At 45.2% G+C, this 47,408-nt stretch carries 38 protein-coding genes, 1 tRNA gene and 1 other annotated feature; of the genes, 20 read left to right on the top strand and 19 right to left on the bottom strand.

Annotation, left to right across the window (positions count from 1 at the left end; genetic code table 11):
- Positions 1 to 386: 386 nt before the first annotated feature.
- Entirely contained in the window at positions 387 to 2,000 is a 1,614-nt protein-coding gene (locus ACE1CM_RS32835; RefSeq protein WP_374883079.1) for a hypothetical protein, read from the bottom strand.
- 57 nt (positions 2,001 to 2,057) lie between these two features.
- Positions 2,058 to 3,302, bottom strand: coding sequence for an argininosuccinate synthase (argG, locus tag ACE1CM_RS32840; protein ID WP_374883080.1), 1,245 nt, complete (start codon positions 3,300 to 3,302; stop codon positions 2,058 to 2,060).
- Between the two features lie 333 nt (positions 3,303 to 3,635).
- Between argG and ACE1CM_RS32845 the strand changes: the two genes are divergently transcribed.
- The 7 genes from ACE1CM_RS32845 (at position 3,636) to ACE1CM_RS32875 (ending at position 13,553) form a co-directional block, all read left to right on the top strand.
- On the top strand, positions 3,636 to 4,586 hold the full coding sequence (locus ACE1CM_RS32845) for a glycosyltransferase family 2 protein (RefSeq protein ID WP_374883081.1): 951 nt from the start codon (positions 3,636 to 3,638) through the stop codon (positions 4,584 to 4,586).
- Between the two features lie 124 nt (positions 4,587 to 4,710).
- Entirely contained in the window at positions 4,711 to 5,301 is a 591-nt protein-coding gene (locus ACE1CM_RS32850) for a hypothetical protein (RefSeq protein ID WP_374883082.1), read from the top strand.
- Between the two features lie 149 nt (positions 5,302 to 5,450).
- Entirely contained in the window at positions 5,451 to 6,248 is a 798-nt protein-coding gene (gene rpsB / locus ACE1CM_RS32855) for a 30S ribosomal protein S2 (RefSeq protein WP_374883083.1), read from the top strand.
- A gap of 42 nt (positions 6,249 to 6,290) precedes the next feature.
- On the top strand, positions 6,291 to 6,950 hold the full coding sequence (gene tsf, locus ACE1CM_RS32860; protein WP_374883084.1) for a translation elongation factor Ts: 660 nt from the start codon (positions 6,291 to 6,293) through the stop codon (positions 6,948 to 6,950).
- A 383-nt stretch (positions 6,951 to 7,333) separates the two neighbouring features.
- The gene (locus ACE1CM_RS32865; RefSeq protein ID WP_374883085.1) at positions 7,334 to 8,155 is read left to right on the top strand and encodes a hypothetical protein; all 822 of its coding nucleotides are present in this window, start codon (positions 7,334 to 7,336) and stop codon (positions 8,153 to 8,155) included.
- Positions 8,156 to 8,430: 275 nt separating this feature from the next.
- Positions 8,431 to 10,938, top strand: a complete 2,508-nt coding sequence (gene recG / locus ACE1CM_RS32870; RefSeq protein ID WP_374883086.1) for an ATP-dependent DNA helicase RecG — start codon at positions 8,431 to 8,433, stop codon at positions 10,936 to 10,938.
- A gap of 188 nt (positions 10,939 to 11,126) precedes the next feature.
- Positions 11,127 to 13,553, top strand: coding sequence for a CHAT domain-containing protein (locus ACE1CM_RS32875; RefSeq protein WP_374883087.1), 2,427 nt, complete (start codon positions 11,127 to 11,129; stop codon positions 13,551 to 13,553).
- 150 nt (positions 13,554 to 13,703) lie between these two features.
- Here ACE1CM_RS32875 and ACE1CM_RS32880 read toward each other — a convergent pair whose 3' ends face one another.
- Positions 13,704 to 15,566 carry an ABC transporter ATP-binding protein/permease gene (locus tag ACE1CM_RS32880; protein WP_374883088.1) on the bottom strand — a complete coding sequence of 621 codons (1,863 nt, stop codon included), beginning with the start codon at positions 15,564 to 15,566 and terminating at the stop codon, positions 13,704 to 13,706.
- A gap of 867 nt (positions 15,567 to 16,433) precedes the next feature.
- On the opposite strand from ACE1CM_RS32880, the gene ACE1CM_RS32885 reads away from it, so the two are divergent.
- The 10 genes from ACE1CM_RS32885 to ACE1CM_RS32930 all read left to right on the top strand — a co-directional run bounded on the left by ACE1CM_RS32885 (position 16,434) and on the right by ACE1CM_RS32930 (position 30,493).
- Entirely contained in the window at positions 16,434 to 16,718 is a 285-nt protein-coding gene (locus ACE1CM_RS32885) for a cinnamycin family lantibiotic (RefSeq protein ID WP_374883089.1), read from the top strand.
- Between the two features lie 250 nt (positions 16,719 to 16,968).
- Positions 16,969 to 20,205 carry a type 2 lanthipeptide synthetase LanM family protein gene (locus ACE1CM_RS32890; RefSeq protein WP_374883090.1) on the top strand — a complete coding sequence of 1,079 codons (3,237 nt, stop codon included), beginning with the start codon at positions 16,969 to 16,971 and terminating at the stop codon, positions 20,203 to 20,205.
- Between the two features lie 61 nt (positions 20,206 to 20,266).
- Positions 20,267 to 21,187, top strand: coding sequence for a Nif11-like leader peptide family natural product precursor (locus ACE1CM_RS32895; RefSeq protein WP_374883091.1), 921 nt, complete (start codon positions 20,267 to 20,269; stop codon positions 21,185 to 21,187).
- Positions 21,188 to 21,503: 316 nt separating this feature from the next.
- Positions 21,504 to 22,283, top strand: coding sequence for an HET-C-related protein (locus tag ACE1CM_RS32900; RefSeq protein ID WP_374883092.1), 780 nt, complete (start codon positions 21,504 to 21,506; stop codon positions 22,281 to 22,283).
- 641 nt (positions 22,284 to 22,924) lie between these two features.
- Positions 22,925 to 23,278, top strand: coding sequence for a DurN family substrate-assisted peptide maturase (locus tag ACE1CM_RS32905; RefSeq protein ID WP_374883093.1), 354 nt, complete (start codon positions 22,925 to 22,927; stop codon positions 23,276 to 23,278).
- A 241-nt stretch (positions 23,279 to 23,519) separates the two neighbouring features.
- The gene (locus ACE1CM_RS32910; protein WP_374883094.1) at positions 23,520 to 24,242 is read left to right on the top strand and encodes a hypothetical protein; all 723 of its coding nucleotides are present in this window, start codon (positions 23,520 to 23,522) and stop codon (positions 24,240 to 24,242) included.
- A 128-nt stretch (positions 24,243 to 24,370) separates the two neighbouring features.
- Positions 24,371 to 26,059 (top strand): FkbM family methyltransferase, encoded by a 1,689-nt coding sequence (locus ACE1CM_RS32915; protein WP_374883095.1) that lies wholly within the window; start codon positions 24,371 to 24,373, stop codon positions 26,057 to 26,059.
- 117 nt (positions 26,060 to 26,176) lie between these two features.
- The gene (locus ACE1CM_RS32920) at positions 26,177 to 27,049 is read left to right on the top strand and encodes a glycosyltransferase (protein WP_374883096.1); all 873 of its coding nucleotides are present in this window, start codon (positions 26,177 to 26,179) and stop codon (positions 27,047 to 27,049) included.
- A gap of 220 nt (positions 27,050 to 27,269) precedes the next feature.
- A complete protein-coding gene (gene iscB, locus ACE1CM_RS32925; RefSeq protein ID WP_374883097.1) occupies positions 27,270 to 28,568 on the top strand; it encodes an RNA-guided endonuclease IscB in 1,299 nt (432 codons plus the stop codon).
- A gap of 203 nt (positions 28,569 to 28,771) precedes the next feature.
- A complete protein-coding gene (locus ACE1CM_RS32930; protein WP_374883098.1) occupies positions 28,772 to 30,493 on the top strand; it encodes an ABC transporter ATP-binding protein/permease in 1,722 nt (573 codons plus the stop codon).
- Positions 30,494 to 31,442: 949 nt separating this feature from the next.
- Here the strand turns inward: ACE1CM_RS32930 and ACE1CM_RS32935 are convergent.
- Both ACE1CM_RS32935 and ACE1CM_RS32940 read right to left on the bottom strand, forming a co-directional pair.
- The gene (locus tag ACE1CM_RS32935) at positions 31,443 to 31,700 is read right to left on the bottom strand and encodes a CopG family transcriptional regulator (RefSeq protein WP_374883099.1); all 258 of its coding nucleotides are present in this window, start codon (positions 31,698 to 31,700) and stop codon (positions 31,443 to 31,445) included.
- Between the two features lie 22 nt (positions 31,701 to 31,722).
- Positions 31,723 to 31,947, bottom strand: coding sequence for a hypothetical protein (locus ACE1CM_RS32940; protein ID WP_374883100.1), 225 nt, complete (start codon positions 31,945 to 31,947; stop codon positions 31,723 to 31,725).
- Between the two features lie 185 nt (positions 31,948 to 32,132).
- Here ACE1CM_RS32940 and ACE1CM_RS32945 point away from each other — a divergent pair, with 185 nt between their 5' ends.
- Both ACE1CM_RS32945 and ACE1CM_RS32950 read left to right on the top strand, forming a co-directional pair.
- Positions 32,133 to 32,462, top strand: coding sequence for a hypothetical protein (locus ACE1CM_RS32945; RefSeq protein ID WP_374883101.1), 330 nt, complete (start codon positions 32,133 to 32,135; stop codon positions 32,460 to 32,462).
- A gap of 329 nt (positions 32,463 to 32,791) precedes the next feature.
- Positions 32,792 to 33,073, top strand: coding sequence for a hypothetical protein (locus ACE1CM_RS32950; RefSeq protein WP_374883102.1), 282 nt, complete (start codon positions 32,792 to 32,794; stop codon positions 33,071 to 33,073).
- 279 nt (positions 33,074 to 33,352) lie between these two features.
- Here ACE1CM_RS32950 and rplL read toward each other — a convergent pair whose 3' ends face one another.
- The 14 genes from rplL to ACE1CM_RS33020 all read right to left on the bottom strand — a co-directional run bounded on the left by rplL (position 33,353) and on the right by ACE1CM_RS33020 (position 46,389).
- Positions 33,353 to 33,745, bottom strand: a complete 393-nt coding sequence (rplL, locus tag ACE1CM_RS32955) for a 50S ribosomal protein L7/L12 (protein WP_374883103.1) — start codon at positions 33,743 to 33,745, stop codon at positions 33,353 to 33,355.
- A gap of 228 nt (positions 33,746 to 33,973) precedes the next feature.
- Positions 33,974 to 34,528 carry a 50S ribosomal protein L10 gene (rplJ, locus tag ACE1CM_RS32960; protein ID WP_374883115.1) on the bottom strand — a complete coding sequence of 185 codons (555 nt, stop codon included), beginning with the start codon at positions 34,526 to 34,528 and terminating at the stop codon, positions 33,974 to 33,976.
- 36 nt (positions 34,529 to 34,564) lie between these two features.
- Positions 34,565 to 34,733, bottom strand: a sequence feature (ribosomal protein L10 leader region).
- A 72-nt stretch (positions 34,734 to 34,805) separates the two neighbouring features.
- On the bottom strand, positions 34,806 to 35,519 hold the full coding sequence (gene rplA / locus ACE1CM_RS32965; RefSeq protein ID WP_374883104.1) for a 50S ribosomal protein L1: 714 nt from the start codon (positions 35,517 to 35,519) through the stop codon (positions 34,806 to 34,808).
- Positions 35,520 to 35,636: 117 nt separating this feature from the next.
- On the bottom strand, positions 35,637 to 36,062 hold the full coding sequence (rplK, locus tag ACE1CM_RS32970) for a 50S ribosomal protein L11 (protein ID WP_226577460.1): 426 nt from the start codon (positions 36,060 to 36,062) through the stop codon (positions 35,637 to 35,639).
- A 7-nt stretch (positions 36,063 to 36,069) separates the two neighbouring features.
- A complete protein-coding gene (gene nusG / locus ACE1CM_RS32975) occupies positions 36,070 to 36,708 on the bottom strand; it encodes a transcription termination/antitermination protein NusG (RefSeq protein ID WP_374883105.1) in 639 nt (212 codons plus the stop codon).
- Positions 36,705 to 36,932: a preprotein translocase subunit SecE gene (gene secE / locus ACE1CM_RS32980; protein WP_374883106.1), complete on the bottom strand. Its 228-nt coding sequence runs from the start codon at positions 36,930 to 36,932 to the stop codon at positions 36,705 to 36,707. The genes nusG and secE overlap by 4 nt, the downstream gene beginning before the upstream one ends.
- Positions 36,933 to 37,108: 176 nt before the next feature.
- Positions 37,109 to 37,181: transfer RNA gene (locus ACE1CM_RS32985), tRNA-Trp, on the bottom strand.
- Between the two features lie 56 nt (positions 37,182 to 37,237).
- Positions 37,238 to 37,600, bottom strand: coding sequence for a 50S ribosomal protein L19 (gene rplS / locus ACE1CM_RS32990; RefSeq protein WP_374883107.1), 363 nt, complete (start codon positions 37,598 to 37,600; stop codon positions 37,238 to 37,240).
- A gap of 366 nt (positions 37,601 to 37,966) precedes the next feature.
- On the bottom strand, positions 37,967 to 39,820 hold the full coding sequence (locus tag ACE1CM_RS32995) for an iron uptake porin (RefSeq protein ID WP_374883108.1): 1,854 nt from the start codon (positions 39,818 to 39,820) through the stop codon (positions 37,967 to 37,969).
- A gap of 506 nt (positions 39,821 to 40,326) precedes the next feature.
- On the bottom strand, positions 40,327 to 40,905 hold the full coding sequence (locus ACE1CM_RS33000; RefSeq protein WP_374883109.1) for a Crp/Fnr family transcriptional regulator: 579 nt from the start codon (positions 40,903 to 40,905) through the stop codon (positions 40,327 to 40,329).
- 188 nt (positions 40,906 to 41,093) lie between these two features.
- The gene (locus ACE1CM_RS33005) at positions 41,094 to 43,244 is read right to left on the bottom strand and encodes a PhoX family phosphatase (protein WP_374883110.1); all 2,151 of its coding nucleotides are present in this window, start codon (positions 43,242 to 43,244) and stop codon (positions 41,094 to 41,096) included.
- Positions 43,245 to 43,441: 197 nt separating this feature from the next.
- Positions 43,442 to 44,104, bottom strand: coding sequence for a phosphate signaling complex protein PhoU (gene phoU / locus ACE1CM_RS33010; protein ID WP_374883111.1), 663 nt, complete (start codon positions 44,102 to 44,104; stop codon positions 43,442 to 43,444).
- 135 nt (positions 44,105 to 44,239) lie between these two features.
- Positions 44,240 to 45,556 (bottom strand): sensor histidine kinase, encoded by a 1,317-nt coding sequence (locus ACE1CM_RS33015; RefSeq protein WP_374883112.1) that lies wholly within the window; start codon positions 45,554 to 45,556, stop codon positions 44,240 to 44,242.
- Between the two features lie 62 nt (positions 45,557 to 45,618).
- The gene (locus tag ACE1CM_RS33020; protein ID WP_374883113.1) at positions 45,619 to 46,389 is read right to left on the bottom strand and encodes a winged helix-turn-helix domain-containing protein; all 771 of its coding nucleotides are present in this window, start codon (positions 46,387 to 46,389) and stop codon (positions 45,619 to 45,621) included.
- Between the two features lie 113 nt (positions 46,390 to 46,502).
- Between ACE1CM_RS33020 and ACE1CM_RS33025 the strand changes: the two genes are divergently transcribed.
- Entirely contained in the window at positions 46,503 to 47,258 is a 756-nt protein-coding gene (locus ACE1CM_RS33025; protein ID WP_374883114.1) for a creatininase family protein, read from the top strand.
- The last annotated feature ends 150 nt before the right edge of the window (positions 47,259 to 47,408 follow it).

Consider the following 47,408-nt stretch of genomic DNA (forward strand, 5'->3'; position numbering starts at 1 on the left):
CTACAAGCTTTTTATTGTACTCCTGTGGTTTAAATCCCTGGGTTATCTATAGCCTGAATTTTACAGAATAGTTCGTAGTCAGCGCTTCAGCGCTTACTACAAGCTTTCTATTGTACTCCTGTGGTTTAAATGGGTGGGTTATGTAGAGCCTTGAATGGTTCGTAGTCAGCGCTTCAGCGCTTACTACAAGCTTTCTATTGTACTCCTGTGGTTTAAATCCCTGGGTTATCTATAGCCTGAATTTTACAGAATAGTTCGTAGTCAGCGCTTCAGCGCTTACTACAAGCTTTCTATTGTACTCCTGTGGTTTAAATCCCTGGGTTATCTATAGCCTGAATTTTACACAATGGTTCGTAGTCAGCGCTTAAGCGCTTACTACAAGCTTTCTATCTCCTGTACTGCTTACGTTTTTTCTCAATTTTCCAAAGCCAATCTTTATAAACCGGCTCTATTTTAAAATTTTGCTCTTGCTCAATCCCCTGGCGCAATCTCTCAGAAGGACGATATAAGAAGGCATTGCCAAAATTATCTGCAATTTTAGGAATATTTCCCTCTACCACTAATTGAAGATTAACGTCAGGTTTCAGCAAATGACTAAAAGCCAGCACTCTTCCCGGAATTTCATCAGTAATTAAAAGCGGACTTTCTGCTTGATTAACAATTCGAGCAACTTGGGGATTGTATTTACTATTTGTATGGCTATTGTGCCACCAAATTGGAAATAAACTGCTCGCTACACAGGATATAACCCCGCTGGCAATTAAGGCAACTAAAACATATGACCACCGTTTTACATGCTGGCTTTTAGTTATTTTAACTGTCAGTAAATAAGCCACAGCAACTTGAATTCCTAAAAAACAAGGTATTGCATATCGAGTCACACTGGATCGCCGTCCTCCTAAAATTAAATCTGGTAAAATTAAAGCTAATCCCGTGACTCCAATTAAAGTCAAAATAAATAACCAAGTCTGCTTCGGCGTGTTACGGCAGACAAAATAAATCGCCCAAATCGATAAAATTGCCGTTATATATAAAATTGGATTGATAAAACTTAAACCGTGATTCAAATCAAAAAATAGCCTGCTTAAATTTAATAGCCAACGTAAAGGCAAATTTCGCACTGTTGAATTAGTTGTTGCCGTACTTTGAATAATTTGGGATAAATTAGCGGCAATTATCAAAAGCCACGGTGAAAAAATCAGCAATCCCGTCAATGATGCTAGTAAATAAGCGATCGCTTTTTTACTCAATCGCCAGCCTTCAATTGCAACTATATAAATTCCATGTCCAATTGCAACTAACCCGAAAAATAAATGGGAATACAGTCCAATGGCTACTGTTAATGCATAAATTATCCAATTTACAGGATGCAGAGCATCCCTACACTCGTACCCAGGCTCAGCCTGGGTACGAGTATTGCAAGGCTCTGCCTTGCTTGCTTTTAAAGGCTCTGCCTTGCTTGCTTTTAACAATGCTGCACTCGACAATAAAATAGCCACCGTCCACAAACTATATTGTCGTGCTTGCTGGGCGTACAATACGTGAAAAGGCGAAACACCTATTAGAATAACCGCTACCCATCCCGTCAGGGATGATGCAAATAATTCCAGCGATAACCAATAGATACAAGGAAATGCCAGCAAACTAATAAAAGCCGATAAACTTCTAATACTGACAACAGAATTACCAAAACTTTGTCCCCAAAATCGCGCCATTAAGTAATACAAAGGCGAATGTTCGGCATTTCCCGCAAAAGCCTTTATCGCGTCAGTTAAACCTTTCTCGGAATTGGGATATTGATATTTTTCCTGTAATTCTTGTACGCTAATAACTCGCCCGTTGAATGCTTGCTCGACTAATTCTGTTTGAGTATGTCCGGAAATTCTCAGCGAAGTTAGCGTTTCGTCGTACCAGTAAAGTTTGCCGTCGAGGTTGATAAATCGAAATAGTATTCCCAGAATTAATACAACTGCGATTATATGCGATCGCTTACCATTCATCTTCTTCTCCTATCCAGAAACCCGGTTTTTCTAAAAAACCGGGTTTCTTTCTTCAACCTAACTCTTTAACGTTACTTGTCCGCTAGTCGCCAACACTCGCGCACTCACGCCAAATACCCGCAGCAGTCCCTCCGAATCAGCATGATTATAACTACCAATCCCTTCCATTGAAGCATTTTTCTCTGAATATAGAGAATGATTTGTATCGGTTGCAGAAACAAAGGAAATATTTCCTTTGTAAAGCGAAACTTTAATAGTTCCTGTCGCCAATTCTGCGGTACGTTTAATCGCTTCGAGTGCCATTTGCGTTGCCAAATCAAACCAATAGCCCTGATAGATTTGCTTGGCAATTAATAAGGATAACTGGTCAAAGAACTCCCGCGCGCGGCGGTCTAAAATTAATTGCAGTAAAAATGCATAGCAAGTTCCCAACAATTCTACTCCTGGGCTTTCGTAAACACCGCGCGATTTAATCCCCACAAAGCGATTTTCCACTAAGTGAGTGCCAATCCCAATCCCGTGGCGTCCGCCGATAGCATTTGCTTGCAGAAATGCATCGACCAAATTAACCGCATTGCCGTTAATTTTAACCGGACGACCTTGCTCAAAAGTCACGGTAAATTCTTCGGTTTCGTTGGGTGCATCGGCGGGATAACAACCCATAATTGGCTTGACAAAATGAGCCGGAGTTGTTAGAGATTCCAACAATCCCGATTCGTGGGTTAAACCGAGCATATTCGCATCGGTGGAATAAGGTTTATCTTTCGATGCGGTGACGGGAAGACCTTTTTCTTGACAGAAATCAATCATTTCGCTGCGCCCGGGAAAGCGTGCTAAAAATTCCTCATCGCGCCAAGGTGCATAAACTTCAAAATCCGGGGCGAGCATATTAGTAATTAGCTGAAACCGGACTTGGTCGTTACCCCGTCCCGTTGCGCCGTGGCTGAATATAGTCAGCCCTCTTTTTTTCATTGCTTGAATCATCGCTTTGGTGAGGACGCAGCGGGCAATTGCAGTCGTATTCCAGTAGCGTCCTTCATAGCAAGCTTGGGTTTGAATTAAATCTACACCGGCTTGAGCGATCGCATCCCGCGCGGGTAACAAAACAAAATCTACCGCCCCCGCCATCGACATGCGCTTGCCAATTGCTTCCACATCCTCTTCATCGGGTTGACCCAAATCAGCGGTAAAACATACAACGTTGACACCTTTATCGGTCAGCCAACGGGTAATCGTACAACTATCTAAACCGCCAGAACCCGCAAATGCAATGGTTTTTCCGTTCAAATCCTGAGCTTTCATTCCCAATCTTCCTCTTGTGGCGATGCGATCGCGAGTTCAAAACACGCAAAGAAACCGGGTTTCTACGAAAAATCGTGACTCAGAAACCCAAAGAAACCGGGTTTCTACCAAAAATCCTGGGTTTGGCAACCAGAGATTGACTCAGAAACCCGGTTTCTGGCCTCGACCTGCCTAAGTCCTGAACTGCCATCGTCTAAAAACGACAAACTTCCATTATCTATCCAATCGCTGCCGATTCTGTCAGCCATCGTACAGTTTTATTTTTTGCTAATCAGCGATTGCCAAAGCATTAATAAGTCTTTACAATGAGCCGGGACTCATTCTTAGCTCGCCGTGTTTTTCAGCGTCGTCATTCCAACTTACAATCGCCGACCTATCCTGGAAAAATGCCTCCTAGCCTTGGAAAAACAGCATCTGAGACAGGGTAGCCTCGTTACGGGTTACGAAGTAGTGCTGGTGGATGATGGTTCCACAGATGGCACGCTGGAATGGTTAGAAGCAAATGCCGCCAAATTTCCTCACGTGCGACGTTTCGCTCAATCTCACGCAGGTCCCGCCGCCGCCCGCAACTTAGGCGTAGAACAAGCACTAGGGGATACTATCATCTTTATCGATAGCGATCTAGTGGTGACGGAAAACTTTCTCCAGGCGCACGCAGACGCCCTCCTACAGGGAGAAAAGACTTTAGGGAGCGATCGTTTATTCACCTATGGTAGAGTCATCAACACCTGTAACTTTGACGACCCTACTTCAGAACCGTACAAAATTACCGACTTTTCTGCTGCATATTTTGCCACGGGGAATGTAGCGATCGCGCGTCACTGGCTAATCGCAGTTGGACTCTTCGATACTCGCTTTCAACTCTACGGCTGGGAAGACCTAGAATTAGGCGTGCGCCTCAAACAACTCGGTCTTAAACTGATCAAATGTCCTGACGCTGTCGGCTACCACTGGCATCCGCCCTTCTCCCTGGCACAAATTCCCAACTTAATAGAAAAAGAAATCCAACGAGGACGCATGGGCGTCTTGTTTTATCAAAAACATCCGACACCCGAAGTGCGGATGATGATTCAAATGACCCCACTGCATCGACTTCTCTGGGGACTTCTCACCCTCGGCGGCAGACTCAACGAAAAAACAATGGCAGGTTTCTTACAACAACTAATAAACCGAGGTCAAACGCAATTAGCCCGGGAAATTGCGCGAATTTTTCTCAATTGGTACAACGTCCAAGGGGTTTATGCCGCTTACGCCGAAATCCAGCAGGTGAGAAAGAATAATTAGCGATTAGCCATGAGCAATTAGCAATTAGCGCTTGCCCCATACCATTGACCGCTAGGTAAATTTACGTTACTCTGTTGCAGCAACCTTCAAATCTCAAAAACTTATTTGAATTGCAAAGGTAATTATGTTTCATCGCACAAAAAATTGGCTTTTGATCTCAATCCTCGCGGTTTCATTAACCTCTTGTACAGAAGGTTCTCAAACAAAGGGCGATGCATCAACATCTGCAAATTCCTCACCAGCAGCAACACCCGTAAAAGCAGCCGCTACAAAAACCGATCCATCAAACAGCAAGACCATCCCTGGGGTTAAAAATGCCAGCGAAGTCAAATTCAAATCCCCATCAGACCCAAGCAAAACAGGTTTTTTTGATACAGTAAATGACTCTATCGGACCCAAACACGAGGTCGCAAAGACAGCTACAGTAAAAATCGCTGGATGGGCGTTTCTACCAGGCAAAAACAAAATACCAGAACGGGTAATTATTACACTGGCAGACAACAAAACCGTCGTCGCAGTTGCTGAGGTAAAGTTACCTAGACCCGATGTTGCCAAAGCCTTGAACAATCCTGCTTATAAAAGCTCGGGTTGGGACGTTACAATTAATGCTTCTGGATTGCCCCCAGGTAAATCCTACCTCAAAGCTTGGGCTTACGATTCTGCCACAAAGGAAGCTACTCCCCTGGGAGGTACCCACGAAATCGTTGTGGAATGATTGGGTTATTTAGAAGCATAATTGTGCTAGCTTAAAGATTGTCGTCAAAAAATCGCACATCCGGGGTTTCGGGTGTTTCCGGGGATATTCAAACCCCCAGCGAAATACCCCTGGATGGAGGATTAACCCGAATCAGGAGTAAAAATCAGATGCCAGTAGTTTCTTTGGCTCAAATGATGGAGTCAGGGGTTCATTTTGGACACCAAACCCGCCGTTGGAACCCCAAAATGTCTCGTTATATCTACACCTCGCGCAACGGGGTTCACATTATCGACCTCGTGCAGACGGCTCAGCTGATGGAAGATGCCTACAGCTACATGCGTACCGCCGCCGAACAAGGCAAAAAATTCCTGTTTATCGGCACAAAACGGCAAGCAGCAGGGATTATAGCACAAGAAGCGCAACGCTGCGGAGCTTACTTTGTAAACCAACGCTGGTTAGGTGGAATGCTCACCAACTGGACAACGATTAAAACGCGGGTAGAGCGTTTGAAAGACTTGGAACGCCGTCAAGAAAATGGCGCCCTCGATTTGTTGCCTAAAAAAGAAGCCGCAGTCCTGCGCCGCGAAATGGAAAAGCTGCAAAAATACCTGGGCGGCATTAAGCTGATGCGGAAAGTACCCGATATCGTGCTGATCGTAGATCAGCGGCGGGAATACAACGCCGTCCAAGAATGCCAGAAGCTGTCAATTCCCATCGTCTCCCTGTTGGATACCAACTGCGACCCCGATGTGGTGGATATCCCCATTCCCGCCAACGATGACGCGATTCGGTCAATTAAACTCATAATCGGAAAATTGGCAGACGCTATCTATGAAGGGCGTCACGGTCAAGTCGCAGGTGAAGTCGAAGAAGATTACGAAGATTACGAAGGCGCTGAAGAAGAATACGAGTACGACGAGAGCGATTTTGCGGATACTGATGAAGAGGACGAAGGCGAAGAATAATCGGCTTCGTTGAACGGTAGTTAGGTAGGAATCAAACAGAAAATGGCGGAAATATCGGCAAAAGCAGTCCAAGAACTGCGAAAAAAAACCGGCGCTGGCATGATGGATTGCAAAAAAGCGCTGGCAGAAAACGACGGTGACATGACCAAGGCTGTAGAATGGCTGCGGAAAAAAGGCATCACCTCGGCGGATAAAAAAGCAGACCGGGTAGCCGCAGAAGGACTGGTAGGCAGCTACATCCATACCGGCGGACGAGTCGGCGTACTGGTGGAAGTCAACTGCGAAACCGACTTTGTGGCGCGTCGCGATGAGTTCCAAGCCTTGGTGCGGAACATTGCGATGCAGGTAGCAGCTTGTCCCAACGTTGAGTACGTTAGAGTAGCGGATATTCCCCCTGAAGTCGTCGCCAAAGAGAAAGAAATTGAAATGGGACGGGATGACTTGGGGAACAAACCAGACAACGTCAAAGAAAAGATCGTTCAGGGACGGATTGAAAAACGCCTGAAAGAGATGTCTTTGATGGATCAGCCTTATATCCGCGATCAAAATATCAGCGTGGAAGAGTTGGTCAAGCAGGCTGTTGGTCAAATTGGTGAAAAGATCCAAGTCCGTCGCTTCGTCCGCTTCGTACTCGGCGAAGGGATTGAAAAGAAAGAAAGCAACTTTGCTGAAGAAGTCGCCGCGCAAATGGGTGGCAACTAATCACGTCAGTTGCTGGTTATAAACTTGGGCGTTGCTAATTGCTAATTGCTAATGGCTAATTGCTAATTGGGAGAGATGCTCAATCATATCCTCAGGACTTACGCACGACAAGCCTATCACCAAAGTTTCTGCGTAGATATCTTGTTACCAAACCAACGATTTTTCAGAGAAACTTTGGTGTTTGCGTAAGTCCCGCTCCTGCCATTAGCCATTAGCCATTAGCTACAAGGTTGAGATAACTAGCAACTTGAGTCAGATCGTAGATGGCACCTGGCATGGGGCATGGGTGAAAAAAATCAATTTGGCCTTTGATGTACCCATGCGCCATCTCTGGGCTACGCTAGAAAACAGGAATTTTGTCCTGGGATTGCAGTTGTACCGTTATGGCTGGAGCAGTTGAGCGCATAGCGCGGGATTTGTCAGCATTGGAGGAAGCGATCGCCGCGATCGCCACAGAACTCCACAATAGTTATGCCGGATATCTCGACGCCTTGGGGCAAGCAGTGCGCCACCAATTAGTATTGGCAAGCTATCACCTTTGTACCCAAGGCTATCCCGACGAATTTCTCAACCTATCCTTCAGCCAGCGGCAACAATTGCAACAATCCCTCCGGGAAATCGCGGCAAAAGCTAAAGAACGTTTGCTCCGGCAATTTCATTCGCCCATTCCCAGCGAATTCGCCTCCGTACCCACCCAGGAACATCAGGGAAATAACGGGGGAGAGGAAGTATCATATGTAACTAAAGTGCCAAGGGGACGGCAACCGGAAGAGTTAGTCGCTTGGCTGGAAAGCGTGGAAATAGCGATCGCCAAAACCCTACAAAGAACCTCCCGCGATAGCAACCGTTTATTACAGCAAACAGAAATCTTACCCAAAAAAATACCCGAATCTATTATAGAAGCAGCCGCCAAAGTAGAAGCAGCCGCCGAGAGCGTCGCTGGCCCGCCCAACTTGTTAAACTTGGTAATTGAAGCAGAAGACGATGACGAGCTGCAAAGCTCCACCGTGACTCACGTCTATGCCATTCACCTGCGGTTATCAGAAATTGAATTAGCCGATCCCACCGTAATGGCATATCGCCACCAAATTCGCAACCTGGTAGCTAAACTGCGCGGGATTGAACGCGAGTATCAAAAGAAACAACGCGAACGCGCCGTCGCCGAAGCAGAATCAGCATGGCGTGCCAGTTGGTTTGATGATTAGTTAGTGGTAATAGGTAATGGGTAATTGGTAATTGGTAATTGGCGATTGGAGAAAGGAATAATTCCATTACCTAACGCAAGTTGCTAGTTATAAACTTCGCCGTTGCTAATTGCTAATTGCTAATTGCTAATATAGGATTTTTACTGACATTAGCCTCGTGACCACGGCAGAGCCTAGTAACGCCATTAGCCGCTCCCAGAGAGATAACTAGCAACTTGAGTTACCTATTACCCATTACCCATTACCTATTACCTATTACCTATTACCTATTACCTATGACCTATAATCAATTAGATTGGGAAAGATTGCACAAAGCTTTGGCAGTCGAAGCAGAACGGGGTTTTACAGATTTGGTGGGCAAACAATATCGCTTCAGTGAATTTGTTTGTCTCAGTTTCGGTCAAACCCTCCCAGATAGTACCCTTGTAGAACGACGCCAATGGCAAGAAATGGCGTCCAGGTTTGCTAACTATCCTCAATTAACCCTAGAAGAACGACAGCAACTCGTAGCAGAAGCAAGTCGGTTTCTCGCTCAAATGCAGCAGGAGAGTGGGGGAGACGCGGGGACGGGGGGACGTGGGGACGCGGGGAATGTGTTAGAAGAACTTCCCAATGACCAATTACCAATTACCAATACCAAATTACCCCGCACAACCCCTGTAAATCAATCTAACCAAACAATTTTACTCGACCAAGCTTTGGGGCAGTTGCCAGGAATTGGGCGCAGGGGAGAATATTTAGCACAAAAGCTGGGTTTATATACAGTCCGCGATATTTTGTTTTACTACCCCCGCGACTACATTGATTATGCGCGTCAGGTAGATATTGCGGAGTTAATCGAAGGGGAAACTGTTACCTTGGTAGGAACGGTAAAACGCTGCAACTGCTTTACTAGCCCAAAAAATAAGAAATTAACGATTTTTGAACTGTTATTGAAGGATAAAACCGGGCAAATTAAGCTGCATCGATTTTATGCTGGCACGCGCTACAGCAATCGCCCTTGGCAAGAAGGGATGAAAAATCGCTATACAGAAGGCACAGTCGTTGCGGCTTCGGGTTTGGTGAAGAAAAATAAGTATGGGATCTCAATAGACAATCCAGAAATAGAAGTATTGGGAGATCCAGACGATACCATCGATTCTCACGGGATCGGTCGCGTCGTGCCGGTGTATCCTTTAACCGAGGGAGTGCCAGCGGATTTGATCCGACGGGTGGCGATGGCGGCGTTACCCGCAGCAAAACAATTGCCAGATCCTTTGCCGGTAGCGTTGCGCGATCGCTATGGGTTAATCGAATTATCCGATGCGATCGCTAACATCCATTTTCCCGCCGACACCGCCGCAAAACAAGCCGCGCGCCATCGCTTAGTCTTCGATGAATTCTTCTACTTGCAATTAGGATTTCTCCAACGCCGTCAAACTTTACGCCGCAGGCAAACGGGGGCAGTTTTAGCGCCTACAGGTCAATTAATCGAACAATTTTACGAAATTCTACCCTTTAAATTAACCAACGCCCAAGAGCGAGTTATCGGCGACATCCTCAACGATTTAGAAAAAACCGCCCCGATGAATCGATTGGTTCAAGGAGATGTTGGTTCTGGTAAAACCGTCGTCGCGGTTATTGCCATTCTCGCCGCAATTCAATCCGGTTATCAAGCCGCATTAATGGCACCTACAGAAGTATTGGCAGAACAACATTATCGCAAATTAGTTAGCTGGTTTAATCTGCTGCATTTGCCGGTAGAACTGCTCACAGGTTCTACTAAAGCAGCCAAACGCCGTCAAATTCACGCCCAATTAGAAACAGGAGAATTACCTTTATTAGTAGGGACTCACGCCCTCATTCAAGACCCGGTAAATTTTAAGAGTTTGGGGTTAGTAGTAATTGACGAACAGCACCGCTTTGGCGTGCATCAGCGGGCGCGTTTGCAGCAAAAAGGCGAACAACCCCACGTATTAACAATGACAGCAACGCCGATTCCTCGGACTTTAGCCCTGACAATTCACGGGGATTTAGATGTGAGTCAAATTGATGAATTGCCACCGGGAAGACAAGCAATTCAAACAACCGTATTATCGGGTAGAGAACGCAACCAAGCATACGACTTGATGCGCCGGGAAATAGCCCAGGGGCGACAAGTTTATATTGTTTTACCCTTGGTGCAAGAATCGGAAAAGTTAGATTTACGTTCGGCAATTGAAGAACATCAGAAACTTTCGGAAGCTATTTTTCCGCAATTTCAAGTAGGATTGCTTCACGGTCGCATGAGTTCGGCTGAAAAAGACGAAGCTATTAATAAATTTCGGGATAATCAAACGCAAATCCTCGTTTCTACTACGGTGGTAGAAGTGGGCGTGGATGTGCCGAATGCTACGGTAATGCTCATTGAACATGCGGAACGTTTTGGCTTATCTCAGTTGCATCAATTGCGAGGGCGCGTTGGTCGGGGGGCGGAGAAATCTTATTGTTTATTAATGAGTAGTTCTACAAATGCCGATGCGCGACAGAGGTTGAATGTGTTGGAACAGTCGCAGGATGGCTTTTTTATTGCCGAAATGGATATGCGTTTGCGGGGTCCCGGTGAAGTTTTGGGCACTCGTCAAGCGGGGATGGCGGATTTTGTTTTGGCAAGTTTGGTGGAAGACCAGGATGTTTTGATTTTGGCGCGCGATGCGGCTGAAAAAGTTATTGCAAAAGATGAAAGTTTGAATCGATGGCCTTTTTTAAAGGCTGAATTAAAGTATCGCTATGAACGATTGATGGGAGGGACGATTTTAACTTGAGAGAAAGCTATTTTAATGAACCACAGAGGCACAGAGGGCGCAGAGGGAAGAGAAAGGAAGAGTCACAAGCAGGGAAGTTTTTAAATTTAATAATTAATTTAGCGGAGATAGGTAGAGAAAGTAGTATCAAATTAGACATAAAATCGGCTACATGTAGATCTGCGATCGCACTCCACAGAGTCCACCCCATGAACGAACTACGCCAAGAAGCCTACCAAAGTCTAATCGATCGACTCCTTACCTGTGTCAGCAGCGAAGAACCAGAGATTTTGCGGATAAACCGCAACTTAGTCGATGCTGGTCTAGTCCAGACGATGCTGAAAGTAGCAGGCGATCTGGCAAAAGGGGGCGATCCAACGCGGGCGAATCGTTTAATGAATATCGCCGGGAGTCTCCTGGGAGTTTGTGGGAATTCCTCTACTCAGGTTACCCCGCAAGAGTATTTTGATTTCTTGATGCAGCTATTGGGGACAATTCACGACAGCAACGGCAATTTGCAAAAGGTGGATTCATTACTAAGAGCAAATCTCAGTTTTGTGGATCAAAATCTGGCTTGCGAGTTGCGAAGTTTTGCTCAAGACAGTTTATCAGAATTGGAGCCGGAACTAGCGCAGCACATGGCGTTAGATCTTTTCAAGTTGAGCCAGTTCCTGGTAGATTTCCCCATGGGAAACCGAGAACAAAATTTAGAGATTGCTATTACAGGATATGAAATATTTGCCTCTGTCTTTAACCAGCAAAACTTTCCCGAAATCTGGGCAGAAATCCAAAATAGTCTGGGCAATATCTACCGTTGTCGCAAGAGCATAAAAGCCGAAAGTTTGCCACAGGCAATTCGTCATTACAAGGCAGCGTTAGAAATACGCACTCGTGAATATTTTCCCACGAATCATATTGAAACTCAATTTAATCTGGGACTTGCCTACCGAGATGCAGGACAGTTAGCGGCTGCTTTTAAAGCAATAGAAATTGCCATTGATACTCTAGAATCCCTGCAAACTGAAATCGCCTCTGGCTTTGAAACTGACCCGCATCAGCTATACGCTTGTATCGTGGAAGTTTGTTTAGAACTGGGGAAACAGGATCCAGAATATTATAACCGCGCCTTAGAATTCGTCGAGCGCAGCAAAGCCCGTCATTTGGTCGAACTCTTGGTGCGTAAAAATCTTTACCCTAAGCGGAACTTCTATCCCAACCAAAACGAATATCAAAAAACTTGCTACCTACTCGACCAATTGCGACGGCAAATTCCAGCCAAACAGCGACAGTTACAAGCTTGTGGAGATTGGAAATATCAGCTAGAAAATCGCAGCACAAAATTGAGAATTCAGCAAGAGTTAAATTACTTACAACAGCAATGGGATAACTTGCTCCAGGAAATCAACAAAGTAGACCCTCGCTTTAAGTCTATCCAACAGGTGGAACCGATTTCTTTTAGCGATATCTTTGCCCTCACCGATGACAAAACTACAATCGCTCAATGGTATATTGCCGACGATAAGATTGTGACATTTGCTATCAGCCTTCGCTCGCCCCATCCCACAGTTTGGCAATCCTCATCCCAAGACTTGAAAGCTTTAAGAGATTTGGCTTCCTACAAGGAAAAAGACCAATGGCAAGACCAGCTAGGTCAGATTTTGCGTCAATTATCCTACATATTGCAGATTGACGAGATATTGGCGCAGATCCCATCGGGATGCGATCGCTTGATTTTAATTCCCCATCGCTGGTTGCATTTATTACCACTTCATGCATTGCCGCTGAAGGGTCAGCCAAATAAATGTCTGTTGGATCGATTTACTCGCGGCGTGGGATATGCACCCAGCTGTCAATTATTGCAATTAAGCCAAAATCAGCAACGGTATATTTTTAGTCACTTATTTGCCGTCCAAGATCCAACCAAGGATCTCGTTTACACTAACTTGGAAGTGGCGACGATTTGCTCCTTCTTCCCCTCCGCCGAAGTTTTGGTGAAGCAGGAGGCAGACGAAGCAGCTAGTACAGTTGATGGCAACTTTTTAGAAGCACACTGCATTCACTTCTGCTGTCAAGGGGAGTTTAATTCCAACTCGCCGTTAGACTCAGCACTGATATTAGCCCAAAGCGAACGGAAGCCAGATATCCGCCTCACTTTAGCTGAAATTTTTCGATTCAACCTGGAAAGATGCCGCCTGGTCACGCTTTCTGCCTGGGAAACGGGTACAATTGACCAGAGCTTGAGCGATGAATATATTGGTTGGCCTAGCAGCTTCCTCTACGCAGGTAGTCCCAGCGTTGTCACCAGTCTTTGGCGAGTCGATGACTTGGCGACAACCTTTTTGCTCGGTCGATTTTATGAAAATATTAGGAAACATCACCTAATAGAAGCGGCGGATATTGCGATCGCCCTCAAAGATGCCCAAATATGGTTACGGGATCTGACCAGCAGCGAGTGCGAAATTATTCTGGGTCAACTTAAACCTAAAATTGAGCCAATGCTGGCAAATTTGCCTAAACAGGAACGCAAACTTGTTGCGGCGGCGATTGAAAATGCGATCAAGAAAATCCGCTCGCGCCGCCCCTATCCTTTTGCCAATCCCTTTTATTGGGCAGCTTTTACCGCGACAGGTTTTTAAGTACGTAAAAGCTAAAAAATACTAACATTGGTAATTGGTAATTGGTAATTGGTAATTGGATTCATATGATGTCCGGCAAATAGCCCTTAATTAAATCTCGACCCGTCGCCGTGTCCGGTGTGTCCCCGCGTCAGTCCTAACTATTACCCATTACCGATTACCTATTACCATTTGATAGTTTTCAGCTGCGATCAGCCGCCAGCTAGAATCACTCAAGAGTTCCAGCACTTTTTGGTGATAGTTCAGCAAACTCTCTCGGTGACCGACACTGATAAAGGTGGTTTCGGTTTGCTGTAGCTGTTGGTAAAGTTGTTTCTCATTTTGCCAATCCAATGCGCTAGTTGCTTCGTCTAAGAAGGCGTAACGAGGTCGATTGAGCAAAAGTCTTGCGAAGGCTAGACGCTGTTGTTCTCCTAAAGACAAAACTTTGTTCCAGTCTAGTTGTGCCTCTAAGCTACCTACCTTGGAAAGCAATTCGGAAAGGTTAACTTTGTGCAGCACTAACTCCAGTTCCTCATCAGAAATAGAGCGACTCGTATTTGGGTAAAGTAACTGTTCTCGCAATGTGCCCGGTATCATGTAAGGACGTTGGGGCAAAAATAAAATTTCTTCTAAGCTAGGTCGCACTATCCGACCTGTTCCTTTGTTCCATAATCCCGCGATCGCTCTGAACAGAGAACTCTTACCACAGCCACTAGCCCCCATAATCAATATTCGCTCACCAGGTTCTATCGCTACCGATAGATCTTTAACCAAAGTCTGTTCCCCATTAGGAGTCTGCAAAGAAAGTCCTTCGAGGGCAAAGCGCTTATCCTCAGCTGATTCGATTTTATTGACATCCTGTTCTACCTTTGGTTCTTCCAAAGCTTCCGCCAGCTTAGCTAATCGATCAACTACAGCCACAACCACACTCAGCGAATCAAATCGGCGCATAATCACCGATAACGACACCGAAACCTGAATGCAGACTATACTCGCTTGAGTAATTGCTCCCAACTCAACTTCACCGCTAAAATACAACGGCCCTACGATTAAGTACGGTATAATGAACAGAGAATTTTGATACACCACAGTCAAGCATTCTATATTTCTTTCCCAGCCGACGATCAGATTAAAGCTCTTAATCAGTTTACCAAATTGCCCCTTCAACACACTCAATTCCTGATTCTCCCCTGAAGAGAAGGCGATAGATTCCCCATTGTCCCGGATGCGAATCAATCCATAACGGAAGTTGGCTTCCTGCTGTAGTTTTTCCCCGTTTAGATTTACCAACCTCCGACTGAGATAAATCACTATCAGGTTTATTAACACAGAATAAACCACTATAATAATAACCAGTATTTTAGAAATAAACCAGAGAACGATTCCCAAAGCGATTAGATTAATAACTTGATTGAAAATCGCTACCCCAAAATCTAAGATTGTTTGAGTAAAAGATTCAACTTCTTTCGATATGCGTTGATCTGGATTGTCTACATCAGATCGGTCTTTTAGTTCGTAATATGCTCTATTATAGAGATATTTCTCTAGGAAATAGTTCGTTAGCCATTGTTGCCAGTGAATCCGAAGTTTCTGTTTCGTGTAATTGGAAAATATCACTAATGGAACAGTTACAACCAGCGAACCGCTGTAGAGTAATAACAAAGGAAAGTAGGTTGACACCTGCCTTTGTGCCAACGCCGTCATCAAATCTCGTGACAAATAACTACCAAGCACACTCACACCCGTGCTTGCTACCAGTAATAAGAGCAGGATTACCGACATTGACCAAGGTTGCCCATGCTCTTTTAACAATTGACTGTAGTAGGCAAACCCAACAATTGTAGCCAGCCAAAGTAAGCCAATAAGATAAATAGCTGGCGACTGTATTATATTACTCAAATAATTGGCTAAACCGGGAGCGATACTGTTAGATATTTCTGGAAAGTAGTGCTGTCCTACTAAACCGATCCCGCTGACGGTAATCAAAGCAGTTATTAACAGGAATAGAATTAGCGATAGCAAAATCCCCATAAAATTTCCTCTTCCCTCGGATAGAGGATACCAGTATATCCTTACAATTGCGAAAAGCCTTTGCCAAAAGTTACCGTCAAATTTATGCGATTTACTCATAACCTAGTTTGCATCTGTATTGGGTAATTTTTCCGAAGCAGTCAAGCCAATTTTGTCAAAGTAAGCCGCCTTAGCACCCCATCATTATCTTACAGATTATCAGTATTGCGTCTGAATTTTCAATAGCATGTAATTTATGATAAAAAAACATCAAAACCGGCAGCGCCGTCAACCTAAATATTATAACGTAAAGGCGGCAAAATTCTTCAGCCGCTCAAATATTCCGTATTGTTGGTCTGTCACGATAAATCTTTGATTATCAAAAAATTATTCAAAAGTCAAGATATATTGGAAAATATACGATGGTAAATCTGTGCTGTTTCTGCCTTACTAATGCCTACTTCCCTTGTGGTAAAAAGGTTGGCGATTTACATACTCCCGCACTCAAATCAAAGATTTGGTGTGGGATTCTCAATATATTAACGCTCTTCTGTTCTCACCAAAGCAGACATAAATTGCTCGTCAAACCCAGTTTTAGTGTAAATCTTTGTGTCTATTTTCCTTAATCTAGCACAATATTGTGAAGTAAAATTAAGATTTTTCAGGAAAACCCAGCGGCAACTCACCCGTGAGTTCAGAGCAAAGTCTTACTCCACAAAGCTTTCACAAAATCTGATTTTTGTTGATTGCTAAGGGAAGGCGAGGTTTTATGAACTTGCCTTAAATGTCACACAATATAGGCGATCTAGATCGCTAGAAATGTTTATTTTGCTCTGGTAGCATAACCGAGACCAGTCAAGCTTCTAAAATGAATTAAGGAGTTTATCAATGTCAAACGCTACTCTGGAAAAGCCTTCCGTCGCATATGAAGCGCTAGAACAGCTGTTGCATAAAGCGGCTTTTGATGCAGAATTTCGTAGCGATCTGATGGCTAATCCTGAACTATTCGGCATTGTATCTGAGCTGTCTCTGCCAGCATCTGTAGCAAAGCAGGATGAAACCTTTGTGGAACTGCTCAATGATGCTTTAGGGCAACTCGATATCGCAGCGCAGTGTGCAAGCACCTGTAGTTTCGGTCCTGTAACCTTGCTTTGCGATGGCACAACTAAGTAACCTGACTGGTTACAGTTGCTCAGCTTACACCTGAGGTTTTGATTTGCAGGCTAGCACCAGATTTAAATCCTGTGATGCTAGCCTAAAACACTGAGTTTTTCCCCTAAAGGCACGCTAGGTAAAGCGTTGCTACAGATAGATTAAAGCTTGATCAAACTGTGTTATGTGAGTTAACAGAGCCTTGCTCAGGTAAAAACTCTTAGTGGGAGTAAGTTTGATTTGTCGTGGGAAGTTTAGTAGTTGTGTAGCTATGCTTGATGATTCTTTAATTGTGGAACTGGCTTGCCGTGCTAGTAATTTAGCTGAGCGAAGGCTGATAGTTGAACAATTGGCTAAGGGCGAAGCAAAGGTAGCGTGTAATGCACAGTTGGGAATTTTGGATAACTGGAACATTAAAAAGCTAACAGGCAAGTTGGCTGCACAGTTAATTAAGGATTCCTATGAACAAGGAACAATTGGTAAATCAACAATTGAAGAAGTACAGGAACTGCTAACAAACTATAAATTATACGAACGAAATTTGTCGAATTTGCCAGAAGAGAACAGAAACGAGTTCGTTAAACCCCATACTGAATGGCTGGAAACATACAAAGCTGCAATATTGACGCTGGATTTACCAAAAGAGGAATTTGTAGGGAGTGGCTGGTACGAAGCAGATATTTACTACGGAAAATTTGCGAAAGCGTGCGAACCATTTTTACGGTTGGTGTACAAAACATTGGAACCTGTGCGCCAGGAAGTTAATGCTACTTTGGGGAACTGTGAGATTGTGGATCAAGTGGTGAGAGAATTTCAAATTCACCTGCTCAATCGCTTTGATCTTGCCTTAGCCTGGGCTATAGAAGCAAATATTAATGTTTATTGCAGCAAAAAGAATGTTGATAAATCGGTAGATAATCCAGAGGCTTATATTGCCTACTTAGAAGAAACCTTTGAAAACGGTTGGTGTTATCATCGGTTTTATTCCCAATTTCCGGTAATGGCGCGTTGGTTGGCACAAATAACTCGTTTTGAGTGCAATTATGGGGAAGAACTGATTCGGCGTTTAGGGAGCGATATAGCTCGAATCAGCAAGACTTTCTTTGAGGGAAAACCAATATCGAAAATTAAATCATTCAAGTTGGGGAAATCAGATAATCATGCTGGTGGTAAAAGCGTAGTCATCGTTGAATTAGAGATAAATAAATCGGAGATAGGAAAAATAGTTTACAAGCCGCGCTGTATTCAATCTGAAGCAGCAATGCAAGGGTTACTAGAAAATTTAAATCGGGATAGGGTTGTTAACTTTGGTAATTATAGAGTGCTTTGTCAAGAGAACTATGGTTACACAGAGTTTATTGTAGCTGGGAATAACGATGTAACCAGAGAGGAAGTAGAAAAATTTTATCAGCAACAAGGAGGATTTCTGGCAATTTTCCACGTATTAGGTGGAGGAGATTTGCATTATGAAAATATTTTGGTCAGTGAGGGAAATGCTTTTATTTGTGACTGTGAAACAGTTTTAGAAGTATTGCCCCGTGGGATGGATAAATTGAGCGGAACTGTCATGGATTCAGTGTTCAAAACAGGAATGCTGGAATGGCCTAGCAACAGTGATGCTGAGAATCAGATGAAAATAAGCGGATATAGTGGTGGGGAATCTTACGAACTACCACATACAGTGCCTAGAGTGAACGATCGCCGGATGTCATTAGGCGTAGGAGTAGAATATAAACCGGGAGTTCGGATCGAAGTAGAAGGAACAAATCGCATCTATTACCAAGGTCAGCTAGTACAGCCACAGGATTATAAAGACTCGATTGTGGATGGCTTTAACAGAGTTTATAACTGGTTCAAAGAAGACTCCACAAAAGTAGGCAAGTTACTGGAAGAGTTATTCTCTCCCTCATCAGTGCGGTTTATTAATTGGGGAACGGAAGCATACTCGAAATTAATGGTGGCAATCAGACACCCAAAATGCCTTGCCGAGCCACTAGAAGTCGATTTGCTGTTCAACACCTTAAAAGAACATCGGCGACCATGGGATAAGGAGGGAAAACTAGCAGAAATGGAGTTAGCAGCTCTGTGGCAATTAGACGTTCCCATTTTCACAGCTAAGGCATCTGGTAATTGGGATTTAGTCTATAATTACCAGGAAACGCTACCAGAGATGCTGGCGATTTCGCCCTTGGATAATGCGCTAAAGCGAATTGAGAAATTATCGGAAGAAAATCGCATTCGGCAGAATCAGTACATCTACACCAGCTTATCCACAGAGGAAATCAACAGCCCCTACTTCATCGCTTCAGCCGTTAATTATGCCCAGCAAATTGGATGGCATTTGTGCGAATTACTCCAGACGGACTCGAACGAGGCTCCTTGGAAAACTTGGGACTATACAGCCACGGGTAAACGCTTGGTAGATATAGGCACGGATATCTACAGCGGTTCGGCAGGAATATGCCTATTTTTAGCTTATCTGGATGCCATACACCCCCAGCCAGAATTTAAACAGGCAGCAGAGCAAGCACTCAAGCACGCCATAGAGCAGCGCAAAACAACATTTATCGGCGCATACCAGGGAACAGCAGGCTTGATTTACCTGCTGACACACTTGGCTCAATTATGGGACAGACCGACATTGCTGGACTTGGCAGTAGAGTTGACTGATGAGCTAATCCCACGCATTAGCGAAGATCGGTATTTTGACGTTCTGATGGGAGTGAGTGGCATCATACCCATCATGCTTAATTTGGCAGAGGCTACCGACCGTAAGGGGATAGATGTGGCGGTTCAGTGCGCTCAACATCTGCTCCAAGAGGCAACGCGCCAAGGCGATACCCTAAGTTGGCCTTGCGGGAGAGCGGATCTAATCCGAGGTAATCTGACTGGTTTTTCCCACGGAGGAAGCGGTGTGGGGTGGGCACTGATCTTGCTAGGATGCCGTTTGGACAAGCAAGAGTACATTGAGGCTGGTCGTCAAGGCTTTGCCTACGAAGCAATTCATTTCGATGAAAACCAGCGAGATTGGTATGATTTGCGGAAATCGGTAATGACCGCAGACACGAATGAAAGGCATTTTGCCAATGCTTGGTGCAACGGTGCCGCAGGTATCGGTTTGAGCCGCATTGCCACTTGGGCAGTTCTGGGAAAAAATGACGAGGATATGTTGCGAGAGGCTTACGCAGCTCTGAATGCGACCTTGCGTAATTTTGACAAGCTAGGCAATGATTCTCTGTGTCACGGCAGAGCGGGAAATGCCGAGCTATTTTTGCGGTTTTCCCAGCTGCGAGAGTTACCTTATTTGCGGATGGAAGCCAACGTACAAGCTCAAGCCCAGTGGCGTAGGTTTGAGAAAGCTCGCACTTGGATTTGCGGTTCTACTGGTAACGATCTATTTCCCGACTTGATGCTCGGAATAGCCGGAATTGGAATGCACTTTTTGCGGTTAGCCTATCCAGAGCGAGTACCTTCACCGCTACTACTCGATGCACCGCCAAAGGTGTAAGGTGATATATTGAGAAATTTTGTTGTTTAGCATTCTGTCGTTGTGATTTGTTGAGAAAACCATGCCAAAAGAGAGTGTTATAGAGTTTTATGAAGCGCTCCGCCAGTCAGAAGCATTGAAACAGCAGAGTAAGGCCATTACGACTATAGAGGAAATGATAAAAATGGCCTCTAAGTACGGTTACTGTTTCAACAGTAAAGATATATCAGAAGCGAATGGTTCTGAGACGCCAAAGAAGGGGGAAGAGCTGATTGCGATAGAATCTTCAGAAACAAATGGCAATAATTTTCCTCAACAGTATCACTATGAGTATGAGTTTTCGCAAATGCCAGAATTTGGGGAAATTGCACAACAGTTTGAAAAGCTTAAAATTAAGCCCAGTACCGTGGATATGGCTGTCTATGAGAAAAGCTTTCGGGAAGAAGATTTACAGTTTGCAGATGTTTCCCCTACTGCTCCCGATTTCCAGCAGCGGTATCTAGAATCTTTGCGATCGTACATGGATCTGGGTGTTACACCACAACCTGAATATGCTTGGCGTCAGTTTCATTTAATTAATCTGGATCGTCATGTCGAACATCCGCTATACGAGGAGTATTTCCAGGCGAAAGTGAGGTTGCTGGAACTTTTTGAAAGTTATTTTGGGACTGAAGTCAGGTTTTCGGGAAGTTTATGGTATCCACCGAATGCTTATAGAATGTGGCATACCAACGAAACTCAACCTGGGTGGCGAATGTATTTGGTAGATTTTGACAAAAACGATATTAATGGAGATGAGAAATCGTTTTTTCGCTACATGGATCCGGAAACAAAAGAGCTAGTAACACTAGGAGAAAAGCCGAAATTAGTAAGATTTTTTAAAGTGGAGAGCGAAAAAAGTAAATTATTTTGGCATTGTATTGTCAATAGGACAAGCGCGAATAGATGGAGCTTTGGGTTCCAAATTTCTAGTCAATGGATGAAAAAAGTGTTGAAAAATTAAAGTAGTAGCGCAAGTTGCTACTTGTGAGATAGGTAATGGGTAATTGGGAAAACGAGAAAAGAAATCGGGTTTCTTTATAGATATATTGACTTGCTCAACAATTTTTCACAGAAACCCGGTTTGTTTCCACTTATACCCATTACCGAGCGTCAGAAACCCGGTTTCTTAGTTAATTTCTCAGTGTCAAACCCACGATTTTTCCGCTCACCTTTGTTTCTTTAGCGTCAAATCCACGATTTTTCCGCTCACCTTTGTTTCAATGCCTTGGGATGTAACTAGCAACTTGAGTTAGTAGGACTGTTGATGGGAGTAAAACATGAAAAGGGTAATCGCGAGCTGTCTGTTGGGAATGTTACTGCTGTTTGGCATACAATCTCCAGCCTTGGCTTTTAAGGTGCCAATCCATGAAGCAATTACCAGAGAAGTGTTTGCTAACTTCGAGGTGATGGCTGGTGGTGAGAGACTTAAATTCACCGATTATGCGATCGACCAAATTGTAAAGGCGAATAAAGATACGGACGATCTCCCCAACCAGTTCAATTCTGAAAAGCATTTCGATGGGGAGAACTTTGTTGGTGGGAGTCAACGGGTGAAAGACCTCAAAGAAAGAACGATCGCCAAAGTGACAACTGACAACCCGACGCAACCAACCTCAGCTAGGAACGATCTAGGTACAGCGTTGCATACTGTTCAGGACTTTTATGCTCACAGCAATTGGGTGGAACTGGGTCACAGTAGCCCTAACATCAAGACCGAAATGGGAAGGGAAGTTTTCTCAGGAGCAGCCAAGGAAACACCAACCTGTCCCAACGCTCCTGGAACTCTGGGCGGTGCAGGCTTAACTGAGTTGACTTCTGGATATTTCCTCCTGGAAAATCAAGTCGCCTGTGGTGTTCCGACAGGAAAGTGTCGTCATGGTGTTCCTATCGTATGCTCTAGCGGTCTGAATAAGGACGATGACAGTCGCCCTGGTTTTTCTAAGGCTCGCTCTTTGGCAGTTGATGCAACCCTTGACTTACTCAATCAAATTTTTGAGGATTCGCGGATGCAGAACAATGTCTATGGGATCAAGTCTCTGATGCGGATTCCGATCTAGAGTCTATCCGAAAAATCCCGACGTAGCACAAAGTAGCAAAATATCTACGTATTTCGCTTGGTCATCAAGATTTATCTCACAATCTGACAATTCAAATCTAAAAAAAGGGGAGACAGTTTCACAGTACTGAAAAAGTCACCCGGTGTATCCTGACCTGGGTGAACCAATGATATGATGTCCGTTGAATTGCCCATAATAAAAAAACCGCACAGAGTCGTTGCGTAGGGACTAAGGCTAAAGAGATATCTCGGACAAACAGATAAGGTTAATCGTGCCGTGTCCCGGCGTCTTTTTATGGGTAATCGACCGGACATGATATGATTCCGTTCACAAATCGTCAAATACTTCACCCAGGCAAATCGATCTCAATCCCTGGCTTAGGATACTTTAGAATCTTTCAAAGAATCCCGTTTACTTGCTCAAGCGAACTATTTCGAGTACAGCAGATAGATGGTTTGTCTCATTCGCACCCACGCTTATGTTGACAAGATTCCACCAATTATACAATCAGTTCAATCGGTTGGTATAGACTTAGGTGTCAAAGATTTTGCTAATAAATTAATAGATTTTAACTTGACAATGAATGAAAAAAAGGATAAATATTTTAATGTCTTTAACAGCTTGAGGGAGATAAGGATATTATGAATAATGGGATCAAAAACAGAGGTGGTGACAGAGATGAAATTCGCCAAATTCAAATGTTGATGCTCATGTGTTTATGTCTGCCTACTCAGGGGAAACTGCGCGAGTTGATAGAAATGGCATTGGCATCCTCTGGAGAGCGGACGATGAATAGGGTAACTCCACCTGAAGATGTGAGTGTCGATGGTCTATTTGACTGGTTGACTGCCTTGTACAATCAACAAGATCTAACAGAGGAGGAGAAGAGCTTAATGAAGTGGCAAAATGATAGAAATAATATGTTACCTGCAATTAGTGAGATAAAAGCAATTGAGGAGAAGCTTGGGTTTAAGCTCGGCATTCAGAAAATTTGAGGTAAAATTTGATGCCTGACCGCAAAAACAAGATGGTGCTTTGATTGTTAATAAAAGCACTATAGGGTTTGACGTTAGTTGGTATAAAGAGGCATAAGTGAGGGGCAGCGCTCGGCAGTAGTAAGCTTAAATTAAGCTAAAAATTTCACTGCTGACCTCCCATCCTGAGAAAATATACAGTCAGTCAGTCATAGGGATTTGAGTAAAAAAAATGCTTTGAGTAAAAAAAGGGAGGACAGGCGTGAATAAAGATGTATTAGAGCTTTGTTGTATTGCTCCACGGGAGTGGGAATCGGTGTTAGAAGCATACGAGAATTCTGCACCGTACAATTATGCCGTAATAGATGATTTCCTCCAACCTGATGTTTGCCAGCAGCTTCATCAAGAGTTGCTTAATCACCCAGGATGGCGTAACCAGGATTACATGGGTGAATCCATTTTTAGCAATATGAAACCTGGTATCGAGACAATTTTTACGATTGCTAAATCGATTAAAGCACTTTGCCCGTCTCTGTTTTCTGAGTACGATATGATAGAGCATTGGGCGTTAATGTACCCCAGAAATGCTTCTGGAAAGCTGCATTCTGACATAGGGGCTTTAACATTAAACATCTGGCTTACACCAGAGGAGTATAACTTAGATTCCTCTGGGGGTGGTCTGATATTTTTTGATGTAAAACGCCCCTTGGAACCACCGCCTGGTAAATCTCTGTCCTATGTCTGGTCAGAAGAGTATGTCAAAGATTATACAGCAGGTCAAACGGTCAGTGTCAGTTACAAATGCAATCGCGCACTTCTGTTTGACGCAAGTACCTTTCATAAAACTGATTCTTTTCGCTTTGCCAACATGAAACCGGAGTCTTACCGAATTAATCTTTCTTTGGCGTTCGATAATACTGGGGTTTATCGTGAGCGGAGTAGCTCTTTGAAAGCAGCATTTACCAATAGCGGGAATGAAGAATGACGAGCAATCCAAGTTCTAAACGTTTCTTGAATAGTTCTGGGTTGAGCGTGTAAGCTGCTTAATAGCCAAGGGGGATTATTCCCTCGGGTTGAGTGCGCGATAGTTACTTAAAAATGTGAAAGGTCAAGATGATAATAGTTGACGTTGGCGCTCATGATGGCAGATTTTCAATACCATTTTGTCAAGATATCAACAATATTGTTTATGCAATCGAGATCGTACCAGAATTATTAGAACAAATTCGCTCCCATAGACTGCCCAATCTTCACGCTTTTTGTACAGCTATGGGAGAGGAAGAAGGCGTATCAAATTTTTACGTAGATAATAAGAATTATACATCATTAATGGTAGAGGAAGACTATAGTAGCGAATCACAGTCTGACCTAGAAAAAATGGGAGTCAAGACTATAAAGGCTAATGTGACTCGTCTAGATGATTTCGTAGCGCAAAACAATATTGCAGAAATAGACTTACTAAAGATAAATGCACATGGCTATGAATTACAGGTGTTAAAGGGTGCAGGTGAATATATTCGGTGCATTAAAAAAATTGTGATTCAAGTGTACGAGGAGCAAAATTATGAAAATGTGCTAAGGAAAGAAGAGGTCGTAGAGGATTTGACTAACAAAGGATTTCGCTTAGTTTATACTCCATCATTAGCTGAAGGGGTAAAGGAAAATTTAGAGTTTGTTAGGATAAACCGATATTCAATAGCTAATCAACAGCTAGGATACTTTGATGTTAAAGTTCCTTATGTAGGAGTGCTACGTACTCCCACGAATGATTTGGTTGGTCAATTCTTGGAGCAAGGTATTTTTGAGGGACCCGAACAAGCATTTTTATGGCTATACTTGCGACAAGGCGATACTTTTTTTGATTGCGGATCTCATGCTGGTCTTTTCTCATGTATTGCTGCAAAGCGATTGTGTAACAATGGTAAAATAGTAGGATTTGAACCAAATCCAATATGTTTTAAGCTATATGAACACAATCTAAGAAATGTGGGTTGTGATTGTTTTACCGCAATAAATTTAGGTTTGTCAGAAACAAAAGGTTGTGGAGAACTTTTGTTAGGTAAGCCTGGAATGTCGGCTTTTAGCACTTTTGCAAAAGGGGCGAAAACAGATAATTACATAGGTCAAGAAAAAGTTTTAGTAGAACAGTTAACGTTAGATGATGTAGTAATAAATTTAGGTATTAATAGAGTAGACCTGGCTAAGATAGACGTTGAAGGATGGGAAACCTTCGTTTTGAGAGGAGCAAATAAATCAATAAAGGCCGGGAAATTTCCGCTATTGATGATAGAATTTACGGAAGCAAATGCTGAAGCTGCTGGTAGTAGCACTAGAGAATTAAGAACTATTATAGAAAGTTTTGGTTACACTCTTTGTTGCTTCGATGCAACTAATCTTACCCTTATACCTGAATCAATTAAACCGCAATATTATTATGCAAATTTATTCGCAGTAAGGGATGTGGCAGAAGCCAATGAACGCCTAGCTAATGCTGATTATGAAGCTGTGGAAGTGGCTAAGGATATAATTAGTAAATGGGATGTTGCCATGATGGCAGCAAGACTACAACTAAATTTAATACAGGAAAAGCAAACTTCCCATGAGTTGCGGCAATGGGCAGAAAGGTCAGATGCAGCTTTACTAGAAAAATGCCAGCTCGTAGAAGATTTACAGAATAAAAACAATAATTTAGAGGAATTGCTGGCAGCAGAAAGGCAATTAGTCAGCTACCTTAAAAACCAAATTCAGGCATTTGAAGGAGATAGAGCCAAGCAAATTAATGCGCCAACTAACTCAGAATAACAATTGCCACAAATCCAAAGAAAGAATTTAGAAGAATAACTAGCAGTTTTATCAAAAAATCAAGCTGCCATTAGAAAAACAATTAAAAATTGGTTGAAGGAGAAAATTAAAGGAGAAATGAAACTAAGTGTCATTATACCTTGTTTAAATGCAGAGCGTACCATCGCCGCTCAACTGGAAGCCCTAGCTAACCAGCAATGGTCAGAACCCTGGGAGGTGATTATTTCCGATGGTGGCTCGAGGGATCGCACCACAGCAATTGCAGAACAGTATCGGGAAAAGCTACCGAACTTACGGATAGTTGATTCTTCAGACAGACGCGGAGCTCCTCACGGCAGGAATGTGGGGGCACAGGTTGCGGCAAGCGCTGCCCTTGCCTTCTGCGAGGCTGACGACGAAGTTGAACCTGGTTGGGTAGCGGTTATGGGGGAGGCACTCTCTCAGTATGATTTCGTGGCAGGCTATTGCGATCTCAAGAAACTTAACCAACCTTGGGCGATTAAGGCGAGAACAGGGGGTAGGCTGGTAGACGGGTGGGAAGATGGCATTCTCAGGGAGAAAAGTTTTATTAAATACCCTATTGCCGGAGGATATACTATTGGGGTTAAACGCTCAGTCCATGAAGCGATCGGCGGATTTGATGAGTCTATAATCATCGGCGATGATATTGATTATAGTTGGAGAGTACAGTTAGCTGGAACCAAGCTGCACCACATCCCAAACCTGATCGTTCACTATCGCCTTCGTCATAGCTTAACTGACATTTACCGTCAAGCCTATGTTTTTGGTAAGTATGCCGTCATGCTGCAAAAAAAACACCAATCTTCAGGAATATACTTACGTTTGGTGGATAATATAGCTCCAGATTGGAGGCTTATGGGTGGGGAGTTTCTGCGGATTCGCCGCAAGGAAGAACTTGGTCAGTGGTTGTGGAAACTAGGCTATAATCTGGGGTATCAGCAAGGTAGGAGGCTAATCGTTGAAACGTAATAAAACGTAGGGATTCGGAGTAATTCCTTCCCCATGTTTAGCCCAGCTTAAGATCCTTGAGATCTACGCTATTAGGTCATGACTCAATCGGTTAGCTAGCTAGAAGCGGTCAGAGCGGGAACATCAGCTAAATTCAACTAGACGGAACACCTAACTCTATCAACAAGCCTAATAGCATTGGCGAAGCAAACCACACTAGCAATAAGAGCCAAACACAACAATGTTTGCCAATCATGTTTTCGTCGTAGATCGAAACCTAAAACCACTAAAACCTTGCCTGCCGGAAGTAGCGAGAATCCTGCAAAAGGTAGGTAAAGCTCATCGGTTTAGGCTTTACCCGTTCACGATTAGATTAAATAAGGAAGTAAATCAAGAAATCACCCCCTTCTTGACACTCAAAATAGATCCCGGTTCTAAGTTTACAGGTTTGGCATTACTTGATGGTGACTCCGTAATTTGGGGCATGGAACTAGAACACAGAGGCTCAGAAATTAGCCAGTCACTACTAAAGCGAAGTGCAGTGCGTCGTAGCCGGAGAAATCGCCAAACCAGATACCGGAAATGGCGCAAGCATCATCGTCCTGAAGGATGGTTAGCACCTAGCCTTCAGCATCGAGTAGATACAGTAAGTACTTGGGTGAGGCGGTTAATAAAACTAACTCCAATCAAAGAGATTTGTCTGGAGTTAGTGCGATTTGATTTACAGAAAATCGAAAATCCAGAAATCTCTGGAGTGGAGTACCAGCAAGGCGAATTGTTTGGCTACGAAGTCAAGCAATATCTTCTGGAAAAGTGGGGAAGGAAATGTGCTTATTGTGATGCAGAAAATATTCCCTTAGAGGTTGATCGTATCCATCCAAAATCCAAAGGTGGCACGGACAGGGTTGCTAATTTAACTTTGGCTTGTCGTGCCTGTAATCAAGCAAAAGGGAACGAAGACATTAAAGATTTCCTATCAGGAAAACCTGATAGGTTGAAGAAGGTTTTGACTGGGGCCAAGCAGCCATTAAAGGATGCCAGTGCGGTTAATTCGACCCGATGGGCATTGTTTAATGCTCTCAAAGAAACCGAGTTACCTGTCAGCACTGGCTCAGGTGGATTAACCAAATTCAATCGCACTCGACTGGGATTGCCCAAGACTCATTGGCTTGACGCTACCTGTGTTGGAGCGATAGAGGGATTGAAATTATTGACTCATCAACCTTTGAGAGTGAAGTGCAATGGGCATGGAAATCGGCAATTTGTGACGATGGACAAGTATGGCTTCCCTCGACAAGGTTACGCACCTAAGACGGTTAGAAAAGACTACAAGGCAGGTGACATTGTGCGATATCGAATCGATGAGAATACTTCAGTTTTGGCTCGCATCAGGAAAGCTGCAAAGCAAGTAGTCGCAGTTGTCCAAGGTAAAGACAAAACCGTGAGCAACAAGAACGAGTTCCCCGTGCATCGGAGTGATGGGTATCGATATCAATTTACTCCGATTGATTCGGATTTATACCGTTTCTTAGCCACTTAATGATATTGGGAATGTGGTATTTAATTGCTTTAGCAGTACAATCGAAAAAATCAATCACAAATACTGCCAAATTGTCCACCGGAGTGACCGATACTAATATTGCATCATTAGATGCCCTGTCAGGCAGTTATTCACATAAGGGGAGAAGTTATTCGCCTCATGACAGGGGTATCCGCTTATCCCCTTACCTGATCTAATTTCTGATGAATCGGTTAAACATGACCTCATGGAAGCAGTTTTGGGCGATCGCAAAGCTGTACTGGTTGGGAAGCGAGAAACTAGGGGCGTTTGGTCTATTACTGTTATTGGGCTTATTACTAATAGGCAACACAGCTCTGAGCGTAGTATTAAATCAGCAGCAAGGAGTTTTAATTTCTGCCTTATCTCAAAAAAATTCACAGCGGTTCTGGCAAGCTGTACTAACCTTTATAATAGTTTTATTAATTTACGTTCCCATCTTGGCAGGTTTCGGTTATTTAGGCAATAAAATAGGTATTTTCTGGCGGCGGTGGTTGACGAATTATTTTTTAGAAAAATATTTAGAAAATCGGGGATTTTACTACCTGGGTTGGCAGGGGGAAATCGATAACCCTGACCAGCGTATTAGTGAAGATATTAAAGGTTTTACTCAAGATGCTTTAAATTTTTTTATCGGGCTGCTCAATGCTGGGTTCCAAATAGTTGCTTTTAGCGGTGTTCTGTGGAATATTTATCAGCCTCTTGTCCTCTTAATTGTAGCCTATGGATTGAGCGGCACCGTCATAACCATTGCAGTTTTCGGTCAGCCTTTAGTTAGACTTCGTTTCCAGCAGCTTAGAAAAGAAGCCAATTTTCGGTTTGGTTTGCTCAGAATCCGCGAAAATTCGGAATCAATTGCTTTTTATCGTGGGGAGTTCCAAGAGAAGAGCCATACTAAAAAGTTATTTAACGATGTGTTTGATAATTTCAATCGGATGATATTATGGGAATTTAATTTTAATTTAGTAACCCAGCCTTATAAATTTCTTCCTTTCGTGCTTCCAGGAATAATCCTAGCTCCCAAAGTCTTAGCGGGAGAGATGGAAGTAGGTAAAGTCTCTGAGGCGGGAGGTGCTTTTTTAACTTTCTTCATAGCGTTGAATTTTATTATTTATCGATTTGAGTCTTTAACTAATTTTGTGGCGGGAATCGACCGACTATATAGCCTTAAACGCTACCTAGAACAACAATCTAAAAATAGAAACAGCCTGATAGTTGTACCACCGACGCTCGATACTATCCCAGACTCTCGCTTGATCGTCGAGCATCTGACGCTGCAAACCCCCAATTACTCAAAAACTCTGGTGAGAGATTTATCATTAGAACTGCAAAGGGGACAAGGACTACTGATAATGGGCACAAGTGGCTGCGGTAAAAGTTCCCTTTTGCGAGCGATTGCAGGGTTGTGGAACTCGGGTACGGGGACAATTATTCGCCCTCATCTTAGTGAGATGTTGTTCCTACCCCAGAAACCTTACATGATTCTGGGCACGCTACGCGACCAAATTCTTTATCCTAATAATGACAGTCAACTTGATAACGAGGAACTTTATCGCGTTCTGGAGCAAGTCGGGTTGCCAAACTTATGTGAGAGATTCGGTGGATTGAATGTCGAAAAAGATTGGTCTGATATCCTTTCCTTGGGAGAACAACAGCGAATTGCTTTTGCTCGCCTTTTTATCGCTAAACCCCGTTATGCCGTCCTGGACGAGGCAACTAGCGCTTTGGATATCAAAAATGAGAAAAATCTGTACCAGCATCTTGTAAAAACCGGAACAACTTACATCAGCGTCGGACACCGTCCGACTTTGGTGGAGTATCATCACCTACTACTGGAACTGCTAGAGAATGGCAGCTGGGAACTCAGGTCAGGAATGCTCCAGAGCGATCGCCCCGACAGGGAATAAAGCGACAGACGCACATCCAGATAACGACGACTGTGTAATGCCATACCCTCCTGCTCACTTAGTCAAGCTAGTTTTTTACCCCATTGCCCAATATGCTTATTGTCGGCATCTTGAACTAATATTTGCATCCCGGTTTATACGAAAAATCGTTTGTTTGGGAACCAAATACAGAGGTTCCCGCTATTATGAGGTACAGTACCAGAAATTAACAAACCAATTTTTACTCCCAGAGCGCCCTAAAATTACCCATCTCTTCTTTTCTCTTATCTCTGTGTTCTCTGTGCCTGGAGTGCTTGGTTTAATTAGATATTCTTCCAGCGCCAAGAGAGTAAATGTTTAGTATTCATTAAATTGTCCCGCATAACAGCGGGAATGTATCAACGAATAAACCGGGGTTCTGGCCTCGTCGTCGGTAATTCCTGCTCTTTTCTGGTGACAGTTACAACTGAATATTTTCAGCTAAAAATGCCTTGAGCTTTTGCTTAATTTATTTGGCCTCTTGAAGCGTTCCAATGAATACAGCTAGGAAATCATCAGCATATCGCAGGTAATTTAACCTTCTATATTTAGAATCACCGACATCTTTTTCCGGCATTTTTTGGGATTTAATTTCCAGTTGACGCCCTCGATAAAATTCGGCATGAATAAGTATCTATCTGCAGAAAATGTTCACTATGCCCTGCCCCCACAATGTTGTATCACACCCCCATTGAAGACCCTGTAGGGACACAGCATGAACAAGTACGCATCATGAGAAAATCTGGACTTACGCAACTGTCACATACGATCGCTACTTTTCCCTTGCAACTGCGTAAACGTTGCTTAACAGAGTTATCGGTTACTCCGCTATAAATTACCTTCACCAGTCGCTACGGCGTTGACTGCCCCATCAACACACGGGTGTGGGTGCGATCGCCTTTTAAAGCCAGGTTTTTAAACACTCAAACATTTAACCATCGGATTTTCTCGACTTAAGCCACCGATCGACCAACTCTGCCACAATTTCCGACATTTCCTTGTCTTCATCTACAGCCGCCATCTTAAGCTGCCGATGTAGCTGTTTGGGCAGATAGAATGTAGTACTCACATATTCAGGATTGTTACCCTTAGCCTGCTTTTTCTCTTTCGGTTGTGGGTTATCTTCAGCGCCACCTTTAACAGCTCTAGACAAATCATCAAACTGGTTACCGTCCTTTTTTTTAGTCATAGTAAGATTTCCTTCCCCAATTTCAAATAGCACCGCCAAGCAATACCAGCGTAGGAATCACCTTTAACTTGGTTAACTGGTACTCCCCCAAAGCAGCCTTCTGAAACACTGCCAGCCGTGGGATGCCAGTATTGAACAGTGCAAGTCCCGATGAGGCGATCGCATTCCTGGCGTCTTCACCTGTTTTATTGGGATGTGGAGGGATGAGGGTCAAGAGAATTTTGTAACTGGCAGCTGTGACTATCATGTTCTTGCTTGTTGCTCGGTGGATCGATTCTTGCGGCTGTCTCAGCGTCTAAATTTTTAAAATTTTAAATCTTTAGTACCTGTATAATGCTATGATTTAGCCTACAAGTAAACGCGCCGCGCAGAGGATCTAGCACATCCCCCACGCGACTACACCCCCTAGAGCTAATAGGAGGCTCAATTATCATGACAAATTTTGGCATTGGCTGGGGAACAGCACTAAGTTTCCCGCCCCGATTGGTTTACTCCCAAACTCTGGGTTTTGTGCCTGGAGAAGGCGATACTTTGCCGTCAGTCATTCCTGGTACGGACAGCTTGCCAGGTGCAACGGGCGACCATGAAGTAGTAAGGGTAATGGTTTTTGGATCGAGCTACGGAGTCACGTACACGATTCGCTGGCTTTACAGGCTCAATTTTGCTCAGATTAGCGAGTGGAGTTTCCTTATGCCTGCTCCAACTCCGGGTGAATACATGAGTATTGTTACCAAACGAATCCCGCTCAATCGCACTAACTGATTGGTGTACAACTCGATAACAACTTTGTAGCAACGCTGGCGAACGCGATTGCGTGCCGCAGACATATCGCTGTTGATACAGCTTTCGCGATCGCCAGTTTCTTCCATCCAGACATCCGCGAGCAATAACCATGACTAACAACAATAGCCCTAAGGGCGACACGCCCCAACCCGACCCAATGGATACGCTAGAAAGTTTTGTGGAAGCGTTGGATTGATCTATTGAGCATCTAGAAAGCAGAACCGATGCCGTAGAACATGAAGATGGGAGGCACAGCGAGAAACTAACTGAACTGGAACAACAACTAAGAGATATTTACGGAGATGAGGATGACTGGCAGAAAATGTCTCACACCTGAGCGCACCGCGCAGCGCATAGCGAAAACCAAGCTGGGACTAGAAAGGGCGAAAGCTGCCCAAGAGCGCTGGGAGAAACTCAATACCGAAAGCGCTTTGAGCCGCAGACGAAAGTCTCCCTTGCTAGACTTCGTTGATGACTTGGTACACCGTCCGCCGAACCAGGAGCAGATGCGCCAACTCAAGGAACTGCTCAAAGAAGAACAGCAAAGCATAGCTCAACTCATCGCTCTAATTGACCAGCGCCTAGAGTAGCTGTCCGCCGTTCTCGACTTACCCAGCGACACCCGCTGCTGAGCCAGTTTTGTTTTTTGGTGGGTGGTGGGGGATCGCCAACTTTTCCCCATAACTGAAAAGCGATCGCGCTTCAGCCTCACAGGAACAATAGAAGCAGGTGGCCTCGTCTTGCGTAAGTCGTCAAAAAAGAGGGCATCCTAGGCGAAACCTTCTCTAAGATACCCTCTTTTTTTACTACTATCATTCCCCACCTTGTAAGAGGGTGGGGACTGGCGTGATTCGTTCAAACTTGAAGGCTTACTTGATGCTAACTTTTGCCCCAGATTCTTCCAGTTGCTTCTTGATGTCTTCAGCCTCTTCTTTCTTGACGCTTTCCTTAACTGGTTTAGGCGTAGATTCCACCAAATCTTTGGCTTCTTTCAAACCTAAACCAGTCAAAGCACGAACCACCTTCAGAACGGCAATCTTCTTGTCGGCGGGAACTTCTTCCAGAATCACGTTAAATTCGGTCTGCACTTCCACTTCTTCAGCAGGAGCAGCAGCACCAGGTCCAGCCATCATCATCATCCCGCCAACGGGTGCAGCTGCACTGACGCCAAAGGTTTCTTCAATTTGCTTGACCAGTTCAGATGCTTCCAGCAGGGTCAGCGTTTTAAGTTTTTCCAGAATTTCATCGGTTGTAGCAGACATTGATTAACTCCTTTAGTTGGTAATTGGTCATTGGTAATTGGTCATTGGTAATTGGTGATTGGTAATTGGTTGGATGTTTATTACCTATTACCCATTACCCTCGTTCCCACGGTTCTGCCTGGGAACGCCATTGATTGGTAATTGGTGATTGGTAATTGGTTGGGTTTTTATTACCCATTACCCATTACCCTCGTTCCCACGGCAGAGCCTAGTAACGCCATTACCGAATTAAGCAGCTTCGCTCTCAGCAGCACCTTTGTCTTTGTCCTTATCGGCGACAGCTTGCAGAGCGCGTGCCAGCGAACTGGGAACCTCGTTGATACCCACGGCAAGTTTGGTGGCTACACCATTGATTGCACCAGCAATCTGAGCCATGAGTTGTTCCTTCGACGGTAAGTCTGCCAGTGCTTTGACCTGATCTTGGTTCAAAGCACGTCCTTCCATTACGCCACCCCGAAGTTCGCTCTTCTTGGAAGCCTTTTGGAATTCTTGGTAAGCTTTGATTGCACCGCCGATATCTTCTTTGACCAGCATGAAAGCTGAAGCACCCTTGAGGAATTCCTCCATTGCTTGCCATTTCTGGTCGCCGTCAACCGCTATTCCCATTAAGGTGTTTTTCGTCACCTTACAAATCGCGCCTTTAGGACGCAGACGCCGCCGCAAATCTGTAATTTCAGCTACGGATAGACCTTGGTAGTCGATTACAACTGCCAGCTGGGACTCGCTCAAGCTTTGCTTAAGTTCGGCGATGATTGCTTCCTTATCCTCTCTTGTTCTACCCATTCTTGTTTCACCTCCTTGCGCCTCCTTTTCCTTACTTAACCCAACTAAAAACCCCGGCAGTTGAGCCGGGGTGCTGGCGATCGCATTTTCTTCTTCAGTCACCCCTACCATAATTGGTGACTTTTGTCAAATGCTATGCTGGCAAACCTCGGCAGGAAATTAAGCCTAAAGCCCCTGCTGTCTTCGGCGCTTGCTATTTAGTTGAGTTATTTCAGATTTGGGATTTCAGATTTTCCCTATTCAATCTAAAATCACAAATCTCAAATCTAAAATTCTTTTATGCTGCCTCCGTTGTCTTCATATCTCGTAGGGCGTTGATATCCACTGCGATCGATGGCCCCATGGTTGCCGATACATACATGGTACGCCAGTAGCGTCCCTTGGCTCCCGAAGGTCGGTTGCGGTCAATCGTTTCCTGCAATGCCTTGAGGTTTACCAGCAAATCTTCCGCTGAGAAGGACGCCTTACCAAACAGGATGTGGACAATCCCCGTGCGGTCTGCCCGGAATTCTAGTTTACCAGCTTTGAATTCCGCGATCGCACCAGCTAAATCAAATGTTACCGTACCCCCTTTGGGCGAGGGCATCAAACCGCGCGGTCCCAACAGCTTACCCAGTTTTGCTACCTGCGGCATCACATCTGGGGTGGCAATTAGCTTATCAAAATCCATTCGGCCTTTTTGGATTTCGTCGATTAGTTCTTCCGAACCAACCACATCCGCACCAGCATTGTTCGCTTCGTTTACTTTTTCCCCCCGTGCAATTACCGCTACCCGCACGGTTTGACCCGTTCCCTTGGGCAGTACTACCGTTGTCCGCAGTTGCTGGTCGGTATACTTGGGGTCAATTCCCAAACGGATGTGAGCTTCTGCCGATTCGGGAAACTTCGCCGTTGCCGTTTCTCTCAATAACTGTAGAGCTTCTATTGGTTCGTAAGCTCTATCTTCTACTTTTTTCCGCAGTTCTTTTAGCCTGCGCGATTCTTTTTTCATTTTTTTGCTCTCCTGGGGTCAATTACGAAGTCTCGCTTCTCCCCCGATAATTGCTAATTGCTAATTGGTAATTGCTAATTGGTAATTGCGCTTTGCCTATTACCGATTACCCATTACCTAATCTGCGATTGTTACGCCCATATTGCGGGCAGTTCCTTCCACAATTTTCATCGCTGCCTCAACATCGTTGGCATTGAGGTCTGGCAATTTTGTTTGGGCAATTTCTCGCAGTTGAGCCCTTGTAATTGTGCCAACTTTCTTTTTGTTTGGTTGGTCTGACCCTCTTGGTATCCCTGCTGCTTTGGTAATTAAAACCGAAGCGGGAGGGGTTTTCAACACAAACGTGAAACTGCGATCCTCGTATACCGATATTTCTACGGGAACTACCATTCCTGCTTGATCTGATGTTCTGGCGTTATACTCTTTACAAAACGCCATGATGTTTACCCCGTGCTGACCCAGTGCTGGGCCAACGGGAGGTGCTGGGTTGGCCTTTCCTGCTGGAAGTGCCAACTTGATGATTGCAACAACTTTCTTGGCCATTGAATCTTTAGCCCTGTTTTTCGACTTGATTGAACTCCAATTCCACTGGCGTATCCCGCCCAAAAATAGAGAGTAACGCCTTCAGCTTGCTCCGCTCCGGACTTACTTCAATCACTTCACCTTCAAAATCTTTGAAAGGACCTGAAAGAACGATGATTTTGTCTCCCACAGCCATGTCAACTTTGACAATTGGCTCTTGCTCGCGAGCTTGCTTGAAGATTCGTTCTACTTCTGAATGGGAGAGCGGCATCGGTTTTACGTGTCCGCGTCCTCGTCCGTAGCGGCGTTTTTGTTCTGCACCCACAAAGTTAATCACATTTGGGGTGTTTTTAACAACCTGCCAGCTTTCGTCGTCCATCGCCATTTTGACGAGTACGTAGCCAGGGAATACTTTTTCTTCGCTTGTTTGTCTGCTGCCGTCTTTGCGAATTTTGACGGCTGGCGTTTGCGGAATTTCTACTTGCAAAATCCGGTCAGCTACATCCAAGGTTTGAATGCGCTGTTCTAGGTTTGTTTTGACGCGCTTCTCGCAGCCTGAAGCCACCTGAACGGCGTACCAGCGGGCGGAATCTCGCGAAGTTCCTGCCGTTTCTTCCGCGTCTTCTAGCGTACTGCGAGCCCGTAGTTCTTCGCTGGCAAAACTCATCCAAATACCTTTCCTGATGCCCAATTAAACAAGTTATCTACCAGATAGATCAACAGTGCCGACATCGTCACCATTAAGATTACCGCAGCCGATTCGCTGATCAACTGCTGGCGGCCTGGCCACACTACTTTATCCAGTTCTTCTTTGGTTCCCTGGAGAAAGGTCGCGATGTTAAATCCAGGTTTTGTTTCTTGAGCTTGTATTTCTTCGGTCTTTTTCGCCACCGTTGCTTGCCTCCCCCGTTTCCCTACTTTTTTTGCCAGTTGGTATCAAGCCTAACCGACCCATCGGCTTACTTGCACACCCCCACAAAACCAGTCTACCCGAAACCGATCTAGGTTACTACTGGCAAACCAGCGACGCTAATCGTTTCGGGCAGAACTGTTGCAATAATTTTCAGCGCGCCCTGGAGGACTTGAACCCCCGACATCCGGTTTTGGAGACCGACGTTCTACCAACTGAACTAAGAGCGCACGGGATTGGTGTGTTTTCTAATTATAACGCAACGAGACGCCCAAGCGCGAAAAAATTATAATGCTCTGTCGAAACGTTGTTTAAGACGAGTTGCCTTGCCGACGCGAGCGCGCAGGTAATACAGTTTAGCACGGCGGACTTTGGCGCGACGCAGTACTTTGATGCTGGCTATGCGAGGCGAGTGGAGTAAAAACACCCGCTCTACACCAACTCCTTGAAACACCCGCCGCACGGTAATCGTTTCGTTGATGCCCCCATTCCGCATGGCGATTACCACGCCTTCATAAGGCTGTACCCGCTCTTTATTCCCTTCTTGGATCAACACGCCGACTTTCACCGTGTCGCCCACGTAGATTTCCGGTAAATCTTTTTTCAGTTGCTCCGCTTCAATCGAGCGGATGATCTCTTGAGCTTTCATATGCGTTTAAAAAACTCACAATTTTTTATCTTACCTTAAAACATAACTCTGGGTCTAGATAGTCCAAATGTTTTATAGCGGTTTGCAACGGGCGTGAAATAAACTTATACCCATTTTCCCTCGCATCAACGGGGGGTAGGGACTAAGGCTAAAGTAAGTTTTGCCGCTACGGGGAAAGTTTTTTAGCCTTAGTCCCTACCATGTCGCGTCGCACCCATTACCGATGCCTGAAACAGCAAAGGGTGAGCAATGCCCACCCTTCTACCAATAGATATATTACTTCACAACGAGTGTTCGATTAGCTCTAAAGTCTAGTGCCCAGCGTCCACCCCACAAGAATCATCCCTTGTTTGTGCAACGCTGGCCTTAGAACGAGAACGTAGTCCTAATCGTGCCTACGTAGATCGTGCTGTTATTGTCATTATGTTCTGGATTGAGCAGCACGAACACGCCTGGGGTAATCGAGATATTGTTCGTAGCTTGGATGCGATAGAACGCTTCCAAGTGATAGGTCGTGTCGTCATCTTCGCGGTTGTCCACAGCACGACCGCCGAAACTGCCATCCAGGTCATTATGGGTAACTTTAGGCGGCACGCCTGCTAATAGACCCAGGAAGTTGCCCTTGCGACCAAAGTCTGTAAACCCTAAACTAACGGCGTAGTTGATCGAAGTTGCATTCGCTCCTTCAATATCAACTCCCCTATTAAGTCCGGTCTCGGCTTCAGCAATGCTATATCCAAACCAACCGCCGAAGACAAAGTTTTTGCTCAGTCGCCAGTTTAGCGTCGCGCCAAAGTTATTCGATGAAGTAGCAACGTTCCCAAAAGGTCGCTGAGCAAAGCCACTGCCCGTACTGCTGGTAAGGTTAAGCCTACTGCCGCTGGGAGAGTAGTAACGAACGTAGGTTAAGCCGATATTAAAATTGCTCTTCGGGAACAACACTAGCTGAGCCAGGGCGGCATAATCACCGTTGAACAGCCCGTTTTTATCTCTGGGGTCAAAGCCGTTCTGCGTTAGGTAGGCCGCATCGATGCCTATGGCGCCAAAGTCTAAGTTCAGCGCTGCCCCAGAGCTGCTTGAGGTGTTGTTTAGATAATACAAGGGATTGAATCGCCCAAAGCGGGAGATTGCCCCTTCACTACTACTGGCAAAAGGTCCGCGTACAGTATTGACAACATCGTTCAACTCACCGCTATTGGCAATGATCCATGCTCTGGCATTTTTACCTATCGGGAAACGATACCACAGGTCATCAAGTACAACATCATTGTTGTCGTTACCATCAAAGCTGAGGCGGCTCATGTTGGTACCTGTGACGTTGATATTATCGCTGCCAGCAGTATCAAACTGGGTGATGTTTCTTGCTTGCAAGCGGGTTCTCAACAAGTCCCGACCAGAAAAGCTGGTATCGAAGTTCAGACGCACCCGGTCAGCAAGAATGATGTTATTCTCGATGTCGTCATCGCGATCGCGAGGTCTGCCAGGAGAGGGAACGGCTCTGGAATCGCCAAAAGCACCCGCCAGGGCAAAAATTACTTCCCCTCTGAGTTTGGTAGTTGTAGAGAACTGCTGCGCTTCTAACCTTGCCGTGCGTGCTTCTAGGGCATCTACCCGTCCCCGCAGGGTTGCCAGTTCGGCGGCAAATTCTTCTTGCAACCGCCGGATGGTGGCGATGTCTTCTTTACTTGGTAAGTCGGCAACTGCTGCGGCAATTAATTCTTGAATGCGGTCTAAACAAGCATTTAAACCAGCGGCAAATTCGTAGCGAGTTAAGGCGCGGTTGCCGCGATAGGTACGATCCGGGTAACCTTCAATACAACCGTAGCGCTCGACTAGAGATTGCAATGCTTGGAAAGCCCAGTGAGTGGGGTCAACGTCGGTCAGCTGGGACACCGAGGTGACCTGTCCCATGTCTTGACCTTGTTCTACGTACTGGTTAATTTGATCCAGCGAGCGAGCGGGTTGAGCTTGGGTTGTTGGGGTTGCTTGTGCTAGCTGGGTATTGTTCGCTCCCTGGTTATTAACATTGGCGGATGACCCAGTTGTGGCATCAGCGCTTAGAGCCAGAGTGCTGCTGTCTAAACTAGCAGCCGTTGTTGCTTCCGAGCCGATTTTACTTTCGGGGGTTTCTGCTGCGAGCGCCGCAGAACCAGCCACCAATATTGCTGCACCCAGTACAGCAGGGCTTAGCCGTATAGCGTTCCAAAACGTTTTTGACATTGTTGTTTCCTCACACCAAACTCCACTCTACAGGAAAGTCTCAAAACTGTCTCAATTTATTTCTGGAGTATTCCAGCTATATCAACTCTGGTTATTTATCCATCATAAATCCTGTTTCTAGTGACGATTATAGTCGTCCCAATTTTGGGCTGGCGATGACTAAAGTACCCCCTACTAACTTTATGCTAGCTATATTATCCCAGCTGTTCGATCATGTGTAACTTATGTAACTGTCACATCCTTGCGTACTTGTTGTTCAAAGCCGGGGTTATTTTTCACGAGGTAGCTGGCTAATATTGCTGATAGGCTGGTTAAAGTGGACCTTAACAGAGCTATCTACCCAATTTTAGCTAAATGCCCTATCAGCTTCAGTTATAAATCATATATATCCGATTATCCTGATACTGGGCTGAGCCAATTTAAGTTTATTTAGGGGATAAAAAACCCGGTTTTTCAAAAAAACCGGGTTTTTTGGCTTCAAAGCTGCAAAGCAGCCGTGTTTTTGCTTAAAAATCTAATGTTTGGGCTTTGACGCAAAGAATTAAGTACCGACCGTGCCTGTTAATCAGACCTTTCTGTTCAAATTGGTTAAGCAATCGCGTCACCGTTACTCGCGTCGTACAAATAACTTCTGATAGTGCTTGATGGGTTAATGGCACTTCAATTAATTTTCCTTTATCGACTTCCCGACCAAATTTTTGTGCTAACCAGCTTAACATTTCCAGCAACCGCTGGTTAACGGGTCTGCTATGAATAATAGCTAGTAGTTCTTCACTGCGTTGAATATGGGAAATCATAGCATCGGCTGCTTGATACCAAAGGTTAGCGGGCAAAAGACTCACTTCGGCACTGGTCAAACATTCAATTTGATACGGTTGAATTCGCGATAAAGGTTGACCGACAATATCTCCTGCTCCCCAGTATCCTAAAGTTATCGATCTACCCTCTTCGTTCCAGGTAAATGTGCGAACGACTCCCCGTTCTATTTTCCACAAAATATCTGCCTCTAGTGGCAGCAATTGACTACAGCTAAAAGTTCGCCGTGTCTGGTTAAGAGCAAAGCTAGGGGTAGGAGGAGCAGGCATCAGCATATAATTTTGAGGTAGTAGGGGGTAGTAGGTAACTCAAGTTTCTATTTATATCGCTTTGGCATTGGTAATTGGTAATGGCGTTCCCAGGCACAGCCGTGGTCACGAGGGTAATTGTCAGGACTACGCTGCCAAATCATCCAATTACCAATTACCAATTACCAATTACCAATTACCCACTCAAATTAGATAATTGGTTGAGCGTTTGTACGGCGAATGGCAACAACGGCGGGTTTTGGTGGGTCGTTGGGCTTTTTGCTCGGCCAGTTGGAACCAAGGGGGACGCTGCGAGTTTGTTTGAAGGTTTGACCGTCGGTGGTTTTCATTTCAAATTCGCGAGTTTCTACCGCAGCATTTTGACGAATTCCATACACTTCGCCTGGGTGTTGAATTGATAGAAATAAGGTTTGTTGGTCTTGGGTAAAAAATGGCCCTGTGGTTTCGCACTCCATGGGACCAATGCCGAATAAGTAAGCATTCCCGGCATTAGACCCAGAAGTAGGAATAAACCAAATAGAATTGTTGCCAAAACAGCCTACTCCTTGTTTATCTTTGGGATTGTTTTGTTTGGTTGTGGACATGTCGTTGACCATCCACAGGTTGCCTTTTTGGTCGAATACGAGGTTATCTGGATTGGAAAAACCAGCGCCTCCTTGGGCGGGGTCGCCTCCCATTGCCAGCATTTTCCATTTGAAGGTTAAGGCAGCAGGTTCGTTGTTATCTTCAATTAAGTGCATTATCCAGCCGTATTCCCAGGGTCTTTCCCCTTTTGGCCCCTTAAAGATGCGCTTGTCGGGGCCACCCTCGCCCCCCGCTGAGCCTGATGTAAACGTAATGTAAAGGCTACCATCCGGGGCAATTTCGGTGTCTTCCGGACGCGCGGTGCTGGTTGCTCCGGCTGCATTCCCGGCATAATGGGCATCGATCAGAATCGCGCCTTGTTTTTCTTGGGGGTTCCCGGCGTACAGGTCGCCCAAGGTTTTGAATTTTTGTTTAAAACTATTGACTTCTGCCGCTTTTTCTGATTTAAATATCCCCCCTTCGGGACGCTTGGGCAGGGGGAGTAAATTGCCTTCCAGGTTACCCGGATCGGTGGGATTAACGGGGGTGTCGGGTTTGAGGGGTATCCAGCGCCCGGTGCCATCTGGTTTAAATTCAGCGACATAGAGCATCCCGTCCCGCAGGAGGCGGGAGTTGGCTTTGTCTTGGGGGTTGGCGACGTTGGCTTTGCTGACGAATTTATACAAGTGTCCGCCTCGGCGATCGCAGCCGGAATAAAACGCCAGCGGTTTGCCCGCGACGACTCTAACTCCGACTGCTTCGTGTCTGTATCTTCCCAGCCAGGTATGTTTCGTGCCGTAATCGTTGGGGTTGGCTGGGTCTATTTCCACAATCCAGCCATATTTGTTACCTGCTAATCCCAGTACGTTTCCCTGACCGGATATTTCTTCATCGTCGATGCTGAAGGGGCGTTCTTTGGGGTCAAACGAGGTACCATCGGCGTAGACGGGTTCGGCAACCTGAGTTTGGAAGTTTTCTTCCCCACTCAGTACAGTTCCCCAAGGGGTGGTACCGCCTGCACAGTTGGCAAAAGTGCCGATAATGCGATCGCCCAATTTATCGATATACCCCTGTCCCTGGGTTTTGCGAAACACTGCCGCCCCTGGTCCAGTTGCTTTGAGATACCGATTATCTCCTAAACCCGAAATCCCGCTGATGCGCCGGTCTGCTTTAGAATTGGTTCGTACCCACTTGCCATCAGCATCGCGACGAATGGAAATGACTCCCATTCCCTGATCTAATAGCGCTTCAGTGCAAAGAAGGCGAATTTTTGCTTTGAGTGCCTCTTCTTCTTTAGGCAAGCCAAAGGCATTAATTCCCGCCTTTCCAGCTTTTTTAACCGCCGCCTGGACTTCCGCAAACGGCAGAGATTTACCCGTCACCTGCTGGTAAGTTTGCATCCAGGGAATGGCACTGATGTATTCAAAATTAATCGTTAGATAACCTTCATCTTTTCCCGTTTCGATGAAGGATAAATAATCGTTATTGTAGCCAAAGCGAGAATCCCCGATTTTATCGCCCCAAGCGGCAACGATATCGTAGGTGTAGCCTTCTGGCAGCACCAAGTCATCGATTACCTCGTAGGTACTGTATTCCCGTATTTGTTGCGCGGGGGGAATTTCATAAATATCTAAAGGCATTGCGCCTTTAACTGGCTGGAAGCTTAAACCCTTGCCAATGAATAAATTTTTCCTAGTTGCGAGAAAAGTGCCAGCAGCTACTGTAGCGGCACCGACTCCCAAAAATAGCAGTAATTCTCGACGTTTTAGCTTCATATCGGTATGACCATTCCGAAACTAGGCTAGTTTAGCCTAAGTTAAGAGCTACTATCGCCTACTCGATATTACTGCTGCAAGTTTAGGAGCAAGTTAAGGTTTTGGTAATCTAAAGGTTAAGGGGATTGGGTAATTGGTAATTGGTAATTGGTAATTGGTAATGGGCGATATGCCAAGGGCTAGCTGCGCGAACGCACTTACCCTCGATGTCCGGTAACGATATAAGCAACGCGCTGACCGATATTGGTAGCATGGTCAGCCATGCGTTCCAGGTAACGAATGATCAATCCCAACAACAGAATTGGTTCGACTACCCCTTTGATATCGCGCTGTCCGGCGAGGTGCTGGTAAAGTGTTTCGTAGGCGGTGTCTACGGTGTCATCCTCCTGCTTCAGCTGCCGTCCGGCTACCTCATCTAAATCGGCCAAAGCGACCAAGCTCATTGCTAACATGGCTTGGGCCTGATGGGACATGACCGCTATTTCGGGCAGGTAAGGCGATGGGGGATAAGGAAAGAGTTTAATGGCAATTTCGGCTAAATCTTTGGCATAATCCCCAATGCGCTCTAAATCTCGCACCAGTTGCATGTAGGCGCTCAATAGCCGCATATCCTTAGCAACGGGTGCTTGTAGCGTCATCAGGGTGGCGCAGTCTAATTCGATTTGGCGATATAACTGGTCGATCTGTTTGTCGAGTACGGGAATCGTTTGTGCCGCAGTCAGGTTGCGGTCAAACAAAGACTGGTGACTGAGGCGAAACGACTGTTCGACCAAAGCTCCCATCCGCAACACATCCCGTTCTAAGCGCCTCAGTCGTCGCTCAAATTGGATGCGTTCGGGATATGGTTGGGAAGAGTTCACCTGAGTTTGCGGGAAAACCATGAGACTGCGGTACGGGTTAATTTTAAGTTGTCAGCTGACGAGGGCGAGTTTATAACAATTGTTAATTATTGCCATAAATGGTTCGTCAAACCCGCCCCTAGCGATCGCCGACTATTAGCAATAAGGTAATTCTATTTTCAGCAAAGCGCCACCTGTATTGGGATGGTTACTAGCTGTAACAGAACCGCCATGAGCCAGAACGATTTGCCTAACGATCGCCAGACCCAAGCCACTACCAGTTTTAGTAGCAATACTAGCGTCGTCTTTGCTGCCGTGCATCCTCTCTTTCATACCATCTGAGGACTGTCTTGTCCGGGATGGGTCACCTCGGAAAAGTCGCTCAAAAACATGGGGTAAATCTGTTTCTGGAAATCCAGGGCCAGAATCTATTATGTTAATTTGCACTCGCCCAAAAAGATCATCTATCTTAGGGAGGAGATTTATTTCGGTACGAATGATTCCTTGGTTGGGACTGTACTTAATGCTGTTATCGAGGATGTTGAGGAAAACCCGATACAGGCGCGACTCATCGGCTTCGATCCAGACAGCATCGGGGCCAGAATAGTCTAAACCCAGTTGTTTGGAACGGGCAAGGGGTTCGAGAGTCTGCCAGACGGAATAAATTAAAGACTTGAGTTCTAAGCTTTTGCGGTTGAGTTTGCTGCTGGGATCGATTTCGAGTTGACTGAGTTCTAGCCAATCTTGTACGAGGTTAATCAGGCGGTTGATTTCCGGTAGCATCCGCTGGACTAAACGGAGTAAAGGTGGATTTAAACGGGTTTCTAAAGTTTCTGCTACTAAACGAATCGAAGTTAAGGGGGTTCTGAGTTCGTGAGCGAGATCGGAAAAAGAGCGATCGCGTGCTGCTGAAAGTTCCACCAACGCTTGTCGGTTTTCCAAAAAAACGCCGACTCGCCCATCCGGTAAAGGAAAACTCGACGCTCGTAAAGCGATCGATGCGCTCCTGCCAATGGCTTCGGCATCCCGGTATGATGGGTGGAATGCCCACTCTTGTGTCTGGGGTTGCTGCTGCTGACGGGTTTGCTCGATCAGCTGGTCGATTTCGTAAGATCTGACTAACTCCAATAGCAGGCGAACTTGTCCCGGTTCCCAGCGGTGAAGGTGCAAAAGTTGCTGCGCTTGCTCGTTGCACCAAAGCAGCTGGTTTTCTTCATCTACCACGAGATAACCCAGCGGTACTGCTTGGAGAATTTGCTTCCAGGAAATTATTTCGGTTTCTAAGTCTTGCTGTTGGCGGTTAGCGAGGGAAATCCCATAACGCAGGCGAGAAATGGGGGGTAAAGAGATGTTAGAGGCACCCGCAGGAAGCGATCGCAGCAATTGCCCTACCTGCTTGTAAAACCAAGCTCGCCAATACAGCCAAATCCCAATCCCTATGGCTAGCCCCAAAAAAAATGCCAAGATGGTCATGCTAATTGCAATTTTGCTAATAGCTAATTGTAAAAATGCCAATAGCCATTAGCCATCAGCCATTAGCCAAACCTGTAACCAAACCCTCGAATCGTCACGATATATTCTGGGTGAGAAGGGTCGCGCTCGATTTTCTCACGCATCCAGCGAATGTGGACATCTACGGTTTTGCTATCCCCGACAAAATCCGATCCCCAAATTTGATCGAGAAGTTGATCCCGCGTCCACACTCGACGGGGATAACTCATAAATAATTCCAACAGGCGGAATTCTTTAGGCGCTAAACTGACTTCCTCGCCTCGAACCAGGGCGCGACATTCTAGGGGATAGAGGGTAATTTCTTTATACTGCAATACTTGTGGCTGGGGTGGGGAGGCAGCTTTGTTGCTTTCTAACAAGCGTTGGCGGCGCAGCAAGGCGCGGGTGCGGGCAATTAATTCCCTCATGCTGAAGGGTTTGGTGAGATAGTCATCAGCACCGACTTCCAAGCCCAATACCCGGTCTGTTTCGCTGCCTTTGGCGCTTAAAATCAAAATTGGGATTGGATTGCCTTGATGGCGCAGCAAGCGGCAGATGTCTAAGCCGTTGATTTGGGGCAGCATCAAGTCCAAAATCAACAAATCAAAGGGATATTGTCCCGCGCTCGGTTCGGGTTCGTGTAAAAAGGATAAAGCCGCTTGTCCGTCGTTAACGGCGACGACTTCGTAACCTTCCTCCTCCAGCGCCATCACCAGCATTTCCCGGATGAGTTCTTCATCCTCTACCACGAGAATACGGCTAGCAATCCCAATTTCTGCTTTGGGAGGTTTTTGGGGTGATTCCAGGGAAAACATGATGGCTCGCTATGTATCTATCGCCACCAACAAGATAACTCGACGATGGCCCAAAAATAACCGTGCTGGAGATTAGTCGCGTTAAAATTCCATGAAAGTTATGGGAACTCGATATGCTGTTACATTTGTGTACCTGGCCTGAAGTCGAAGCCTATCTCAATCGGTCTAGGGGTATTATTCTCCCGATTGGTTCGACTGAGCAACACGGCCCGACAGGATTAATTGGTACCGATGCGATTTGTGCCGAAGCGATCGCCAAGGGTGTCGGCGAAGCCATCAATGCGATCGTCTGCCCCACAATCAACGTCGGCATGGCACTGCACCACACTGCTTTTCCCGGCACGATTAGCCTGCGCCCCACCACCCTAATTCAACTGATTCGAGATTATATCACCTGTTTGGCTAAAGCGGGATTTATTAAATTTTTCTTTATAAACGGTCACGGCGGCAACATAGCCACCCTCAAGGCGGCTTTTGCAGAAACATACGCTCATTTGGCAGATTTAAATATAGCCAATGCCTCCCAAGTGCAGTGCCAAGTGGGCAACTGGTTTATGTGCGGATCTGTATACAAATTAGCGAAAGAATTATACGGCAACCAAGAAGGCTCCCACGCCACTCCCAGCGAAGTTGCTCTCACCCAATACCTGTATCCGGAAGCGATCAAACAAGCACCACTTGCCGATCCAGTATCCGCTGAGCATAAAATATATGGAGCAGCTGACTTCCGCCGTCGCTATCCTGATGGGCGTATGGGTTCAAATCCAGCCTTAGCAACGCCGGAACATGGAAAGCAATTTTACGAGTTGGCGGTAAAGGAATTGAGCAACGCCTATCTGGAATTTCTCAATGCTGATGCTAAATCTTAGTAAATCAATGGGCAAACTTAAATAGTTCAATCCAATCTATCTCCTCTGGGAGAGGGGAAAAATGTATCATGTCTGGAAAGGAAAGGATAGTAACGCAAGTTGCTAGTGAATAGTTGTGACATTGGTAATTGGTAATTGGTAATTGGTAAT

The organism is Microseira sp. BLCC-F43 (assembly GCF_041929235.1).
GTDB lineage: Bacteria > Cyanobacteriota > Cyanobacteriia > Cyanobacteriales > Aerosakkonemataceae > Microseira.

Bases quoted from the DNA above. Each gene is read 5' to 3' on its own strand.
- ACE1CM_RS32995 (WP_374883108.1), bottom strand. From the start codon at position 39,820: ATGTCAAAAACGTTTTGGAACGCTATACGGCTAAGCCCTGCTGTACTG.
- ACE1CM_RS32895 (WP_374883091.1), top strand. From the start codon at position 20,267: ATGCCAAAAGAGAGTGTTATAGAGTTTTATGAAGCGCTCCGCCAGTCA.
- argG (WP_374883080.1), bottom strand. From the start codon at position 3,302: ATGAAAGCTCAGGATTTGAACGGAAAAACCATTGCATTTGCGGGTTCT.
- ACE1CM_RS33000 (WP_374883109.1), bottom strand. From the start codon at position 40,905: ATGCCTGCTCCTCCTACCCCTAGCTTTGCTCTTAACCAGACACGGCGA.
- nusG (WP_374883105.1), bottom strand. From the start codon at position 36,708: ATGAGTTTTGCCAGCGAAGAACTACGGGCTCGCAGTACGCTAGAAGAC.
- ACE1CM_RS33005 (WP_374883110.1), bottom strand. From the start codon at position 43,244: ATGAAGCTAAAACGTCGAGAATTACTGCTATTTTTGGGAGTCGGTGCC.
- ACE1CM_RS32875 (WP_374883087.1), top strand. From the start codon at position 11,127: ATGAACGAACTACGCCAAGAAGCCTACCAAAGTCTAATCGATCGACTC.
- ACE1CM_RS33015 (WP_374883112.1), bottom strand. From the start codon at position 45,556: ATGACCATCTTGGCATTTTTTTTGGGGCTAGCCATAGGGATTGGGATT.
- ACE1CM_RS32920 (WP_374883096.1), top strand. From the start codon at position 26,177: ATGAAACTAAGTGTCATTATACCTTGTTTAAATGCAGAGCGTACCATC.
- ACE1CM_RS32950 (WP_374883102.1), top strand. From the start codon at position 32,792: ATGACTGGCAGAAAATGTCTCACACCTGAGCGCACCGCGCAGCGCATA.
- ACE1CM_RS32945 (WP_374883101.1), top strand. From the start codon at position 32,133: ATGACAAATTTTGGCATTGGCTGGGGAACAGCACTAAGTTTCCCGCCC.
- ACE1CM_RS32850 (WP_374883082.1), top strand. From the start codon at position 4,711: ATGTTTCATCGCACAAAAAATTGGCTTTTGATCTCAATCCTCGCGGTT.
- rplA (WP_374883104.1), bottom strand. From the start codon at position 35,519: ATGAAAAAAGAATCGCGCAGGCTAAAAGAACTGCGGAAAAAAGTAGAA.
- ACE1CM_RS32905 (WP_374883093.1), top strand. From the start codon at position 22,925: ATGAATAATGGGATCAAAAACAGAGGTGGTGACAGAGATGAAATTCGC.
- ACE1CM_RS33025 (WP_374883114.1), top strand. From the start codon at position 46,503: ATGCTGTTACATTTGTGTACCTGGCCTGAAGTCGAAGCCTATCTCAAT.
- tsf (WP_374883084.1), top strand. From the start codon at position 6,291: ATGGCGGAAATATCGGCAAAAGCAGTCCAAGAACTGCGAAAAAAAACC.
- ACE1CM_RS32885 (WP_374883089.1), top strand. From the start codon at position 16,434: ATGTCAAACGCTACTCTGGAAAAGCCTTCCGTCGCATATGAAGCGCTA.
- rplS (WP_374883107.1), bottom strand. From the start codon at position 37,600: ATGAAAGCTCAAGAGATCATCCGCTCGATTGAAGCGGAGCAACTGAAA.
- rpsB (WP_374883083.1), top strand. From the start codon at position 5,451: ATGCCAGTAGTTTCTTTGGCTCAAATGATGGAGTCAGGGGTTCATTTT.
- recG (WP_374883086.1), top strand. From the start codon at position 8,431: ATGACCTATAATCAATTAGATTGGGAAAGATTGCACAAAGCTTTGGCA.
- ACE1CM_RS32935 (WP_374883099.1), bottom strand. From the start codon at position 31,700: ATGACTAAAAAAAAGGACGGTAACCAGTTTGATGATTTGTCTAGAGCT.
- ACE1CM_RS32880 (WP_374883088.1), bottom strand. From the start codon at position 15,566: ATGGGGATTTTGCTATCGCTAATTCTATTCCTGTTAATAACTGCTTTG.
- ACE1CM_RS32865 (WP_374883085.1), top strand. From the start codon at position 7,334: ATGGCTGGAGCAGTTGAGCGCATAGCGCGGGATTTGTCAGCATTGGAG.
- iscB (WP_374883097.1), top strand. From the start codon at position 27,270: ATGTTTGCCAATCATGTTTTCGTCGTAGATCGAAACCTAAAACCACTA.
- ACE1CM_RS32835 (WP_374883079.1), bottom strand. From the start codon at position 2,000: ATGAATGGTAAGCGATCGCATATAATCGCAGTTGTATTAATTCTGGGA.
- rplK (WP_226577460.1), bottom strand. From the start codon at position 36,062: ATGGCCAAGAAAGTTGTTGCAATCATCAAGTTGGCACTTCCAGCAGGA.
- ACE1CM_RS32940 (WP_374883100.1), bottom strand. From the start codon at position 31,947: ATGATAGTCACAGCTGCCAGTTACAAAATTCTCTTGACCCTCATCCCT.
- rplJ (WP_374883115.1), bottom strand. From the start codon at position 34,528: ATGGGTAGAACAAGAGAGGATAAGGAAGCAATCATCGCCGAACTTAAG.
- ACE1CM_RS32930 (WP_374883098.1), top strand. From the start codon at position 28,772: ATGAATCGGTTAAACATGACCTCATGGAAGCAGTTTTGGGCGATCGCA.
- ACE1CM_RS33020 (WP_374883113.1), bottom strand. From the start codon at position 46,389: ATGTTTTCCCTGGAATCACCCCAAAAACCTCCCAAAGCAGAAATTGGG.
- ACE1CM_RS32915 (WP_374883095.1), top strand. From the start codon at position 24,371: ATGATAATAGTTGACGTTGGCGCTCATGATGGCAGATTTTCAATACCA.
- ACE1CM_RS32890 (WP_374883090.1), top strand. From the start codon at position 16,969: ATGCTTGATGATTCTTTAATTGTGGAACTGGCTTGCCGTGCTAGTAAT.
- ACE1CM_RS32900 (WP_374883092.1), top strand. From the start codon at position 21,504: ATGAAAAGGGTAATCGCGAGCTGTCTGTTGGGAATGTTACTGCTGTTT.
- rplL (WP_374883103.1), bottom strand. From the start codon at position 33,745: ATGTCTGCTACAACCGATGAAATTCTGGAAAAACTTAAAACGCTGACC.